The 41,095-nt window shown below is 64.2% G+C and carries 39 protein-coding genes; 23 read left to right on the top strand and 16 right to left on the bottom strand.

Going from position 1 to position 41,095, the window contains the following annotated elements; all coding sequences use genetic code 11:
- The 8 genes from Q0L57_RS11390 to Q0L57_RS11355 form a co-directional block, all read left to right on the top strand.
- Window positions 1-239, top strand: a 239-nt coding sequence (locus Q0L57_RS11390) for a hypothetical protein (RefSeq protein ID WP_296742650.1), incomplete at its 5' end; no start/stop codon positions are given.
- Window positions 236-772 carry a hypothetical protein gene (locus tag Q0L57_RS11385; protein ID WP_296742647.1) on the top strand — a complete coding sequence of 179 codons (537 nt, stop codon included), beginning with the start codon at window positions 236-238 and terminating at the stop codon, window positions 770-772. The genes Q0L57_RS11390 and Q0L57_RS11385, both read left to right, overlap by 4 nt.
- 153 nt (window positions 773-925) lie before the next feature.
- A complete protein-coding gene (locus tag Q0L57_RS11380; protein ID WP_296742644.1) occupies window positions 926-1,987 on the top strand; it encodes an AraC family transcriptional regulator in 1,062 nt (353 codons plus the stop codon).
- Between the two features lie 237 nt (window positions 1,988-2,224).
- Complete coding sequence (locus Q0L57_RS11375) at window positions 2,225-2,641, top strand: hypothetical protein (protein WP_296742641.1); 417 nt, start codon at window positions 2,225-2,227, stop codon at window positions 2,639-2,641.
- Between the two features lie 27 nt (window positions 2,642-2,668).
- Complete coding sequence (locus tag Q0L57_RS11370) at window positions 2,669-3,061, top strand: PRC-barrel domain-containing protein (RefSeq protein WP_296742638.1); 393 nt, start codon at window positions 2,669-2,671, stop codon at window positions 3,059-3,061.
- 62 nt (window positions 3,062-3,123) lie between these two features.
- Complete coding sequence (locus Q0L57_RS11365; RefSeq protein WP_296742636.1) at window positions 3,124-3,573, top strand: DUF1269 domain-containing protein; 450 nt, start codon at window positions 3,124-3,126, stop codon at window positions 3,571-3,573.
- A gap of 211 nt (window positions 3,574-3,784) precedes the next feature.
- Entirely contained in the window at window positions 3,785-4,375 is a 591-nt protein-coding gene (locus Q0L57_RS11360; protein ID WP_296742633.1) for an HdeD family acid-resistance protein, read from the top strand.
- Between the two features lie 124 nt (window positions 4,376-4,499).
- Entirely contained in the window at window positions 4,500-4,676 is a 177-nt protein-coding gene (locus tag Q0L57_RS11355) for a hypothetical protein (protein WP_296742632.1), read from the top strand.
- Window positions 4,677-4,966: 290 nt separating this feature from the next.
- On the opposite strand, the gene zigA is transcribed toward Q0L57_RS11355, so the two are convergent.
- From zigA to Q0L57_RS11345, 3 genes are all read right to left on the bottom strand, one after another.
- Complete coding sequence (gene zigA, locus Q0L57_RS11350) at window positions 4,967-6,184, bottom strand: zinc metallochaperone GTPase ZigA (RefSeq protein WP_296742661.1); 1,218 nt, start codon at window positions 6,182-6,184, stop codon at window positions 4,967-4,969.
- A gap of 231 nt (window positions 6,185-6,415) precedes the next feature.
- Window positions 6,416-6,598, bottom strand: a complete 183-nt coding sequence (locus tag Q0L57_RS34240; protein ID WP_366940892.1) for a CPCC family cysteine-rich protein — start codon at window positions 6,596-6,598, stop codon at window positions 6,416-6,418.
- Between the two features lie 42 nt (window positions 6,599-6,640).
- Entirely contained in the window at window positions 6,641-7,573 is a 933-nt protein-coding gene (locus tag Q0L57_RS11345) for a LysR family transcriptional regulator (protein ID WP_296742630.1), read from the bottom strand.
- A 499-nt stretch (window positions 7,574-8,072) separates the two neighbouring features.
- On the opposite strand from Q0L57_RS11345, the gene Q0L57_RS11340 reads away from it, so the two are divergent.
- The 6 genes from Q0L57_RS11340 (at window position 8,073) to Q0L57_RS11315 (ending at window position 12,184) form a co-directional block, all read left to right on the top strand.
- Entirely contained in the window at window positions 8,073-8,699 is a 627-nt protein-coding gene (locus tag Q0L57_RS11340; RefSeq protein ID WP_296742628.1) for an FMN-dependent NADH-azoreductase, read from the top strand.
- Window positions 8,700-8,717: 18 nt separating this feature from the next.
- Window positions 8,718-9,101 carry a DoxX family protein gene (locus Q0L57_RS11335; RefSeq protein WP_366940891.1) on the top strand — a complete coding sequence of 128 codons (384 nt, stop codon included), beginning with the start codon at window positions 8,718-8,720 and terminating at the stop codon, window positions 9,099-9,101.
- A gap of 42 nt (window positions 9,102-9,143) precedes the next feature.
- The gene (locus tag Q0L57_RS11330; RefSeq protein WP_296742625.1) at window positions 9,144-10,007 is read left to right on the top strand and encodes a pirin family protein; all 864 of its coding nucleotides are present in this window, start codon (window positions 9,144-9,146) and stop codon (window positions 10,005-10,007) included.
- Window positions 10,008-10,122: 115 nt separating this feature from the next.
- Entirely contained in the window at window positions 10,123-11,310 is a 1,188-nt protein-coding gene (locus Q0L57_RS11325) for a patatin-like phospholipase family protein (protein ID WP_296742623.1), read from the top strand.
- A gap of 32 nt (window positions 11,311-11,342) precedes the next feature.
- Window positions 11,343-11,594 carry a hypothetical protein gene (locus Q0L57_RS11320; RefSeq protein ID WP_296742620.1) on the top strand — a complete coding sequence of 84 codons (252 nt, stop codon included), beginning with the start codon at window positions 11,343-11,345 and terminating at the stop codon, window positions 11,592-11,594.
- Between the two features lie 386 nt (window positions 11,595-11,980).
- Entirely contained in the window at window positions 11,981-12,184 is a 204-nt protein-coding gene (locus Q0L57_RS11315) for a DUF680 domain-containing protein (protein WP_296742619.1), read from the top strand.
- A gap of 115 nt (window positions 12,185-12,299) precedes the next feature.
- Here the strand turns inward: Q0L57_RS11315 and metH are convergent, their stop codons facing one another.
- From metH to Q0L57_RS11290, 5 genes are all read right to left on the bottom strand, one after another.
- On the bottom strand, window positions 12,300-16,082 hold the full coding sequence (gene metH, locus Q0L57_RS11310) for a methionine synthase (RefSeq protein WP_296742617.1): 3,783 nt from the start codon (window positions 16,080-16,082) through the stop codon (window positions 12,300-12,302).
- A 114-nt stretch (window positions 16,083-16,196) separates the two neighbouring features.
- Window positions 16,197-16,577 (bottom strand): nuclear transport factor 2 family protein, encoded by a 381-nt coding sequence (locus Q0L57_RS11305; protein ID WP_296742615.1) that lies wholly within the window; start codon window positions 16,575-16,577, stop codon window positions 16,197-16,199.
- Window positions 16,578-16,715: 138 nt separating this feature from the next.
- Window positions 16,716-17,075: a hypothetical protein gene (locus Q0L57_RS11300; RefSeq protein ID WP_296742614.1), complete on the bottom strand. Its 360-nt coding sequence runs from the start codon at window positions 17,073-17,075 to the stop codon at window positions 16,716-16,718.
- Between the two features lie 82 nt (window positions 17,076-17,157).
- Window positions 17,158-17,715, bottom strand: a complete 558-nt coding sequence (locus Q0L57_RS11295; RefSeq protein ID WP_296742612.1) for a DNA-3-methyladenine glycosylase — start codon at window positions 17,713-17,715, stop codon at window positions 17,158-17,160.
- Between the two features lie 13 nt (window positions 17,716-17,728).
- Entirely contained in the window at window positions 17,729-18,877 is a 1,149-nt protein-coding gene (locus tag Q0L57_RS11290) for an amidohydrolase (protein ID WP_296742611.1), read from the bottom strand.
- A gap of 219 nt (window positions 18,878-19,096) precedes the next feature.
- Between Q0L57_RS11290 and Q0L57_RS11285 the strand changes: the two genes are divergently transcribed.
- From Q0L57_RS11285 to Q0L57_RS11270, 4 genes are all read left to right on the top strand, one after another.
- Window positions 19,097-20,416 carry an aspartate aminotransferase family protein gene (locus tag Q0L57_RS11285; protein ID WP_296742656.1) on the top strand — a complete coding sequence of 440 codons (1,320 nt, stop codon included), beginning with the start codon at window positions 19,097-19,099 and terminating at the stop codon, window positions 20,414-20,416.
- A 16-nt stretch (window positions 20,417-20,432) separates the two neighbouring features.
- A complete protein-coding gene (locus Q0L57_RS11280; RefSeq protein WP_296742609.1) occupies window positions 20,433-21,593 on the top strand; it encodes an FAD-binding oxidoreductase in 1,161 nt (386 codons plus the stop codon).
- A gap of 209 nt (window positions 21,594-21,802) precedes the next feature.
- Window positions 21,803-22,084, top strand: a complete 282-nt coding sequence (locus Q0L57_RS11275) for a hypothetical protein (protein WP_296742607.1) — start codon at window positions 21,803-21,805, stop codon at window positions 22,082-22,084.
- Window positions 22,085-22,183: 99 nt separating this feature from the next.
- Complete coding sequence (locus Q0L57_RS11270) at window positions 22,184-23,866, top strand: alpha/beta-hydrolase family protein (RefSeq protein ID WP_296742606.1); 1,683 nt, start codon at window positions 22,184-22,186, stop codon at window positions 23,864-23,866.
- Between the two features lie 40 nt (window positions 23,867-23,906).
- On the opposite strand, the gene Q0L57_RS11265 is transcribed toward Q0L57_RS11270, so the two are convergent.
- Window positions 23,907-24,557 carry a hypothetical protein gene (locus Q0L57_RS11265; RefSeq protein WP_296742604.1) on the bottom strand — a complete coding sequence of 217 codons (651 nt, stop codon included), beginning with the start codon at window positions 24,555-24,557 and terminating at the stop codon, window positions 23,907-23,909.
- Window positions 24,558-25,087: 530 nt separating this feature from the next.
- Here Q0L57_RS11265 and Q0L57_RS11260 point away from each other — a divergent pair.
- On the top strand, window positions 25,088-25,879 hold the full coding sequence (locus tag Q0L57_RS11260) for a hypothetical protein (protein ID WP_296742602.1): 792 nt from the start codon (window positions 25,088-25,090) through the stop codon (window positions 25,877-25,879).
- A gap of 88 nt (window positions 25,880-25,967) precedes the next feature.
- On the opposite strand, the gene Q0L57_RS11255 is transcribed toward Q0L57_RS11260, so the two are convergent.
- The gene (locus Q0L57_RS11255) at window positions 25,968-26,135 is read right to left on the bottom strand and encodes a hypothetical protein (protein ID WP_296742601.1); all 168 of its coding nucleotides are present in this window, start codon (window positions 26,133-26,135) and stop codon (window positions 25,968-25,970) included.
- Window positions 26,136-26,449: 314 nt separating this feature from the next.
- Here Q0L57_RS11255 and Q0L57_RS11250 point away from each other — a divergent pair, with 314 nt between their 5' ends.
- Complete coding sequence (locus Q0L57_RS11250; protein ID WP_296742598.1) at window positions 26,450-28,423, top strand: EAL domain-containing protein; 1,974 nt, start codon at window positions 26,450-26,452, stop codon at window positions 28,421-28,423.
- A 20-nt stretch (window positions 28,424-28,443) separates the two neighbouring features.
- On the opposite strand, the gene Q0L57_RS11245 is transcribed toward Q0L57_RS11250, so the two are convergent.
- Complete coding sequence (locus Q0L57_RS11245; RefSeq protein ID WP_296742596.1) at window positions 28,444-29,958, bottom strand: HWE histidine kinase domain-containing protein; 1,515 nt, start codon at window positions 29,956-29,958, stop codon at window positions 28,444-28,446.
- Window positions 29,959-30,154: 196 nt separating this feature from the next.
- Between Q0L57_RS11245 and Q0L57_RS11240 the strand changes: the two genes are divergently transcribed.
- Window positions 30,155-32,146 carry an ABC transporter ATP-binding protein/permease gene (locus Q0L57_RS11240; protein WP_296742595.1) on the top strand — a complete coding sequence of 664 codons (1,992 nt, stop codon included), beginning with the start codon at window positions 30,155-30,157 and terminating at the stop codon, window positions 32,144-32,146.
- Window positions 32,147-32,720: 574 nt separating this feature from the next.
- Window positions 32,721-33,677, top strand: a complete 957-nt coding sequence (locus tag Q0L57_RS11235; protein ID WP_296742592.1) for an ornithine cyclodeaminase family protein — start codon at window positions 32,721-32,723, stop codon at window positions 33,675-33,677.
- A gap of 137 nt (window positions 33,678-33,814) precedes the next feature.
- Here Q0L57_RS11235 and Q0L57_RS11230 read toward each other — a convergent pair whose 3' ends face one another.
- Window positions 33,815-36,211 (bottom strand): SIR2 family protein, encoded by a 2,397-nt coding sequence (locus Q0L57_RS11230; RefSeq protein WP_296742653.1) that lies wholly within the window; start codon window positions 36,209-36,211, stop codon window positions 33,815-33,817.
- A gap of 421 nt (window positions 36,212-36,632) precedes the next feature.
- Window positions 36,633-37,055 (bottom strand): hypothetical protein, encoded by a 423-nt coding sequence (locus Q0L57_RS11225; RefSeq protein WP_296742590.1) that lies wholly within the window; start codon window positions 37,053-37,055, stop codon window positions 36,633-36,635.
- A gap of 86 nt (window positions 37,056-37,141) precedes the next feature.
- On the opposite strand from Q0L57_RS11225, the gene Q0L57_RS11220 reads away from it, so the two are divergent.
- Window positions 37,142-37,924 (top strand): hypothetical protein, encoded by a 783-nt coding sequence (locus tag Q0L57_RS11220; protein ID WP_296742587.1) that lies wholly within the window; start codon window positions 37,142-37,144, stop codon window positions 37,922-37,924.
- Here Q0L57_RS11220 and Q0L57_RS11215 read toward each other — a convergent pair.
- From Q0L57_RS11215 to Q0L57_RS11205, 3 genes are all read right to left on the bottom strand, one after another.
- A complete protein-coding gene (locus tag Q0L57_RS11215) occupies window positions 37,892-38,737 on the bottom strand; it encodes a glycosyltransferase family 2 protein (RefSeq protein WP_296742584.1) in 846 nt (281 codons plus the stop codon). The genes Q0L57_RS11220 and Q0L57_RS11215 overlap by 33 nt on opposite strands.
- Before the next feature lie 217 nt (window positions 38,738-38,954).
- Window positions 38,955-39,200, bottom strand: coding sequence for a MoaD/ThiS family protein (locus Q0L57_RS11210; protein ID WP_296742581.1), 246 nt, complete (start codon window positions 39,198-39,200; stop codon window positions 38,955-38,957).
- Window positions 39,201-39,207: 7 nt separating this feature from the next.
- On the bottom strand, window positions 39,208-41,095 hold a 1,888-nt coding region (locus tag Q0L57_RS11205; protein ID WP_296742580.1), incomplete at its 5' end, for a xanthine dehydrogenase family protein molybdopterin-binding subunit.

Here is a 41,095-nt window from a genome sequence, read left to right as displayed (position 1 = left end):
TCATGCTCAACGACCTCAAGGTGCTGATCATGCCGCGCGACGAGCGCATGCGCGAGCTGATCTCGCTGCAGGCGATCGGCCTGACGCCGATAGAGGCGGTCCGCTATTACCTCGCCTTGCGCATGGCCGACAAAGGCCTGGTCTCGGCGCCCAACGCGGCGGCTGGCGTGCCCTTCCAGATCGGCGGCCAGCCGACGGGCTTCTATCCGCTCGGCGACGAAGTGGGCGCGACGCGATGAGCCGTTTCTACGAGGTCGGACCGCTCGCGCAGGTCGGTATCAACCTGTTCTACGGCTACGGCTACAATTTCTACCGCCAGGAAAACCAGCTCCGCGCGGACGACCAGCGGGTGCGCCAGATGGCGTGCTCGCTGCTCGCGCGCGCCAGGGCCGGCGTGGACGAGGCCGAGAACCAGTATCGCCGCGAGAACATCCCGACGCCGTCGCGGGCCAATCCTTTCCCCGACCCGGCGATCGTCGCCAACGCGCTGGCGCTCGAGCGGCTGGCGCGGGAAGTGGGGACGCTGGAAGGCCAGATCCGCCACCAGCCGGTGCCGGAGAACGACCGCATGACCCAGCGCTATCGCCAGGAAGGCGCCACGCTCGCCACGCTGGCCGACAAGGACGCGGTTCTCGTCGGCCAGGCGGATCTCTTGCGGTCGATGGTCGAAGGCGTCGCGCCCGATGCGATCCTGGCCAACAAGCGCGAGATCCAGGACGGCATCGCCGCCATCACCACCACGTTGCGCGATCGGCAGACGTTCCTGTTGTGAGGTGCGGGAACGGTCCGCGGAGGCGCGATGGGCAGGGCGCGCCGTCGACATGACGGCGGCCGGTGGTTGCCTGTGGCATTCCAGAAGAAATTCGGCAAAATGAGTTCTGTCGTCGGCTAATACCATCACCTGGCCGAGTTCTTCTGGAAGCCCATGAATCCGTCGCCCAAAGACAAGATCTACTCCGTCGCCAAGATTGCCGTGATCGTCGACCTGCTGGCCGAGGAGGGGGTTCCCGCCGAACAGGCGCTGGCCGATGTTTCCCTGTTGCCGGAGCAGTTGCGCTCGCCGGCGACGAAGGTCTGCGCGGCGCAGGTCTTGCAGTGCTATCGCAACGCCATCAAGTTTTCCGGCGACCCGCAGTTCGCCTACCACGCCGGCTCGAGGTTTCGCGTCTCGACCTATGGCATGTACGGCTTCGCCATACTGAGCAGCCCGAGTTTCCGCGAGACGATGGCCTTCGCCACGGCCTATCACCAGCTGGCGACGCCACTCGTGGAAATCGGCTTCAGGCAGGAGCCGGGGGCCGGTGCCTGGGTCGTCAGTCCGGCGCCTTACCTGGAGATCGACGACCTGCTCTATAAATTCATCGTCGAGCTTCAGATGGCGGTGCATCTGTCGTTGCATCGCAACATCATGGGCGCGGCGTTCAGGCCCGAGCAGGTGGACTATGCCTTCGGGCGGCCGCACGGCGATAAGGGCGGGGCCGCCTTCCTCGATTGCCCGGTGCTCTATGGAAAGCCGGAAAACAGGCTTGCCTTCGACGGCGGTTGGCTCGACAAGCGACCGGATTTCGGCAACGAGCTCGCCTTTGCCGAGCTGAAGCAACTTTGCGCCGGCTTGCTGAAGGGGCTCGAACTGAACGCTGGCGTCGCCGGCAAGGTGCGCGAACTCATCCTCTCCAACCTGTCGCGGCCGATCAGCTTCGAGCAGGTCGCAAAGTCGCTCAATATGAGCGAGCGCAGCCTCAGGCGCAGGCTGCAGGAAGAGGGGACGTCCTTCAGGGACCTCGCCGACGAATTGCGGGTCCAGGTCGCCATCAGATATGTCCGCGATACCGACCTCAGCGTCGAGGACATCGCCTTCGCGCTGGGCTTCAGCGATGCCTCCGCGTTCCGCCATGCCTTCCGGCGCTGGACGAACGCCGCGCCGCATGAATACAGGCGGGCCAGGGTCGACACCAAGCGCGAACCTCCGGCCGGCCCCGACCGGTAGCGGCGGGCCGGAACCGCTTCAGCCCGCAGCGCATCGGGGGCGCAAGGCAAGGTCGGCCGTATAATAAGCTGGCTAATCATGTTTCCGTTTTCCCGAGAGGCCGGCCCTGCGCGGCTTCCCATATTGGCCGGCATTCTCCGGTTTCTGGCCAGCGCCAACCTTTTTTGCCGCTCCCGCCCCGCCGATGATCCCCCGCATGCCGGTCTTCGGCGATGCTCAAGCGGTAGGAGGAGAAAAATGAGCAAGTTCGACAATCTCAGCACGGATATTCGCAACAAGGTCAACGATGCCGAAACACGCCTCAACGACCTGAAGGCGAAGGTGACGGCCAAGACCGACAAGGCCAAGGTCGAGGCCCGCGCGCAGGTCGTGGCGTTGGAAAACCGGGCGAAGGAGAGGAAGGCCAAGGTCGACGCGGCCAAGGCCAACATGAAGGCCTGGGTCGACGAGAAGAAGGAAGCCACGCACGAGAAGATCGTGCAGTGGCGCGAGCAGCGCGACATCAAGCGCCTCGACCACCATGCGACGCGCGCCGAGGACCATGCCGTCGCCGCCATCCAGGTCGCGGTCGCCGCCGTCGACGAGGCCGAGCAGGCCGCTGTCGAGGCGATGGTCGCCAGGATGGACGCCGACGCCGCCAAGGCCGCCGGCTGAGCATTGCCGAGATATCGGGAGTTCGCAATGTATCGTTTGCTTTTGTCAGCCGTCATCCTGGTCGCGTCCGTGCTTGGCGCCGGCGCGGCCCAGACCGAGGTCGCCGGTTCGACCACGCTCGGCGTCGCCACGCTGGAGCTGCGCAATGTCGCCACAGGATGGAGCACCAAGCGTCAGATCCTTGGCAAGCCCGTATTCAACGAGAAGTCCGAAGTGATCGGGAACGTGGACGACGTCATCGTCGCCCCCGACAAGGCGCTGTCCTACGCCATCATCGCGACGGGCGGCTTCCTCGGCGTCGGCAAGCACGACGTCGCCATTCCCGTCAGCCAGTTCAAGCAGGTCGACGGCAAGTTCGTCCTGCCGGGCGCGACGAAGGATATCATCAAGGCGATGCCGCCCTTCGAATACGCGCACTGACTTCCGCTCGCCCTTGAGCGTGATCCCAACTTTCCCAGCCCTGTTCCAAGGAGGATGAAGACATGGCCGACCGCATTATCGTAGCGACGTTCAGCGACATGAATTCCGCCTATGACGTGGCGGGCGCCGTCAAGAGACTGCAGGACGCCGGCAGCAGCTTCAACGTCAAGGCGGGCCTGATGGTGAAGAAGGACGACCGCGGCAACGTCTCGCTGCTGGAGAGCAAGGAGCGCCCTCTGTTCAACACCGCCGTCGGCACCGGCACCGGCGCGCTGATCGGATTGCTCGGCGGCGCCCCGGGCATGGCCCTCGGCGCGGCTATCGGCGCGCTCACCGGGGTCAGCGGCGATGCGATCATGTCCACGCTCGACGACGACTTCGTCGATTCCGTCACCACGCAGATGCGGCCCGGCATGACCGCGCTGATCGTCGAGGCGGACGAAGGCAGCACGCAGGCCATCGACGACATCGTTGCCCGCAACGGCGGCCATATCTTCCGCCAGGCCGCCTGAACTGGCGACCCCGTCCCGGCACTGCCGGGACGGGTGCCTTGCGGGCGTCCTGGCCTGGTGGGCAGTTCGGGGAAAAATCGAGTTCAAGCTAGGGCAATTCCAGGAAAAGTGTGAAACGGTTTTCCGTTCGGAATTGCACAAAAACAAAGAGGTAGAGGGGTTCGGCGTTCCCTGAAACGCTGAAACGCTCTTGGCTCTACGGGAGGTACAAATGTCCAGCACATCAGCGCATTCCGGTTCTCCATCCCTTGGGTCCGTGCTGCGTGACCTAGCCGACAACTGGTGGCTGCTGGTGCTGCGCGGCGTGGCCGCAATCGCCTTCGGACTGCTGACCTTCATCGTGCCGGGCCTGACCCTGCTGACCCTGGTCTTCCTGTGGGGCATCTACGCATTCGCCGACGGTCTGCTCGCCCTGTGGGTGGCGATCGCTGGCAAGGGCGGCGAAATGGCGTCGCGCTGGTGGCTCGCCGTCATCGGCGTTGCCGGCATTCTCGCCGGCCTGTCTGCCTTCATCTGGCCGGGCATGACCGCGCTGGTGCTGCTCATGTTCATCGCCGGCTGGGCGATCGCCATCGGCCTGCTCCAGATCTGGGGCGCGATCCGGCTGCGCAAGGAAGTCGACGGCGAATGGCTGCTCGGCCTGAGCGGCGTCCTGTCGCTCGCCTTCGGCATATTCATGTTTGTCCGGCCGGGCGCCGGCGCGCTGGCTTTTGTCGGGCTGATCGGATGGTTCGCGATCTTCTTTGGCTGCATCTATATCGGGCTCGGCTTCCGATTGCGGAAGCACAAGCGCCCGTCCTGAGCCGCGGCCCGAGGCAATGCCTGTCATTGGCCGTCATGGCGGCCAGCGCCATTTCGCGCCCGGACACCGACATTTGATGAAACGTTCAGCCGCCCTCGTGGTTTAGCCCTCGGAGGATCGGCATATGAGAGAACATGCTGGCGATGGCTCACAGGTCCGGACCGATGACAAGCAGTTGGTCGCCCTGTTGAAGGAAAAGGCAGGAATGTCGGAGGCCGAGGCCTTCGAGTTGATAAAGGAGGTCGGGCACGATCGTAACTCGCTGCTGCGGGAAGCCCGGTTTCTGAAATCGAGGCATTGATCGATCGAGCCGCCGCGTACCGACAGCCCTGATCGGACTTGGAGAGACATACGTCGGAAGGCGGCGCAGCCGGCGATCCGGTTGCGCTCGCCGCGCGGAATGCCCCTTCCGCGCGGCCTTTCTTTCAGGCGAAGGCGATAGCTCGCGCTGCCGCCGGCCTATTTCACCGCCACGTTCTGCTTCGCCATCGCGTCGGCCGGTCGACATTGTAGCGGAACATCTTCTCATAGGTCGAAGCGGGGCCGTCCTCCTTGGACAGCGCCTCGACATAGGGCTCGCTGCCGGCATGCTCATGCGGCTTCGTTGGTCCATCGCGGGAACGGGTCGTTGAGGTCGCGCCAGCGGCCGGGCATGAAATCGCGCTCCGGAACGAGGCAGGCGTCGAGCTCGGCGCGGATCTGCCGCTCGTTCATCGGGTCGCAGCCGATGAAGACGATTTCCTGCCGGCGGTCGCCCCAGACCGGGTCCAGATAGGGCTTCATGGCGACATGCCATTCGGGATGGTCGGGCCATTGGTGCTTCGGCACGGAGGCCCACCACAGGCCGCGCTTGCCGGTGCGGATGAGCGCCCCGGCCTGGCTGATCTCGCCGACATGATGCGGCCGCGTCGCCAGCCAGAAGAAGCCTTTCGCCCTGACCACGCCCGGCCAGGACGTGTTGATGAAGGCCTTGAGCCTCGCCGGGTCGAACGGCCGCCGCTCGCGATAGACGAAGGAGCGGATGCCGTATTCCTCGGTCTCGGGAACATGGTCCTTGAAGCCGTTGAGCTCCTTGAACCAGAGCGGATGCTGCTCGGCCCTCTCGAAGTCGAAGCGGCCGGTGTTCAGCACCTTGTCCAGCGGGACCCTGGCGAAATCCACCTCGATCAGCTCGGCGTCCGGGTTGAGCGAGCGCACGATCCTCCTCGCCAGGTCGAGGTCGTGGCGCGAGGCGTCCGACACCTTGTTCATGACGATCACGTCTGCGAACTCGATCTGCTCGACCAGGAGATCGACCAGCGCCCGGTCATCGCCGGCGCCGGCTGTCTCGCCGCGATCGCGCAGGAAGTCCTGGGAGGAGTAGTCCTTGAGAAGCTGGGCGGCGTCGACCACCGTCACCATCGTGTCCAGCCGGGCGACGTCGGACAGGCTCTCGCCGTTCTCGTCGCGGAAGTCGAAGGTGGTGGCGACCGGCAGCGGCTCGGCGATGCCGGTGCCCTCGACCAGCAGGTAGTCGAAGCGGCCTTCCAGGGAGAGGCGGCGCACCTCCCGCAGCAGGTCGTCGCGCAAGGTGCAGCAGATGCAGCCATTGGTCATCTCCACCAGCTTCTCGTCAGTGCGCGAGAGATCGGCGCCGCCGTCCCGCACCAGGGAAGCGTCGATGTTGACCTCGCTCATGTCGTTGACGATGACCGCGACGCGGCGGCCTTCGCGGTTGTTCAGTATGTGGTTGAGCAGCGTGGTCTTGCCGGCGCCGAGAAAGCCGGAAAGCACCGTCACCGGCAGCTTGCGTATCGCTTGCGATTGCATGTCATCCTCAGTCCTGGCGAGCGCCGCCGCCCCGGCGAACATCGCGATCCCCGATCGTCGATCGCTGGATATGATACGTTATGACATTACGTCAAATGAAAAATATGTTATTACGTAACGTATAGAAATTGAGCTGTGGACAGGCTAGCGAGGCTCCGTATCTTGATGCGCGGAGGCTGATGCGGGGACCGGGCAGGGCGGCTTTTGCGAGAAATGACGCGTTGCGAGGTCTCAGTTTGAATTTCGGTCCCGGTATTGATTCAGACTGAGTTCGTTTGCCCCACCTGCGTAATCAGGATCGGCGGCTTGTATGGGATCGTCCTCCCACCCGCACTGTGGGCAGATTTCGTAGCTGCCGGGCTCACTCACGACGAGCGAGCGGCAGCATGGGCAGGGAAATAGAGAACGGGTCATTGCGACAACATAACCAGGCCACATCCAAGGCGACAACCAGCGCTACGGTTCCGCGTTCGTGGTGTCGGCGGCGCAGCGCATCACATGTTCGCGCAGGCGTTTGATCAGCCATCGGCCGGCGGGGCCGGGCGGTGCGTCGCGCCTGTGCAGCGCATAGACCGTCATCTGGTTGCCGTCCGGCCACACCGCGCTCTCGGCGTTAAGCTCGACCAGCCTGCCTTCGGCAAGGTCCGCCTGGACCATCCAGACCGGCATGCTGCCCCAGCCAAGCCCGGCCCGAAGGAAGGAGTGCTTGGCGCCCAAATCCGCGAGGCGCCAGGTCTTGGGCGCAATCACGCCGAACTGGCGGCCCTGGGAGAAACTGGACCTGTCGGTGAGCACGAGCTGGACGTGCTCGGCAAGCTGTTCCCTGAGCAGCGTCGTCGCCGACTTCGCAAGGGGGTGCGTCGGAGCCGCGACCAGGATCAGCTTCTGCGCCATGAGGCGCTCGATATCCAGTTCGTGCGAGAAAAGCGGCGCGACTCCCGATACGGCGACGGAGCAACGCTTTTCGAGCACGGGTTGGATGACCGAGCCGAGGCTCTCGACATAGACCCTCAACTGCGTGTCGGGGAAAGCCGCTTCGAAGTCAGTCACCGCGGACGTGAAGATCTCGATCGGGAACATCACGTCGATTGCCACGGAAATCTCGGGCTCGATGCCGCTCGCCAGATCTCTTGCGCGCGCCTTGAACTGGCCGGCCTGGCGCAGCACCGCCCGCGCTTCGTTCGCCAGCGCCGCGCCCGCCTCGGTCGGAACCGGGTAGCGGCCGACGCGCTGGAACAGCACCACCTTGAGCTGCGTCTCCAGCCCGGAGATCGTCTGGCTGACCACCGATTGCGCCCGTCCGATCTTGCGTCCCGCGGCTGAAAAGCTGCCTTCGTCGACGGCCGCGACCAGCGTCCGCATCTGATCGAGGGTGATCGATTCAATCATATATCTTCTCCGTCGATGGTCTGTATCGAATAATATGGACTGCATCGATGCATTCGTCACGCCTACTCTCACTCCGTCGGGCATCCCCATGCCCGGGCACCCCGGTCGAGCTCTCCTCTCCAATGAACCCACTCAGGGAGCGGGAGTAGGGGTCGGCATCCTCCACGTGGCATGCCGATCCTGGAACCTCCGGTGAAGCACCCCCGCCACCGGAGGTTCCTTCTTTTCCAAGGAACAAAGCGATGAAGATGCCTGGAGCGGCTCGGCTTCGGCCGACTCGCGGCCGCGCCAGGTGGAGCCGATCCCAAAATGCAGGGCCGCCTGCGGCCAGCCTCGAACGGCACCGCCCGCGGCATGGCTTCGCCCGTGCGCCACGAGCGGCCAATTTGATGTATATGTAAATACGATAGATAGCATCGATTGATATTGGCTATCTCGATGTATCTACCGTCCATATCCTTCCAGTCATCGCAACCCCAAACCGGAAGGAACTCGCACCATGAAACTTCTCCACGTCGACTCCAGCATCCTCGGCCCCGTATCGGTGAGCCGGCAGCTTTCCGAGGCAATCGTTGCCGCCCAGCAGGCGGCCCACCCAGGCATCGAAGTCATGCGGCTCGACCTTGCGACCCACGCGATAAGCCATCTGACGGGCCGTCATCTGGCGGCTGCCCAGGGCGCGGCACCGGAAACGGCGGCGCTGGCGGATGATGTCGCGGCCGGCAACGAGGCGCTCGAGGCGTTCCTCGCCGCCGACATCGTGGTGGTCGGCGCGCCGATGTACAATTTCGGCATTCCCAGCCAACTGAAAGCCTGGCTCGATCGTCTGGCCGTGGCCGGTCGCACCTTCCGTTACACCGAGAAGGGCCCGCAGGGCCTGGCGGGCGGCAAGCGCGTGATCGTGGCTTTGTCGCGCGGCGGCTTCTACGGCGCCGAGACCGGCATGGCCGCGCTCGACCATCAGGAAAGCTATCTGCGCGTCATCTTCAACTTCTTCGGCATCACCAACGTCGAGTTCATCCGCGCCGAAGGCGTGGCGCTCGGCGACGAGCAGCGCAACCGCTCGCTCGCGGCCGCCCACGCGCAGATCCAGCAACTCGAAGCGCCGAAGAAACTCGCGGCCTGACAAGAAGAGGAACACACAATGATGTCCGACAATGTTTTGAAACTCATCGCGCGCGTCCTGCTCGCCATCCTGTTCGTGGTTTCGGGCCTGGGCAAGCTTGCCGATCCTTCCGGTGTCGCAGGGCTGCTGGGCAGCCTGCATCTGCCGGCGCCGACCTTCCTCAGTTACCTGGCCGGCCTCTGCGAGGTCGCTGGAGCCGTCGCGGTCGTCGCCGGCTTCCGCCCCAGGGCCGTCGGGCTGCTGCTCGCCGCCTGGTGCGTGGCGACTGCACTGGTCGTCCACCTGCAGATGCCCATGGATCTCATGAAGAACCTCGGGCTTGCCGGCGGCTTCCTCCTTCTGGCCACCACCGGAGCGGGTTCGCTGGCCGCCGGGCGGGAAGGGCAGCCTGTCGCCAACTAACCGCATCCAACCAATCAATCCATCCAAACGGAGTATCGAACAATGTCACGCAATCTTGCCATCGCGGCCTCAGTGCCTGCCCCCTCAATGTCTGCCATCGCCCAGCGCAAGGTAATCGACCGGACACGCGGTTCGGGCAACGGACCGATCGTGCGCCTGATGAGCCCGTCCGATCTCGGCCAGTATCTGAAGCCCTTCGTCTTCCTCGATCGGGTCGACGCCGAATCCTCCATGGCCCGGGGGGTGAACATTCATCCGCATTCGGGCCTCGCCACCGTCACTGTGCTCACCGAAGGCAATCTTCGCTTCGACAAGGGCAAGTGGGGCGCCGGCCTGCTCGACTATGGCGGCGTGGAATGGATGCGCGCCGGAAGCGGCATCTGGCACGGCGACGAGTATCAGCCGGGCACCTCGCGCCGCTTCAAGGGTTTTCAGCTCTGGGTCGCCTTGCCCGCCGAACTCGAGGCGAGCTCGCCCGAATGGCAATTCGTCCTGTCGAAGGACATCCCGGCCGTCGGTCCGGCAAAGCTGGTCGTGGGAGCCTATGGCGGCGCGGTGAGCCCCGTGCGCTCGTTCCGTGGCCTGAACTATCTCCTGGTGACGCTCGCGCCGGGTGAGGAATGGGTCTACGAGACGCCGTCGGGCCACGATGTCGGCTGGCTCGCCGTGTCGCACGGCAGCGTTTCGGGCGATGGCGTCTACAGCGCCGGCGACATGATCGTCTTCGACCGAAGCGACGCGGCGATCCCGCTGCGCGCCGGCGCCGAGGGCGCGACCTTCGTGCTCGGCTCGGCGGTGCCGCATCCGCACGACCTCGTCCTCGGCTACTACTCGGTGCACACCTCCAAGACGGCGCTGGAGGCCGGCGAGGCGCGCATAGCCGAGGTTCGGGACCTCTATGGTTGAGGTGTGTCGGCATCCCTGGACACCACGCCAGGGATGCCGGCCTCCAGCCACTCATCTGCCTCCCCGGTGATGCGGGGGACAATCAAGAAGCGTTGAAGCAGCGAGGCGAACGTCGATGGCTATTCGTCGATTTCAGTGCGTTATCTGGCTAGCCCTGTTCCTGGCCGGCTGCGGCACCCTTCAACGCACGCCCTACATCGCCGCTGACGCAACCAGGCCGAATGTCCTGGACCTCTCGGACCTGCGCTACTTCGCCGACGATCCCGGCACGCGCTTTCAGAAGCTCCGCCCGCCGGTCGCCATCGACGGGGAAATCTCCTATCTCGCGCTCTCGGGCGGAGGTGCGGACGGCGCGTTCGGCGCCGGCGTCCTCACCGGCCTGTCGGAGGCCGGCGCGCGTCCTCGCTTCTCGGCCGTGTCGGGCGTCAGCACGGGCGCCCTGATTGCCCCCTTCGCCTTCCTCGGACCGCAATATGACGGGATGCTGAAGGAGCTCTACACCAGTGGCATCGCCGCCAGCCTGGTCGAAGGCCAGGGACCGCTCAGCATCTTGTCGACCGCCGGGCCGTTCGCAAACAACCGGTTGAAGCAGCTTGTCGACCGCTATGTCGACGACAAGCTGCTTCGGGCGATCGCGACCGAGAGCGCCAAGGGACGGATGCTCTTCGTCATAACCACAAATCTCGACACGCAGCGGACCAACATCTGGAACATGGGCAAGATCGCCGAGGTCGGCACGCCCCAGGCGCTTCAGTTGTTCCGCAACGTGCTCACCGCGTCCGCCAGCATCCCGATCGTCTTCCCGCCGGTTCTCATCGAGGCGGAGGCCAATGGCCGCCATTTCCAGGAGATGCATGTCGACGGCGGCGTGACGTCGCCGATCCTCACCTTGCCGGAGGCGTTCCTGTTCCGTGGCGGAAGCCTGCCGGGACCGCCCGTGCATCTCTATGTCCTGATCAACAACAGGATCGATCACGACTTCCAGGTCGTTCGCGGCGACACCAGGGCCATCGCCACGCGCAGCGCCAGCACCCTGGTCAAGGTCCAGACGCGGACCACCATCTTTGAATCCTACAACTTCACGCGTCGCCACGGCCTGAAATTCAACCTTGCCTACATAGGCAATGACTTCGCGGCCGCCGGCGCCGACGATTTTTCGACGGGCTACATGCGCTCGCTGTTCCAGTATGGACGCCAGCGGGCAAGGCTGCGCCAGGTGTGGGTGCATCAGCCGCCGCCCGAGGGGCCGTGTGCTTCCACCCCTGCCGCCGACTGCGGCCAGCAAAGGCTTGCGGGTTTCTGATGGCGGGTCAAACATACGGCATGACCACACCAATGGATCCGAACGACCCAAAAGACGCATGGCAGTTGCGTGCGACGGCGGCCATCCAAAATTTCGGCGCCGCCTTGCGCGAGTTGCACGACAGTAACCCCTGGCCTGACCAGCCCTTGCTACCCCTTGCCATGAATTATCTGATGACCGAACTATGGGATCACCAATTTAGCCAGACAGAGATAAGAGAAGCATTCGAGGCAGCTGTAGCAGACATGCCGCGATATGCGGGCGGGGACGAGACGAGGCCCTAGCGGGCGTCTTTGTCGAGCGCACGCACCGCAAGCTGTCGCTCCGATTGGACGGCACGCGCACACCGATCTCGATGTCGCCTAGCGACGTGATAAGCACCCATCTGAAAATTCAAATGCCTTTCGGGCGTGAAGGCCGCCGTGGCGCGCGCTGCGTCCGATGTTGCTTAACGCTTCGGCGACTGCCCGCGACCTACTTCCGAAGCGGCAAACGCGCGAATCTCGCTCGGGCGCCGGAGTTCATAGTATCGCCTGCAATGATAGATTGTATCGAATAATATCGTCTATCTGAATATTTCGAGGCGAGCCATATTGAAGATGCAAACACGGAGACGGCAACTGAGCAGCCTCCGAAACCCAGCAACCTTGAAGAAACAGGAGTATTTACAATGACCAAGATCGCTTTCACCGCCGCCGCCATCCTCATCGGCATGGGCACCGCTTTCGCCGGCTCCGACAATTACGGCTCGGCCAGCGCCAACCGGCCGGCCGCTTCGGTCGACACCTCCAACACCGCATCGATCGGGAAGTCGGACGCGAACATCCAGACCCCCGCTACCCTGGGCGCCGACCGCAACCTGTTCGGCCACTGACCGGACCGATCTGCCAACACCTCAAAACGGCGGGCTTGTCCCGCCGTTTTTATTTTGCTGGCTGAAGCCGGGGCAGGGGTCGGCCTGCATCCCGGCGCCGCGAGGCCTTCGGCCGCTATTCCGCCGCCTCGACAAGGGACATCGGCTCGTAGTTGAGGATCGGGCCGAGCCAGCGTTCGGCTTCGGCGACTTCCATGCCCTTCCGGCGGGCATAGTCCTCGACCTGGTCGCGCTCGACCTTGGCGACGCCGAAATAATAGCTTGCCGGGTGCGAGAGATAGATGCCGGAGACAGACGATCCCGGCCACATGGCCATGCTTTCGGTCAGGCTCACGCCGGCATTCCTCTCGGCGTCGAGCAGCTTGAACAGCGTCACCTTCTCGGTGTGGTCCGGCTGCGCCGGATAGCCGGGCGCCGGGCGGATGCCCTGGTACGGCTCGCCGATCAGGTCGTCGGGCGCCAGCTTCTCGTCGGGCGCGTATCCCCAGAACTCCTTGCGCACCCGCTCGTGCAGGCACTCCGCGAAGGCCTCGGCGAAGCGGTCGGCCAGCGCCTTGACCAGGATGGAGTTGTAGTCGTCATTGGCGCGCTCGAAGCGCTCGGCGATGGCGACTTCCTCGATGCCCGCCGTCACCACGAAGCCGCCGACATAATCCGGCTTGCCGGCCTCCAGCGGGCAGACGAAATCGGAAAGCGCCACGTTCGGCTTGCCGTCGCGCTTTGTGAGCTGCTGGCGCAGCGTCAGCAACGTCGCCAGCTCCTGGTTCCTGCTCTCATCCGTGAACAGGCGGATGTCGTCGCCGACAGCGTTCGCCGGCCAGAGACCGATCACGGCGCGCGGCGCGAACCATTTCTCCTCGATGATCTTCTTCAACATCGCCTGCGCGTCCTCGAACAGCTGGCGCGCGGCAGGGCCTTGCTTCTCGTCCTCCAGGATTTTCGGATAGCGGCCCTTCAGCTCCCAGGTCTGGAAGAACGGCGTCCAGTCGATGTAGCGCGCGAGCTCGGCAAGGTCCCAGGTCTCGAAAACCCTGGTGCCGAGGAAGGACGGCTTAGGCGGGTCGTAATTCGCCCAGTCGATCTTGTGGGAATTGGCGCGCGCCTTGGCGAGCGGCAGGCGCTGCTTCTCGCGCTCGGAGCGCTCATGCGCCTCGGTGACCTTCTTGTACTCGGCCCGCAGGGTCTGCACGTAGCCCGGCTTGACCTCCGCCGACAGCAGGCTCGACACCACGCCGACGGCGCGGCTGGCGTCGGTCACATAGACCGCCTGGCCGCGTTCGTAGCGCGGATGGATCTTCACCGCCGTGTGGACGCGGCTGGTGGTGGCGCCGCCGATCAGCAGCGGAACGTCGAAGCCCTCGCGCTCCAGCTCGGAGGCCACATGCACCATCTCGTCGAGCGACGGCGTGATGAGGCCGGAAAGGCCGACGATATCGACCTTCTCGTCCTTCGCGACCTGCAGGATCTTCGTCGCCGGCACCATGACGCCGAGGTCGATGATCTCGTAGTTGTTGCAGGCGAGCACGACGCCGACGATGTTCTTGCCGATGTCGTGCACGTCGCCCTTGACGGTGGCCATGAGGATCTTGCCGGCGCTCTCGCGGCCGCCGCCGCCATTGGCGGCCTTCTCGGCTTCCATGTAGGGCAGCAGCACGGCCACGGCCTGCTTCATCACGCGCGCCGATTTCACCACCTGCGGCAGGAACATCTTGCCGGCGCCGAACAGGTCGCCGACCACGTTCATGCCGGCCATCAGCGGTCCCTCGATGACATGCAGCGGGCGCTCGGCCTTCAGCCGCGCCTCCTCGGTGTCCTCTTCGATGAATTCCGTGATGCCGTTGACGAGGGCATGCTCCAGGCGCTTCTCGACCGGCCATTCGCGCCAGGCGAGGTCCTTTTCCCTGGCCTCCTTGCCGCCATGTCCCTTGAAGCGTTCGGCGATCTCCAGCATCCGCTCGGTCGACGTGCCGCCGGCCTTCGGCGCGCGGTTGAGCACGACGTCCTCGCAGGCCTCGCGCAGCTCCGGGTCGATGGACTCGTAGACCGCGAGCTGCCCGGCATTGACGATGCCCATGTCCATGCCGCGCTGGATGGCGTGGTAGAGGAACACCGCGTGCATGGCTTCGCGCACCGGTTCGTTGCCGCGGAACGAGAAGGACAGGTTCGAGACGCCGCCGGAGATGTGAACATTGGGCAGCGTCGCCGTGATCTCGCCGGCCGCCTCGATGAAGTCGACGCCGTAATTGTCGTGCTCCTCGATGCCGGTGGCGACGGCGAAGATGTTCGGATCGAAGATGATGTCTTCCGGGGCGAAACCGGCCACTTCCGTCAGGAGGCGATAGGCGCGGGTGCAGATCTCGACCTTGCGCGCCTTGGTGTCGGCCTGGCCGACCTCGTCGAAGGCCATGACGACGACGGCCGCGCCATACATGCGGCAGAGCCGCGCGTGGTGCAGGAAGGCCTCTTCGCCTTCCTTCATCGAGATCGAATTGACGATCGGCTTGCCCTGCACGCATTTCAGGCCGGCCTCGATCACCTCCCATTTCGAGGAGTCGATCATCACCGGCACGCGGGCGATGTCGGGCTCGGCGGCGACGAGGTTGAGGTATTCCACCATCGCCTTCTTCGAGTCGATCAGGCCTTCGTCCATGTTGATGTCGATGATCTGCGCGCCGTTGGCGACCTGGTCGCGCGCCACGTCGAGCGCGGCGGCGTAGTCGCCGGCGGTGATCAGCTTGCGGAATTTGGCCGAGCCGGTGACGTTGGTGCGTTCTCCGACATTGACGAAGGGGATGTCCTTGGTGAGCGTGAAGGGCTCCAGCCCTGAGAGCTTCATGCGCGGCGCGCGCCTGGACGGCTTGCGCGGCTCGTACCTGGCAACCGCGTCGCGGATCGCGGCGATATGCTCCGGCGTCGAGCCGCAGCAGCCGCCGACGACATTGACAAGGCCTTCGCGGGCGAACGCTTCGACCTGGCCGGCCATGAAGTCCGGGCTTTCGTCATACTGGCCGAAGGCGTTCGGCAGCCCGGCGTTCGGATAGGCGCAGATCAAGGCTTCGGCGACGCCTGAAAGCTCGGCCAGATGCGGCCGCATGGCGGCGGCGCCGAGCGCGCAGTTGAGGCCGACGCTGAACGGCCTGGCGTGGCGCACGGAATGCCAGAAGGCGGTCGGCGTCTGTCCCGAGAGCGTGCGGCCGGAGAGGTCGGTGATCGTGCCCGAGATCATCACCGGCAGCCGTACGCCCTTTTCGGCGAAGACCTCTTCCGTCGCGAAGATCGCCGCCTTGGCGTTCAGCGTGTCGAAGATCGTCTCGATCAGGACGATGTCGGCGCCGCCGTCGATCAGGCCGCGCAGCTGCTCGGCATAGGCGATGCGCAGGTCGTCGAAGGTGACCGCCCGGTAGCCCGGATTGTTGACGTCGGGCGAGATCGAAGCGGTGCGGTTGGTCGGGCCGAGTGCGCCGGCGACGAAGCGGCGCTTGCCGTCCTCCTGCTCGGCGCGCCGCGCAGCGCGGCGCACGAGGCGCGCGCCGTCCCGGTTGAGCTCATAGACCGTGTCCTCCATGGCGTAGTCGGCCTGGGCGATGCGCGTGGAGGAGAAGGTGTTGGTCTCGATGATGTCGGCGCCGGCCCTGGCGTAGGCGTAGTGGATTTCCTCGATCGCCTTCGGCTGGGTCAGGATGAGCAGGTCGTTGTTGCCCTGCTGGTGGCAGGCGCAGCCGGCGAAACGCTCGCCGCGAAAACTCTCCTCGTGGAAGCCCAGGCCCTGGATCTGCGTGCCCATGGCGCCGTCGAGGATCAGTATCCGTTCGCGCGCCGCTTGCTGCAGGGCGGCAAGGATCTCCGATCCATCCGGCTTCGCTGAAACTGGCCCGAAGAGCGCATCGGTGGAGGACATATACGACGCTTTCCATTCCCAATCCGACATCGAGAATGCAATCACATAAAGACATCTTTATGTCAACATGCGATTTGGCAACGGTGCCGTGGCCTCGGGAATGAGCGGCGCGGATCAGGGCATCCGCTCGACCCACTGCGCGCGCGATGGCCCGGGTTCGAACGGCTCGGCGAAATACTGCGTCTCACGGGCGACCTTGCCGTCGACGAACTCCATGATGCTCACCGTGTGGGAAGGCCGCCCGTCATAGGCGAGCATATATTCGGTGACCCACAGGTCGCCGGCGCCGACGATGCGCCGCACGGTGAAACGCTTGGCGTTCGGCTGCGCGGCGCGGGACGACTGGATGTTCCGCCGCCCGCGGATGCGCTCGCCCGATTGCGGATAGTCGAGCACAGCGTCTTCCCGGTAGATGTCGTGCTCCGCTTCGAAATCGCCGGCATCGGAGGCCGCCCAATGACGGTCGAGCGCCGCGCGTGTCTCCCGGTCTTCCATGCGAACCTCCCTGGCCGTCGCCGCCCGGTGTCCAGCCTACCATATGGCCAGCTTTCGGCGGATCATCGATGGCAGCCAGGAAAGGGGCCGGGCAGGGGCCGTGGACGAATGCGTTCCGGTGTCCGCCCTTGCGACGGTCTACGGATATTTCGTCTGGCTTGGGGCCTGCGAGGCCGGATCGATCTGCAAGGCCTTCGGCAGCGGGAGGCTCGAGCATTGCAAATGGACGTTGCGGGCGAACAGCTTGCGCTGTTTCTGCTCGTGGTCCTTGATGGCCGCCGCCAGCCCCAGGCCATAGGGGCCGATCAGCATGCCGGCGGCCCAGCCGGGGTGCTGTTTTTCGCGCACTTCGTAGTCCGCCGCCGCGGCGCGGGCTTGCTGGCATCCCGCCGATGCCCATTTCGGGTCCTTGTGCGAAAGCGACCCGCCATAGTCGACCGGAGAGTCCGCGCATCCGGCCACTGCTGCGCACAAAGCGGCAACCACTGCGAATCGCATGCTGAGGCCTCTCCTAATTTAGCGCTGAGAGATCACATAACTCTGCCAGCCACAAGGACATCGCAGCCGTTCCTGGCCGATCTCAAAATCTCCGGCTGAGATAGCGCGAGCCGGCAAGCCCGAACCGCCACTCCGACTCCACGCCCTTGGTGAGGCCGATCCGGCGCCCGCTGACGACAGCGGCGGCATCGGTTGTCGATGGCGTGAAGGCGAAGGGTGGTTCGCTCAGCGACAAACGGTTGTGCGAACCGTCGATGCCGAGCGCCTGGCAGAGCTTGCCGGGGCCGGAACAGAGCAGCCTTTCATCCGTGGTGCCCCGGTTGGCCTGCATCTGCGCGATGCCGGACAGCGGTTGCATCGCCCGGATCAGCGCCGCGCTGCCCGGCAGGCACACCGCGTTCAGGCACCAGTGCAGGCCGTAGGAGCGATAGACATAGGCGCTGCCCGGCGCGCCATACATCGGCGCATTGCGCGGCGTCTCGCCACGATAGGCGTGCGAGGCCGGGTCGTCGGGCCGGTAGGCCTCCGTCTCCACAATGATGCCGCCGACGCCGTTCAGGCTGAGCGTCGCGCCGATCAGTTCGCGCGCCACTAGAAGCGCGTCGCGCGCGAAGAAATCGCGCAAGGCCTCGGATGACACGGCGCAGGCGCCGTCAGCCGAGGAGATTGCGCGCCGTGCGCATGAAGATCTTCGACCCGATCGGGATCAGGTCGTCCGGAAAGTCGTAGTCGGGATTGTGCAGCGACGGGTGCCGCTCACCGGCGCCGAGGAAGAACATCGCCGATCTGGCGTTGTGGCCGAAGATGCCGAAATCCTCCGAGGCGCGCATCGGCAGGGCCGCCTCGCTGCGCGTCACGCCTTCCTCGTCCAGCGCGCGTTCGAGATGCTCGACCGCTTCGATCGCGTTGACGCTGGCGACGAAGATCTCGTGATAGTCCTGGCGCACGGCAAGGCCATGCGCGGCGGCGATTTTCGCGGCCAGCGCCTCGGCCGAGGCGACCAGCTCCGCCATGCGCTCGTCGCGCCGGGTGCGCAGAGTCGCCCACACCTCGGCATAGCCGGGCGCGATTCCAAACACGGCTTCGCCCATCGCGCAATGCGTGACGGTGACCATGCCGAAATCGTCGTCGGCGAAGGTGCCGCGCCCGAGCTTCGGCAGGGCCGGCATCAGCTCGCTCACCGCCAGCATCGGCGAGGCGCCGGTCTCGGGCATGGAGGAATGGGCGGTCTTGCCCTCCAGCACGATGCGCATGCCGCGCGAGGCGCAGTTGACCGTGCCCGGCTTCACCCGCACCTCGCCGAACGGCACGCCCGGCAGGTTGTGCAGCGAGAAGGCAAAATCCGGCGCGAGCTCGGCAAAGCGTGGATCGGCAACGACGCCGGCCGCGCCATTGCCGGTTTCCTCCGCCGGCTGGAACATCAGCACGACGCGGCCGCGCGCCGGCCTCTCGCGGCCGAACTGCCGGCCGAGCGCGGCAAGGATCGCGGTATGCCCGTCATGGCCGCACATATGCGATTTGCCCGGCACCTGGGACGAATGCTCGACGCCGGAAAGCTCTTCGATCGGCAGCGCGTCGAGCTCCGAGCGGAACAACACCGTCGGCCCCGCCTGTCCGCTGTCATAGACCGCCGCCACGCCATGGCCGCCCAGGCCCGTCAGCACCTTGTCGGGCCCTGTATCGGCGAGGAAGCTCACCACCTCGCGGGCCGTCTTCTCCTCTTCGTTGGAGATCTCCGGCTGCCGGTGCAGCTTGCGGCGCCATTCGGTCAGCTCGACGATGTCGCGATTGGTGAGGGTCATGGTGTTGGGCTCCGCTTCCTTGCCGGTCACACAAACACGATAGGGTTTTTCTCGCGCCGTGCCATGCGGATCAATTCCGATAGGCCATCGGCGGATGATCGTGGTCGCCTCACACGGCCCGCGTGGCCGATTGCGGGCACACCGAGTCGGACCATAGCATCCTTGCATTGGAAGGGGCGGCAGCGCCGCCGCTCACAACTCGAATTCGCCGTGAGAGCCATGCTGCATTATCCCGACGACATGCCCGGATCAAAGACCCTCTTCGAGCGCGCGAAGAAGGTGATGCCCGGCGGCAACACGCGCACCACGGTCTTCGTCGATCCTTTTCCGATCTATGCCGCCAGGGGCGAGGGGTGCCGGGTGTGGGACGTGGACGGCAACGTCTACTACGACTGCATCAACAATTTCACCTCGATGATCCATGGCTACTCGCATCCGGATGTCACCGCGGCGGTGGTCGGGCAACTACCGTTCGGCACTGCCTTCGGCACGCCGACGCTAAGCGAGATCGAGTTTGCCGAACTCCTGGTCGACCGGATCCCGTCCGTCGACCGGATCCGCTTCACCAACTCCGGCACCGAGGGGGTGATGATGGCGATCAAGGCCGCGCGCGCCTTCACCGAGCGGCCGAAGATCGTCAAGATCGAGGGCGCCTACCATGGTTCCTACGACTTCGCGGAAGTGAGCCTGGACAGTTCCCCCGCCAATTGGGGCGACCTGCCGAAGTCGACGCCCTATGCCAGGGGAACGCCCCGCGGCGTGCTGGACGACGTGATCGCCGTGCCCCTCAACGATATCGAAGCCTTGCGCGCCGTCTTCGCCGCACAGGGCGACACGATAGCGGGCGTCCTGATCGACCCGATGCCCAACCATGCCGGCCTCATTCCGGCGCGGCCCGATTACCTTCGCGCCATGGCAGAGATCGCCCATGCGGCGGGCGCGCTGGTCATCTTCGACGAAGTCATCACCTTTCGCCTTGGGTATTCGGGGGCGCAGGGGCTGTGGGGCATCGTGCCCGATCTAACGGCGCTCGGTAAGATCATCGGCGGCGGCTTTCCTGTCGGCGCCGTCGGCGGCCGGGCCGACATCATGGCCGTCTTCGATCCGACCCAAGGCAAGCCCGCTCTTCCGCATGGCGGCACCTTCACCGCCAATCCGGTGACGATGCGGGCCGGTTTGGCCGCGATGCGGGCGCTGACCAGGGAAAGCTTCGCCCATCTCGACCGCCTCGGGGCGTTGCTGCGCGAGGGAATAGCAGCTTCATTCGACAAGCATGGCGTTGCCGGCCAATGCCTCGGCGCGGGCTCGCTGTTCAAGGTTCATTTCACGTCGCATCCGGTCACGGATTACAGGTCCGTCTATCCGGGCAAGGCCGAGAGCAGGAAGCTCGATGCCTTCCACAAGGGATTGCTCGGCCGTGGCGTGCTGTCCGCCAGCTACGGCTTGTTCGCGCTGTCGACGGCGATGACCGAAGAGGATGCGCGAAACATCCTTCACCTCATCGACGAGACCCTGGGCGAAATCGCCGGTCTGCATTGAAAGCGACGGATCGCATATGACGGCTTCCCCTCATGTCGTGGTGATCGGCGCGGGCACGTTGGGTATCTGCACGGCGCTGAACCTCGTCGAGCAGGGCGCAAGCGTGACCGTGCTGGAGGCCCAGTCGATTGCCTCCGGCTCGAGCGGCCGGTCGGTCGGCGTCGTCGGCTCGCAATTCACCGACCCGTTCGAGATCATGCTGCGGGTCCATTCGCTTCGCCGCTTCCGCGAGTGGGAGAGCCAGGGGCTTGGCTTCAACCACATCGGCTATCTTCGGCTGGCGCGCACCTCCGCCCAGATGGAGCTGTTCGCGAAGTCGGTCGAAATCCAGGGTGAGGCCGGGCTGAGGTCGCGCCTTTACCGTGCGGACGAACTCAAGGGGCTGGTTCCCCACATCGACCCGCGCGGGCTCGAGGGTGGATTGTTCGGACCCGACAATGGTTTCCTCGATCCGCACGAGATGTGCAATTTCGTGGCTGGCATCGTGCGCGAGAAGGGCGGCGCCATCCGCCAGTATCGCAAGCTGCTCGGCGTGAAGCGGCGGCCGGGCGGCTACATGCTGGAAACCAACGGCGATCCCGTGGATTGCGACGTCGTGGTCAACGCGGCCGGAGCCTGGGCGCCCCGCGTCGCGGAGTTGCTCGGCCAGCGCCTGCATATCTGGCCCGAGCGGCACGAGGCGGTTGTCATCCATCTCGACGAACCGATTGGCTACACGATGCCCATGGTGATGGACCTCGTGAACGGCGAAGGCACCGGCCTCAATTTCCGCCACGAGAAGCCGGGCGAATTGATTGCCGAGATCCACAAGGTGGAGGCGGTCGCGCCGGAAGACCCCGACAATTACAACGACCAGTGCGAGGAACGATCGAAGGTCGACCTGGCGGAGCTGCTGCTGGAGCGGGTACCGGACCTGCCGGGCGCGCGTCTCGGCCGTGGCTGGGCCGGCCTCTATCCGGTGACGGCGGACCACCGCCCATTCGTCGGACCGATCGATGCCTCCGAGCCGACTTTGGTCACCGCAGCCGGCGCCGGCGGCTACGGCATCCAGCTGGCTCCGGTGATCGGACAGATCGCGGCGGACTGGGTGCTGCATGGCGGGCCGGTTTCCGCGCCCGGCACGGAGAGGCTGTCGCCATCGGCGGAGCGCAACGTCCCTCGCAGCCCCGGCCACTAACCGGCGTACGGCAGGGCAGGGCTGCCGCGATGCCTAAGATGCGACCGTGCATGTTAACCATCAATTAACTATCCGGTCGCCTTTAATGCGGTACTGGTGGATAGTGATCCTGGCCGCGAGCGATCGACCCGTGGCCGCATAAAAGAAGCGACGCAACGCCGTTGCCTGCCGGGGAGGCGCCAGCATCGAGTTCGATGAGGAGCGCCAGAATGAATATCGAAGAAGCGGTCACAGCGGCGACGGCGGGGCCGAGCGCGCTTTTGTCCTGTCTTGGCCAGCCTGTCCTTGCCTATCACGTCACGGCCATCATGCGGGAGACCGATGCCGGGCACGCGCGCGAGATGCAGCTCGCGCTGAAGCGCAGAGGCATCGAGGCCCTGATCGACGACGGGCTGGACGATAGCCAGGCCGAAGCCTTTGCCGCCCAGCTCGACGGATGCGTGTGCCTGACCTGGGACATGCTGCGAGTGTCCGACGGCGCTGCCCATTGAACGCGCCTCGATCGCGTCTCCGTGCCGTTGGATTTGGCGGACGGCAAGGCTCGTGAAGAAACGCTGGCGGGGTGCCATGCCGCATCCTATTGATGCCTGATGGCAACCTTATCGCGAATGGCCCTCGGCCACGCCCTGTCGCTCAGCGGCACCGGCCTTGTGGCCGGCACGCTGTTCTTCGCGGCCTCGCTGACGCCGACGCTGGTCCCGCGGACCTATATGACGCAGGGCGTGCTTGCCGGCTGCTGCTTTGCCGTCGGCTACGGGGCGGGCGTCGCCGCGCGCTGGCTCTGGCGGTATCTCGAGATCCCCGAATTGCGGGCGGGGGCGAGGTCGGTCGCCAATGCGCTGCTCGCCGTCATTTGCCTTGGCGTGGCCATCACCTTCCTGTGGCGCTCGGCCGGGTGGCAGAACTCCATCCGCGCCGTCATGGGCATGCCGCCGGTGGACAGCGCCCATCCGCTGAAGGTCTCGGCCATCGCGCTTGCGACCTTCGTCGTGTTGCTCGTCGCGGCCCGCATTTTCGCCGCTCTGGTGCGTTTCGCCGTCGGCTGGTTGCGCGGCTTCGTGCCGAGGCGGATCGCCAATGTGGCCGGCTTCGCCATCGCCGCCTTCCTGGTGTGGTCGATAGGTAGCAACACGCTTGTCCCGGCTGTGTTCCGCGCGCTGGATTCCTCCTACAGCAAGCTCGACCAGCTGATCGAGCCCGAACGTCCCCAGCCGACCGCCGACGGCAAGACCGGCAGCCCGGCCTCGCTGGTCAAGTGGGAAGAGCTGGGCCGGGCCGGCCGCGAGTTCATCGCCGAAGGTCCGGGCGCGGCCGAGATAGGCGCCTTCACCGGCCGGCCGGCGCGGGAGCCGATCCGTGTCTATGTCGGCCTCGGTGCCGCCTCCGACGCGCGCGCCCGGGCGAAGCTCGCCCTGGCCGAGCTGGAGCGGGTCGGCGGCTTCGATCGCTCGGCGCTGGTCGTCATCACGCCGACCGGCACCGGCTGGGTCGATCCGGCCTCGATGGATGCGCTGGAATATCTCCAGCAGGGCGATGTGGCGAGCGTCGCGGTGCAGTATTCCTATCTCAGCAGCCCGCTGTCGCTGCTGGCGCAGCCCGAATACGGCGCCGAAACCGCGCGGGCGCTGTTCCAGGAGATCTACGGCCGCTGGACGACGCTTCCAAAGGACAAGCGCCCGAAACTCTATCTGCATGGCCTCAGCCTCGGCGCGATGAATTCGGAGCGATCGGCAGGGCTGTTCGAGATCCTCGGCGATCCGATCGACGGCGCGCTGTGGAGCGGCCCGCCCTTCGAAAGCCGTGTCTGGCGCTCGGTCACCGACGCCCGCGATCCGACCACGCCCGAGTGGCTGCCGGTCTTCCGCGACAGCCGCCTCGTGCGCTTCATGAACCAGAGCGGGCCGGCCGTCCCGCCGGACAAGCCCTGGGGGCCGCTGCGCGTCGTCTACCTGCAATATGCCAGCGACCCGATCGTCTTCTTCAGCTACCGCGACGCTTACCGCCAGCCGGACTGGATGAAAGCGCCGCGCGGCCCCGATGTCTCGCCCGAGCTCGGCTGGTATCCGGTGGTGACGATGCTGCAGCTCGGCCTGGATATGGCGGTAGCCACCACCACGCCGATCGGCCACGGCCATGTCTACGCGCCGCAGGATTATGTCGAAGCCTGGTTCGCCGTCCTTGGGGCCCAGGATTGGTCTTCCGCCGACATCGCCCGGCTCAAGCAGCACCTTGCTGAAAAGGCGGCCGCGCGAAGCGGCGGCGGGGGAGGGTAGCTCGCCTCTCGAAAGCCCGGGCTCCTCGCCTCAAGGCCCTTCAATCAGCTGAAGGGTTTGGGTTTCGAAGCAACAGCAGCGCGATCCCAACGACCATGAGTACCGATGCGCCGGCAAGCATCAGCCACTCCATCGTCACGGACCGCCCGTTCTGCCCGAGCACGCGATAAAGACCGTTGATCTCGACCATTTCGCTGTTGGACAGCCGCTTCTTCGGCAGGTTCCGGTCCACATAGAAGTACTTGGTCATGCTGTTGAATTCGAGCTCGTCGCCGTCGAACATTTCGGTCGGCGTCACGTCCGAGGTGACATAGCCGTCATAGATGAGTTCCCGCGTCGCGCGGATGTCGACGGTGTCGAAATCGGGCGTGATGGCGCCTGGATGGAACCAGCCCGGCGAAAACACCGTCACCTGTCCGGTGCGGCGCAGATGCGTGACCGGCTGGTTGACGATCGCGACTATCCTTTGCTGGGCCTGCGCGGTTTGCGCATTCAGCGCATCGACCTGTGGAACGGTCCACAGCATGGCGTACGCAACCATCAGAAGAATAGCCGCCACGCCAGCCAGGCCCGGCAGGAGGGCACCATTGCCGCGCGCCGGCCCCGGCGCGTGGACGGGCGGCGCGGCCGGCGCGCCGATGGCGCGTCCGCGTTGGCCGAACCTTGCGCCGGGCGAGTCCACGACCTTCATGCGCCGATCTTGGACGCAGGCGCGCTAACGCGGCCTTAACGGATCGGGGCGCAGGCGCGAACCGCCGCCGCCGGGCTTTTCGGATGGTTCGTCGACCGTCGTTCCGGCTGGAACGCGCAACCGCCAATTTCAATTTGAGTTGGGGCTAAAAAACGTGATAGGTCCGGGCGTTGCGGAAGTAATGGGGGTCGAAATGTTAGACAGGCTGGAACCTGGTACAAGGCGCCTGTTTGCGGCAATTGCCATGGTTTTCCTGGCGGCGTTCGCTGTCTACGCCCATGTCGCCAGCCCGATCGACTGTAATGAAGCCAAGTCAAATGAGAGAATCGCGCAGGCCGGCAACTAGCCTTGGGATTTGGACTTCCTTGCGTCGAGGAAGATACCTGCGGCTTGCTGACGGCGGCAAATATCAAATGGAGATGCTCTTTACATGGAGATGCTGTTTTGATGGCTGCGATTCGAACCGGTTTCATATGGAATTCTGACTGATCAGTTGAAGCTTACGCTTGCCGAAACACGGGGGTGTTTTGATGCAATCAGGCGACAATTTCGGGTACATCGCCTATGGCGAAAAAGAAGGCTACCATCGCGGGGCGCTGATGAGCGCCATGAAGCTGCTGCATCATTGCCCGGGCGCGAACATCATCGTCGCCACCGACAAGCCCCGGATTTTCAGCGGCTATCCGATCCGGACGCTCGAGCTGACCGCCGAGCAGAAAAGCCGGATGTCCTTCAACGGTAGCTACGGCTTCGGGATCAAGGCCGCCAGCACCATCAAATTGCTGGAACACAGCGAGCGGTTGTTGGTGCTCGACACCGACATGTACCCGATGGGCGACATCTCGGCGTGTTTCCGGCGCATCACGCCGACGCGTTCGCTGATGCGTCTGCGCGAGGGGCAAAAGAAGGACTACGAAGCTCTCGCCGGCAAGGGGATCCGCATCGGCGATTACACGCTGACGGGACGGGAAACGATGTGGAACAGCGGCATCGTTGGCGTGCACCAGGCCAATCTCGGTGCGCTCGTCGACGCCTACGCCGCGCTCCAGAGCGTCTTCGAAGTCGTCAGGGTCCACACGCCCGAGCAGTTTTGCGTCGGCGTCGCGCTGTCCCGCGACGGTCGCACCATCAGCCTGCACGGCCTTCCGGTCTGGAACTACCAGACCGTCGGCAAGAAGATGCTCGCCTTCCAGCGCATCGCCGAATTCTTCGAGGCATATGGCGATCTGCCGGTTGACCGGCAAATCGCCAAGGCGGCCGGCTACCGCCTCTGGCGAACGCCGCTCGACGTGTGGCGGCAAAGGCACCTTTGGTCCCTGTGATCGGTCTGGGTAATATCTCCTCAGGACTGGAGGTTCTCTACAGGCCGTCCTCCGGTGCGCGCCCCAGGCTTCGCCGTGACTGCCTGGCTCAGACACGCCGAAGGAAGAGCATGTAGACGGCTCCGAACAGGAGAACGATGCCGACATTCACCGAGAGCCGTTCCCAGAACCGGTCTCTGAGGAACAGGAAGTCGACGCCGACGATGACCACCACCATCACCAGCACGTAGAGCGCGACCAGCACACGACTGCTCATTGCCGCGAGCTCCTCTTTCTTGGGCACTTGCCGAGCAGATAACGCGCCCGCAAGGCAGGGCAATGATCTGGTGAATCCGATCTTTTCGCGAAACGAACCTCCCCGGCCGGATGACGCGGCTTTCGGGGCTCGGCGTTGGCGTCACGCTCACCATCTTGTGATCGTCGACGACGGAGCGGCGTCGGCGTTCGATCGAGAGATTCACTGTAAAGCGCTGAAATGCTTAACACCATTTTCATCCGGCTGCCGTAACCACTAGAGCAATTCCAGGAAAAGTGCGTGGCGGTTTTCCGTCCGGAATTGCGGCGAAACAGATGGCACGGCATTTCGAACGGTTTCTTGCAGGCTCCATTCCCACGGGGCAGAGCGAAGCCGTGGCCGCCGGCATCCTGCGCGACCAGCTGGCCGATCTGAGGAAGGGGATTTTCATCTCCATGCCGGTCGGCACGGTGCTGTCGGCCCTGATCCTGGCCGTGCAGCTCCTGGAGGGCGGCGGTCTCTCGGCGGTGCTGTGGTTCGCGGCGGTCAGCATGCTGAACGGCGCTCGCATCGCGCTTGCCCTTTCCCGGTCGAACACGGCCGGCAGTTGGCCGCAGACGGTCGGTGCCCGGCTTTTCCTCTATGGCGTGCTGGCGCTCGCATCGGGCATCGCATGGACTTTCCTGGCGGTGCTGACCCATGGCTACACCACGCCCCAGGCGCCGCTCTATCTGGTTGTCGTGGCGGGCCTGTCGGCCGGTTCCGTCACCTACAGCGCCTCCTACGCGCCAGCCTCGATCAACTTCATGGTGCTGCCGCTGCTGGTCGTCGCCGGGTGCGTGCTGGCCAAAGGCGACATCGAGAACTACGTCCTGGGCTTCACCATCGTGCTTTTCCTCGCCGGCATGATCAGGAGCGCGCTGCTGGGAGAATCGCGCTTCCGCGAGACGAGCCGCCTCAAATACGAGGCGCGCGAGTTCGCCGCCGAGATGCAGCGCAACTCCAGGCGCGATCCGCTGACCAACCTGCTCAACCGGCATGGGCTGGAACACGCGATCGGCCAGCTCGGGCCGGCCGATGGGCCCTTCGTGGCCATGCTGATCGACCTCGACGGCTTCAAATCCGTCAACGACACCTACGGCCACAACATCGGCGACGACCTTCTGGTCAAGGTTGCGCGAAGGATCGAGGAGCATGCGCCGCAGGGGGCGACGATCGCGCGCATCGGCGGCGACGAGTTCGTGCTGCTGTTTCCCGCCGGCGCCTCCGCGCATCCGGCCGGGCATCTCGCATCGACGATCATCGCGGCCATCGCCTATCCGGATCCGGAGCTGAACTCGGTGCGCGTCGGCGCCTCGATCGGCATCTACCAGTCGGAAAAGCCGAGCTTGACGGAGATGCTGCTCAGGGCCGATTTCGCGCTCTACGCAGCCAAGCGCAGCGGCCGCAACGAATATTGCCTGTTCGACGCCGACCTCGACAGCGCGCTGGAGCGCAAGCACTGCATCGAGCGCGACCTGCGCGGCGCCATCGAGGCCGGCGCGCTCTGCTCCTGGTTCCAGCCGCTGGTGCGCCTCGACACCGGCACGGTTGTGGGCTTCGAGGCGCTGCTGCGCTGGCAGCACGGCATCCATGGCGCGATCTCGCCGCCCGAGATCGTCACGGCCGCGCGCGAGACCGGCATGCTGTCGCTTTTGACGGAAACGGTATTCCTCAATTGCTGCTCCATGATCGAGGCGCTGGTGCGGAGCGGCCGCCGCGATGTGCGGGTGGCGATGAATCTCTCGCCGCGTGAGCTGGAGGCCGGCAATGTCGACGACATGATCCTCGATATCGTGGGGGCGAGGGGCGTGCCGGCCGCCATGCTGGAGATCGAGATCACCGAGGAAGCGCCGGTCGACCGCGACCGGGTCGACGAGAAGGTCGGCCGCCTGGCCGATGCCGGCATCTCGATCGTGCTCGACGATTTCGGCACCGGCTTCTCCACCCTGGTCTCGCTGAAGGACAGCCGCATCCGCAAGATCAAGATCGACAAGGACTTCGTGCGCGACCTTGCCAAGTCGGTCGAGGACCAGGCGCTCGTCAAGGCGGTCATCGATCTCGGGCGCACGCTGGGCATAGAGGTGATGGCCGAGGGCGTCGAGACCGACGCCGACCGCATGATCCTGCGCTCGCTCGGCTGCATGGTTGCCCAAGGCTATCTGTTCTCGGCCGCCCTTCCCATCCACGACGCGCTCGCATTCGACGCCAGGCGAACCGGGGTCGCGGAACTGCCGCTGCGCAAGCCCCGCAGCGGCAGCGCGGCCTGAACCGGCATCGCCCGGCTAGCTCAGGCCCGCGCCAGCTCCTCGACCTCTTCGTCATCCCTGCTGTCGGCAATCACGGTGGCGACCGGCGCCGACAGCGTCCATCGCACCAGGCCGGGAAGCCGCTCCATGGACGCGCTGCCCGACAGGCCGGTGGGCACGACGCGCTGCAGCACGACGCTGCCGAAGCCGCCGCCGGGCTCGGCCCCGGCGGGGGCCGCTCGCTGCGGCCAGCGTTCCTCCCAGGTCAGCTCGAAGTCGCTCCTGCCGTTGGCGCCTTCCGTCAACCGCCACGTCACTTCGACCGTTCCGGCCCCGCCCGACAGGGCGCCATATTTCGTGGCGTTGGTGCCGAGCTCGTGCAGCGCCATGCCGATATTCTGCACCGCGTTCGACCGCAGCGTCACTTCCGGCCCGGATAGCGTGATCCGGTCTTCATGCCCGAAGGGCCTCAGGTGCTCGCGCACGAGGTCGGACATTCCCGCACCGCGCCAGTCGTTCAGCACCAGGAGATCGTGCGAGCGCGACAGCGCCATGATGCGTTCGCGGATCCGGTATTCGAACGCGCGCGGGTCGGTCGCCCGCTTGCTCGTCTCGCGGATCATCGACAGGATCACCGCGTACTGGTTTTTGACGCGGTGGTTCACCTCGCGCATCAGCACCATGATGTGCTGCTCGCTCGCGCGTCTCGCCGTGATGTCGGCGGCCATGCCGAACCATTGCTGGATGGCGCCATCCTCGTCGAGGATGGGGATCGCCCGCGACAGCGTCCAGCCTGCGGTTCCGTCGGCGCGCCGAACCCTGTGCTCGAGCTCGAAGGCGCTGCGCTCCTCGATCGCGCGGTCGATGGCCGCCTGGATGCTCGCCCGGTCTTCCGGGAAGAGATATTCGTCCCGCCACTGGATGGCCGGCCCCTCGACGGTCGACAGGAAGCCGCGCCCATCCAATTCGTGCATTTCCTGCCAGTCCGGGCTCATGCGGTAGATGACGTCGGAGCTGGCGTTGACCAGCGCCCGGAAGCGCTGCTCGCTTTCGCGCACCCTTGCCGCGGCGAGCACGCGCGCGGTCGTTTCCGAAACGATGCACAGCACCGCCTCGACCGTTCCGTCCTGTGCCCGGACCGGGGAATAGGAGATATCGAAATAGACTGTTTCGCCCACCGCGCCCGATCGCTCGATGTAGAAGGGCCGGTCCTTGGCCGAGAAGGTCTCGCCGGTTTCGAGCACGCCCGACAGCAGCGGTTCAAGGTCGGTCCACAGCTCCGCCCAGCTTTCCCTGGCCGGACGCCCTAGCGCGCGCGGGTGCTTGTCGCCGATCGTCGGCGCATAGGCGTCGTTGTAGAGGGCGACGAATTCCGGCCCGCAGAACAGCACGATCTCGGCCCGCGCGGCGAGCATCAGCTCGACCGTCGTCCTGAGGCTCGGCGTCCATGACCCGGTCGGCCCCAATGGGCATTCGTCCCAGTGGTAATCCCGGATCAATCCGGCGACCTCGCTGCTGCCGCGAGGCCAGGTGTTTGAAAGGAGCCCGTCCGCCATAGGCGGATTAACGCACGACAGCGCTTAAGTATCCGTACCGTGAGCGAAATTTCTGCCGGCGACAGCGATTGGGGCAGGGCGGGCAACGGAGGACCGCCCGACCACCCGCGCGACGCGACCTGGAGGCGGGGCGCGCACCCCGTCCGCCCGGCGACCACTGCGTGAAACCTTTTGATTGCGGGGCCGTTGTCGGGCGATGTCCCAAGCCGCAGCCAAACCCGAACCGGCCGATAGCGCCGAACCCATCGACGCCCGCCAGCAGGACGCGCAGTCCCCGCCCGTTGTCGAGGCCGCTTCGGAAGTGGTCGGCGAGGCCGCGCCGCCGCCGCCCGAGGAGATCGAGCCTGGCCCGCAGCCGACGCCCGAGGAAACCGAGAAGGCGCGCAAGAAATACCTGCTCAGGCGTTTCTGGATCAGCGCGCGCGGTTATTGGAGCCGGCGCGGCGACAAGCTCGCTTGGCCGTGGACGATCGGCCTTCTGGCGCTGATCTGCGCCAATGTCGGCTTCCAGTACGGCATCAATGTGTGGAACCGCTCGATCTTCGACGCCATCGAGCAGCGCAACGCCCATACCGTCTATTTCCTGTCCGCCATCTTCGTGCCCATCGTCATCGGCAGCATGAGCCTGGTGGTCGCGCAGGTCTATCTGCGCATGACCATCCAGCGCCGCTGGCGCTCCTGGCTCACCACTTCGGTCATCGGCCGCTGGCTGGCCAATGGCCGCTATTACCAGCTGAACCTCGTCAGCGGCGACCACCAGAACCCGGAAGCCCGCATCGCCGAGGACCTGCGCATCGCCACGGAATCCCCGGTCGACTTCGTCGCCGGCGTCACCAACGCCTTCCTGTCGGCCTCCACCTTCATCGTCGTGCTGTGGACGATCGGCGGCGCGCTGACCGTGCCGCTCGGCGGCTCCAGCGTCACCATACCGGGCTTCCTCGTCATCACGGCGGTGATCTATGCGGGCGTGACCTCGACCTCGATGGTGGTCATCGGCCGCCATTTCGTCGAGCTTTCCGAGAAGAAGAACCAGGCCGAGGCCGAGTTCCGCTACACGCTGACGCGTGTGCGCGAGAATGGCGAGAGCATCGCGCTGCTGGGCGGCGAGGAGGAGGAGCGCAACAGCATCGACAGCAATTTCGCCCATGTGCTGAAGCAATGGGCGATGCTGGCCGGCCAGCATATGCGAACCACGCTGGTGTCGCAGGGCTCCAGCCTGTTCGCCCCGGTGGTGCCGGTGCTGCTTTGCGCGCCGAAATTCCTCGAAGGCTCGATGTCGCTGGGACAGGTGATGCAGGCGGCGTCGGCGTTTGCCCTGGTGCAGGGCGCGTTCGGCTGGCTGGTCGACAACTATCCGCGCCTTGCCGACTGGAACGCCTCGGCCCGCCGCATCGCCTCGCTGATGATGTCGCTGGACGGGCTGGAGCGCGCCGAGCAGAGCGACGCCTTCGGCCGCATCAATCGCGGCGAGACCAAGGGCGACGCGATGCTGAGCCTGAACAACCTCTCGGTTTCGCTCGACGACGGCACCGCCGTGGTCAAGGAAACCGAGGTCGCCATCGAGCCCGGCGAGCGGGTGTTGGTGGCCGGCGAATCCGGTTCGGGCAAGTCGACGCTGGTGCGCGCGATCGCGGGCCTCTGGCCCTGGGGCGGCGGCAACGTCGATTTCAACAAGGACAAGCGCATGTTCATGCTGCCGCAGCGCCCCTACGTGCCGTCCGGCACGCTGCGCCGCGCCACCACCTATCCGGGCGCCGCCGACAGCTGGGAGCCGCAGGAGGTGCAGGCCGCGCTCGACAAGGTGGGGCTCGGCCATCTCAAGGACCGTATCGAGGAAGAGGCGCCCTGGGACCAGACGCTGTCGGGCGGCGAGAAGCAGCGCCTGGCCTTCGCACGCCTTCTGCTCCACAAGCCGGACATCATCGTGCTGGACGAAGCCACCGCCGCGCTGGACGAGAAGAGCCAGGACCGGATGATGGAGACCATCATCAAGGAGCTGCCCGACGTCACCATCATCAGCGTGGCGCACCGCGTCGAGCTCGAAGCCTACCACAGCCGCAAGATCACGCTGGAGCGCCGCAAGGGCGGCGCCAAGCTGGTCAGCGACATCGAGCTCATCCCGCGCAAGCGCAACCTGATCAAACGGGCGCTGTGGGGCAGTGGGACGAAAGGCAAGAAAGCGGCGTGAGGTTTCCTCGCCCTCACGTGGTTGGGGAGAGGGCTCTCAAAACCGCGACCTCCGCGATTGCCATTTCCTCGCCCCCACGAAAGTGGCTAACGTACACACACATTTCCAACCGGCTGGTCTTTGGCGATAGCAAGCATGGCAGCTTGGCGCATGCATTGTCTAGTGTAGCGCGGGTCGACCCCCACTCCGTCTCGGCTTCGCCGAGCCGCCTCTCCCCGATCGACGGGGTAGAGGAAAGCCGTCATGGTTTTTTGCCGTCAACGCTCGCCCAGCAACGCTCCCTTCCTTTCCCTCCGGAGGGGGGAAAGGTGGCGCTGCGAAGCAGCGACGGATTGGGGGAGCCACCTGGCAATCAAAGCTCGGCCTGATCAGCCGCGCCAGTCACAGAAGAAGTGTGCATGCCGTAGACGGCAGTGGGGGGAGAGGTGGCTCGGCGAAGCCGAGACGGAGCGGGGGACGCCCACGGAGATTTACTCCGCCCTGTCGGCCAGCACTCTTCTGCCCGGTCCAAAAATACGCCAGACTTTCGAACGGATCGTCCGCCAATTCGAGACCCCATTCAGGAAATGACCATATGAACACCGTCGAAACCTTGCCCTATCTGTCGTCGGCCTTTCTCGAACGCCTGGCGATCCCGACGAGCGACATGGTCGACGCGATCGAACGCATGATCGTCGGTCAGCGGCGGGGCGAGGTGTGGTGCGCGCCGAAGGCGGCGGTGATGCCCGGCGACGACCGCTACATCATGGCCACGCTCGGCGTCGCCTCCGAGCCGCCGGTGCTGGCCACCAAGTCGCTGGTCGTCAATCCGCGCAACGCCCAGCGCGGCCTCCCGACGCTGAATTCGCTGATCACGCTGCTCGACGCCGAGACCGGCCTGCCGCTCGCCCTGGTCGACGGCAACTGGGTGACGGAGAAGCGCACGGCCGCCTTGAGCGCCGTAGCCGCCAGGCGCATGGCGAGGCCGGACGCCTCATCCGTCGCCTTCATCGGCTGCGGCGTGCAGGCGCGCGGCCATTTGGAAGCCTTCGCCGACCTCTTCCCCTTGAGCGAGATCCGCGCCTTCGGCCGCGGCGCCGCCAACCGCGACGCGCTGTGCCGGATGGCGCGGGACCGAGGTCTGCAGGCAATCCCTAGCGACACGCCAAGGGCCGCGCTGGAAGGCGCCGACATCGTGGTGACGACGGTGACCCTGGTGCCAGCGCCCACGCCCTTCCTCGACGCGACCTGGCTGAAACCCGGAAGCTTCACCGCCATCACCGACCTGGCGCTGCCCTGGCAGCCAGAGACGATGCGCCGCTTCGACCGGATCATCGTCGACGACCTGGAGCAGGAAAGGAAGATGCAGAAGCCGATGGTCGACCCTGCGATGGTCGCCGGTGATTTGACGGGGTTGGTTTGCGGGGATGTTGCCGGGCGGGAGGGCGCGGGGGAGGCCACGGCGTTCGTGTTCCGGGGGATCGCGGTGGGGGATTTGGCGGTCGCGGGATTGGTGTATGAGCGGGCGAAGGGGGCTGGGGCGGTTGGGTAGAGGGTGCAAGGATGCGGCTTGTGCTGAACCAAGAGGGCTCGTGCATCCACTGCTGAAGAGCCGCTGGAAGTAAAGAGCCGACGCTGAGGGCGTAGGGCGCCGCATGTCAGCGGCCTGTTCTCGTCTCCGTACAAGATCTATTCATCGATTAGATCTTCAAATTCAAACTCAGTATCCTCCAGTGCAATGGTCGAGATACGTCGCTCCAATCTCGCTATAGCTCTACCGATATCAGGATCTCCAATCCTCTCTTCCGCCGTTCGCAATAAGTTAATGGCTCTGTCGAAGACAACTCGGCTGCCGGTTAGCTTTGCTGTCTCAATTCCGACCTCACAGTATGCTACGATTATGCCTTTTACGTCTCGATATCGAGCAACTGCGTCGGCTGCGATCTCCTCGGCCTTTCCAATCAGAGCGATCCGATCTTCCGGCATCAACCGCTTAGAGCGTACAGCTCTGGCAATTGCCAAACTAATCCGATAACGGGCAGTGGGGGCGTCTAACGAGAATTCTGAGCCAAAGACCTTAATTTCAGTATCAGCAGCGTCGAAGTGCCCTAAGTCGATCAAGTTACGGATAAGTCGATGGCGAGGTACCCTTTCGCCGGGGGCTGCTGATATCATCTTCCTTAAAAGTACATTTTGTTGCTCTTTGTCGGGAATAAGAGCTATGCCGGCACCAACATTGCAAAGACTGCGTATTGTCCTTATTTCTATTTTATAACTGGGTTGAATCGAGCTTACTATAAGGCTGAGTAAGTCGTATCTCTTTTCTGTGTCATAATATTTATGTTCAGCAATAATATCCATTATAACCTTATGGCGCCCTCGCCATGCGTATATACCGCGATTTTCGTCCACGGTCTCCTCATAGATTATATCCTCTAAACCAGACAAGATTGAACCAATGTGGCCGGCCGAGAGTCCCAGTAACCTAATCACAAGTTGCCTATGAACATGAACGCCAGCAGACTCCATGGCGGCTACCACCCGATAAATGCCTTGAAGCGTCGGGTCCAGGTCGGCAAATTCGCGTAAAATAATATCGTCAAACTTTTCTGAAGAAAAAATGTTTTTAAGGCAAACAAACATGTCTGCCTCGCAGCGTTGTATTAGTCTTACCCTTTTTTCATGCCTAGTGTACCCGAGAAAATTTTTCTCTACTAATCGTTTTAGTTCCGGAACCATATCGACAAGATTTAAAAGTTTGTCGACCTCGGTGCCGCTAATTCTATTTAACAAATATATCTCGGATGACTTAAATAGAACGGGAGTTTTTATCCGAGGACCCCAATTGTGGTTCGTAGACGCAAGGACTATTTTAAGGGAAGTATTCTCGGAGCTGTTCAGTAGCTCAAGTAGGGTGTTGATTCCAGTAAGTTCCTCGTGTGCATCGTCAACAAACAGAACGCCAGTCTGGCTGTTCTTCGCGAGAAAATCAGCAACCTCATTCCATCTTCGAGGCAGGAAGGGCTGATCAGGGAGGTGTTCCCATGCGATCAACCCGTTGTCGACTAAGGTCTTGATGGTTTGCCGCGCTGCGGTTGTCTTGCCGACACCGCTCGGGCCTAAGATCACCGAAACGAACTTTTCGGTAGTGCGAAACTGCGTCACGATTCGGTCAGCCGCTACGCGCCTGAAGGTCAAGGCGTGTTTAATATCCCCATAGGTGGCGGGTCGACCATTGTACATAGCCGCGACATTTGGCGGTTGAGACTCTAGGGCGTGTCCCACGTCCTGCGTTGAAGGGCGTAGAGCGGTGACGTGATCCAATGGATCTGGTGAGGTGATCTTCTCCCGAGAAGGCTCGATACGACCAACCAAGCCCGCAAAGAAGTCGTCCAATCCGCCGAATACGACTTCAATCCCACGAGCCTCAAATAATTCCGCTCGCCCATCATCGCGTGTATATAAAAACAGGGAAATCTTGACGGGGAAACCAGATTTTGACTTCAAATTTAAAGCACGCTGGACCGTATTTCTGATGTCAGGATCGGAAAGGGAATGGCCTATAATTACAAGGTGGCTATTGCCGATGTCGGTTTTCAGGCGATCAAATAGTTGTTCCCTAAATTCCTCAGCTAGATCGTAGTCAGAGTCGGTTAGGATAATGCGAGAGCGATCGCCGAGACTGACGTCTTTGCTAATAGTTCCATGCAACTTCATAAGTTCCGTTGCATCGGCCTGATCATCAGGTTTGCTAAAGTCAAAGTTGGTTGAATATACCCGAAGAGGTCGCTCTCGGCGCCTATAAGCTGATTCGATGAGCTCGTCGTAATTCGTTGTGTAGATGCTCTTCCAATTATACAGTGGAAGATTAAGCAAAGCTCCTGTCGGTCGTAATTTATGGAATTGCTTTTGTAAAGACTCTATTAGACTCCGTCGATCCTTGGTCCTCTGCTCAATAATCCCAGATTGCTCTGCTAAATTGTATGTTTCCGCGCTTACGTGAAAAACAGACTCGAAGTGGTGCTGCAGAGCCGGTACGCTTGGCGCTCCGGAAGGAATTGACGATCCTGAGCCGAATAGAAGCACAGTCCGGGACGGTTGCACGTCTCTTATAAACACTGATAGTTCTGTTGCCACAGCACTGCCCGCCTAACCAAAGGTCCTGAACGGTACCGCATATAAGATCCTCGATGACACATAAATTGGGTATCCCATTCAATTCATGCACAACCTTTTTTGGTGTGAGCAATGGTTGTTGAATGCATCTACGATCGTTCTATTGAGGCTGCGCATTGTTTTGGGAGAGGCATGCGCGCGTTGTTAGCCCGCCTTTGTGTATCCATCATCGGCGCACCCATGTTCACGCAAACACGCAGTACGATCGGATATTCTGGCTATGCTCTCACGGTCTAAGCGCCAACCGCGTGGGCAATTCAACGTTAATAACGATGGGGCCACGTCTCAGCGCGTGGGTAACTCGCTCTTGCCAGCCGCAACGCTGCAATCCCTAACCCTTTCCAATCAGTCCCACCGCATCCGCGCGCGCCTTCGCCGAAAGCTCCAGTATCGCCTTCTGCGCCTCCGCCACGGCCTCGACCGGCCACTTGGCCCTGATCCTTCCCATCGCGTCGGCAAGCAGGGCCTCGTTGACCTCCTCGATCGAATAGCCGAACGGCCAGCCTATGCGGTCCAGAAGCGGCTTTACCTTGCCGGTTCCGTTTATCTGGTCGATGGCGATCACCAGCTTGCCCTTCGCCCGGGCGTAGAGCGAGCCGTGCAGGCGGGGGGTCAGCACGATGTCGGCGTCTTCGAACTGGCGCTCGATCCTGGCCGCGTCGTTGCCCGGTCTCATCACCGTGTCGATCGCCACCGGGTCGGTTCCCGGCAGTTGCGACAGCAGGCGGTTCAGCTCGCCGCCAACCAACTCCATGTTGAGTTTCCTCCAAGATCGAATACAGAGCCATCCAGCGGGCGAGGGGCTCCCGCGCCATCCCACGCTAAACCAAGGCAGGCTTTGTGACGGCTCCCATCGTGAACATGCTCTGGATCGGCGACAGGCTGGGCCGCATCGAGCTGTTGTCGGTCGCGTCGTGGCTGAACTGCGGACACCCGGTGCGCCTCCACGCTTACCGGCCCATCGCCAACGTGCCGGCTGGCGTCGAGTTGATCGATGCCGAAGCGACGGTCCCTTTTGCCGACATGAAGCGCCTGCGTTACACCAAGTCGGGATCCTACGCGCTCGGCGCGAATTATTTCCGCTATCGGCTGCAACTGGCTGGCGCCGGCCTGTGGTCCGATATCGACATGGTCTGCCTGAAGCCGGTGAATTTCGAGGGCGATTGCCTGTTCGGTCTCGAGGACGAGACGCTCATCAACAACGCCATCCTCTATCTCGACGCCGGATTGCCGATGGCCACGGAACTGGCAGGCCTGTTCCGCACCAACCGCTTGCCGCCCTGGACGCGCATGCGGAGGGCGCGCAAGGCCAGGGTGAAGCGCTTTTTTGGCCTTCCGGTGCGGCCGGCGGACCTTCCCTGGGGAACGCTCGGCCCGGCCGCCGTCACCGCACTTGCCCACAAGCATGGGCTGTTCGAAAGGGCGCAGCCCCGCAACGTGTTCTACCCGCTGCACTTCAAGCAGGCCGCCGCTGTCTACGACCCGGCCGTCTCGCTGGAATCGATGCTCTATGAAGAAACGCTGACGCTGCATCTCTGGAACGAGGCGCTGCGCGAGCTGAGGGATACCACTCCGCCGTCCGGCTCGCCTTTAGCGAAGCTCTACGCCCAGTTTGGCATCTGAGCGGCCACGGCGGCGCAGGCGCGCGGCTTCGATCCGCGTGCGCACGATCTTGCCGTTGCATTCGGCGCGGCTCGGGTCCGCCGGCGGGTGCCAGATATGCAGGACTTCGGTGGCCCAGGTACCGGAGCGCCGGATCACGCCGCTGTCCTGCAGGCGGAAGACGAAGTCGATGTCTTCGCCGCCCCAGCCGACGAAGCTCTCGTCGAAGCCTGCGACCGAAACGGCGTCGGCTTTCCAGCAGGCGAGGTTGCACCCCTTGATGCGCCGCCAGACGAACGAGTTATAGTTCCGCAGCCTGCTCGTGGGCAGCCGCACGAAGAGCGCCGTGATCTTGGAGACGTCGCCGGTCAGGCGATACCACAGCACGCCGCGGCGGAAGTCCTTGAAGCTCCACGTGCCCCCGGCCAGCAATCTCCGGCTCAGCCTGCGGCCAAGCAGGATGCGGCTTCCGGTGACGAGGTGCCTCGGCGCGGCCAGGGCGCGATGTTGCGAGACGAAATCGGGCTGCAGGATGCAGTCGCCGTCGACGAAAATCAGATAGTCGCCGCGCGACTCGGCGATGGCCTTGTTGATGATCGCGGCACGACGAAAGCCGGCGTCTTCCTGCCAGACATAGGCGACCGGTATCGGCGCCGAGCCGGCAAAGGCCGAGACCAGTTCGGCGGTGGGCGGGCCCGACCCGTCATCGGCCACGATGACTTCAAAATGACGGTCGGTCTGGCCGGCGAGCGACTGCAACGTCATGCGCAGCGCTTCCGGCCAATTGTAGGTCGTCACGATCACCGAGATGAAGGTGGGATTGGACTGTGTCACGGCAAAACCCTCGACGGGTCATGCCGATGAGCACTATCCCCCAGGACAAGTCCGCGAACTGTGTGTCGGTCGCGCCACAAAACGTGGCGACCCGATATCACATGCATCGATTCCACCCCCGCGGAATAATCACCATCCGGTCACTATTGCGGGCGGCGTTTGCCGTCAATTCACAATAAAAGTGTTGGGCAAGTTTGATCCGGGGCCGGGTGTCAATTCACCCGCCGGCAAGCCGCGGCAGCAGGAAAATCTCCGCCCCCGGCGGCAGCTCCTTGCTCCATGTATCGCGATAGATCGTGCCATCGATCGCCACGGCGATCCCGCGATCGATCCACGGCTCGATGCCGGGATACTGTTCCGAAAGTTTCCGGAACAGCTCCCTTATGTCCTTGGCCTCGACCTCGTGATTGGCCTTGCCGCCGGCGACGGCGCTGAGCGAGCCCCAGAGCGTGACGGCCACCATTGGAGTTTCAGCCTTCCCGCTCCGCGTCCAGCGCCGCCAGGATGCGGGGCGGCGACATCGGGATGTGGGTCATGCGCACGCCCACCGCGTTCGACACCGCGTTGGCGATCGCCGCCAGCGGCGGCACGATCGAGGTTTCGCCCACGCCGCGCACGCCATAGGGGTGGTTGGGGTTGGGGATTTCCAGGATCTGCGTGTCGATCATCGGCAGGTCCGAGCACACCGGGATGCGGTAGTCGAGGAAGCCGGCGTTCTGCAGCCGGCCGTCCTTGCCGTAGATATACTCTTCGTTGAGCGCCCAGCCGATGCCTTGCGCGGCGCCGCCCTGGTACTGGCCCTCGACATAGGTCGGGTGCACCGCCTTGCCGGCGTCCTGCACCACCGTGTAGCGCAGCACGCGGGTCGAGCCGGTCTCGGGGTCGACCTCAATGTCGCAGATATGGGTGGCGAAGGAGACGCCCGCGCCGTCGGCGACGAGCTCGCTGTGGCCGGCGATCGGGCCGCCGGTCTTGCCGGACTGCGCGGCGATCTCCTTCAGCGAAAGCTTGCCGAGATTGCCGTGCTTCTCGCCCTTGGCCACCGCGTGGCCGTGCTCCCAGATCACGTCGTCCGCCGAAATGTCCCACATCTGGGCGGCGCGCTCGCGCAGGGTCTTGATTGCGTTGCGGGCGGCCGAGATGGTCGCCATGGAGGAGGAGAAGGTACCGCGGCTGCCGTCGGTCATGTCGTTGTAGCCGAGGGAAGACGTGTCGGCGACGATCGCCTTCACCTGGGAATAGTCGATGCCCAGCTCCTCCGCCGCCACCAGCGACAGCGACGCGCGCGAGCCACCGACATCCACCGTGCCGACGGCCAGCGAGATCGAGCCGTCCATGCCGATGTTCAAGTCGACGCAGGTCTGGCCGCCGAAGTTGAACCAGAAGCCGCAGGCCATGCCGCGCCCCTGGTTGGTGCCGAGCGGCGCCTTCATGTGCGGGTGGTTCTTCACCGCCTCCAGCGTCGGGCCGATGCCGATCGGGCCGTAGACCGGGCCGTAGGAAGCGCGCGTGCCTTCCTGTGCGGCGTTCTTGATGCGGAAGTCGACCGGGTCGATGCCGATCTCGCGCGCCAGCTCGTCGATGGCGCTTTCCACCGCGAAGGCTGCCATCGGCGCCGAGGGCGCGCGATAGGCCGCCGTCTTCGGCCGGTTGACCAGCACTTCGTAGCCCACCGTCTTGACGTTATCGAGCTTGTAGCAGGCGAACGCCGTCATCGCGCCCACCTCGGCCCAGGAGCCGGCATAGGGGCCGCAGGTGTAGCGCAGCGTCGCTTCGGCGGCGGTGATCGTGCCGTCCTTGCGGGCGCCGATCTTGACGTCGATCGAGGTGGCGCTGGTCGGGCCCGACGCACGGAACACCTCGTCGCGGGTCATGACGAGCTTCACCGGCCGTCCGGCTTTCCGCGACAGCGCCAGCGCAATGGGTTCCGCCCACACATGGGTCTTGCCGCCGAAACCGCCGCCGATCTCGGAGGAGGTGACGCGCAGCTTGGAAGCCTCCAGCCCGAGCAGCTGGGCGCAGTGCTGGCGGTAGACGAATGGCCCTTGCGTGCAGACCCACAGGTCGGCCGTGCCGTCGGGGTTGACGCTCGCCACGCAGGCATGCGGCTCGATATAGCCCTGGTGCGTCTGCTCGGTCTTGAAGGAGCGCTCGATGATGAAATCGGCGTGGCCGAAACCCTGGTGGACGTCGCCATGGCCGAACTGCGTGCGCTTGCAGACATTGGACGGCTTGACCGGCTTTTCCTCAAGGCCCTCCGTGAAGATGGCCTCGTTGACCAGCGGGGCGTGGTGCTGCATCGCCTCGTCGACATCGGTCACATGCGGCAGCACCTCGTAGTCGACCTCGATCAGCTTC

It is taken from the genome of Mesorhizobium sp. (assembly GCF_024509055.1).
GTDB lineage: Bacteria > Pseudomonadota > Alphaproteobacteria > Rhizobiales > Rhizobiaceae > Mesorhizobium.
The sequence above is the reverse complement of the archived record's forward strand: the minus strand, read 5'-3'. Positions and strand labels throughout refer to the sequence as shown.

Bases quoted from the DNA above. Each gene is read 5' to 3' on its own strand.
- Q0L57_RS11385 (WP_296742647.1), top strand. From the start codon at position 236: ATGAGCCGTTTCTACGAGGTCGGACCGCTCGCGCAGGTCGGTATCAAC.
- Q0L57_RS11380 (WP_296742644.1), top strand. From the start codon at position 926: ATGAATCCGTCGCCCAAAGACAAGATCTACTCCGTCGCCAAGATTGCC.
- Q0L57_RS11375 (WP_296742641.1), top strand. From the start codon at position 2,225: ATGAGCAAGTTCGACAATCTCAGCACGGATATTCGCAACAAGGTCAAC.
- Q0L57_RS11370 (WP_296742638.1), top strand. From the start codon at position 2,669: ATGTATCGTTTGCTTTTGTCAGCCGTCATCCTGGTCGCGTCCGTGCTT.
- Q0L57_RS11365 (WP_296742636.1), top strand. From the start codon at position 3,124: ATGGCCGACCGCATTATCGTAGCGACGTTCAGCGACATGAATTCCGCC.
- Q0L57_RS11360 (WP_296742633.1), top strand. From the start codon at position 3,785: ATGTCCAGCACATCAGCGCATTCCGGTTCTCCATCCCTTGGGTCCGTG.
- Q0L57_RS11355 (WP_296742632.1), top strand. From the start codon at position 4,500: ATGAGAGAACATGCTGGCGATGGCTCACAGGTCCGGACCGATGACAAG.
- zigA (WP_296742661.1), bottom strand. From the start codon at position 6,184: ATGCAATCGCAAGCGATACGCAAGCTGCCGGTGACGGTGCTTTCCGGC.
- Q0L57_RS34240 (WP_366940892.1), bottom strand. From the start codon at position 6,598: ATGACCCGTTCTCTATTTCCCTGCCCATGCTGCCGCTCGCTCGTCGTG.
- Q0L57_RS11345 (WP_296742630.1), bottom strand. From the start codon at position 7,573: ATGATTGAATCGATCACCCTCGATCAGATGCGGACGCTGGTCGCGGCC.
- Q0L57_RS11340 (WP_296742628.1), top strand. From the start codon at position 8,073: ATGAAACTTCTCCACGTCGACTCCAGCATCCTCGGCCCCGTATCGGTG.
- Q0L57_RS11335 (WP_366940891.1), top strand. From the start codon at position 8,718: ATGATGTCCGACAATGTTTTGAAACTCATCGCGCGCGTCCTGCTCGCC.
- Q0L57_RS11330 (WP_296742625.1), top strand. From the start codon at position 9,144: ATGTCACGCAATCTTGCCATCGCGGCCTCAGTGCCTGCCCCCTCAATG.
- Q0L57_RS11325 (WP_296742623.1), top strand. From the start codon at position 10,123: ATGGCTATTCGTCGATTTCAGTGCGTTATCTGGCTAGCCCTGTTCCTG.
- Q0L57_RS11320 (WP_296742620.1), top strand. From the start codon at position 11,343: ATGGATCCGAACGACCCAAAAGACGCATGGCAGTTGCGTGCGACGGCG.
- Q0L57_RS11315 (WP_296742619.1), top strand. From the start codon at position 11,981: ATGACCAAGATCGCTTTCACCGCCGCCGCCATCCTCATCGGCATGGGC.
- metH (WP_296742617.1), bottom strand. From the start codon at position 16,082: ATGTCCTCCACCGATGCGCTCTTCGGGCCAGTTTCAGCGAAGCCGGAT.
- Q0L57_RS11305 (WP_296742615.1), bottom strand. From the start codon at position 16,577: ATGGAAGACCGGGAGACACGCGCGGCGCTCGACCGTCATTGGGCGGCC.
- Q0L57_RS11300 (WP_296742614.1), bottom strand. From the start codon at position 17,075: ATGCGATTCGCAGTGGTTGCCGCTTTGTGCGCAGCAGTGGCCGGATGC.
- Q0L57_RS11290 (WP_296742611.1), bottom strand. From the start codon at position 18,877: ATGACCCTCACCAATCGCGACATCGTCGAGCTGACCGAATGGCGCCGC.
- Q0L57_RS11285 (WP_296742656.1), top strand. From the start codon at position 19,097: ATGCTGCATTATCCCGACGACATGCCCGGATCAAAGACCCTCTTCGAG.
- Q0L57_RS11280 (WP_296742609.1), top strand. From the start codon at position 20,433: ATGACGGCTTCCCCTCATGTCGTGGTGATCGGCGCGGGCACGTTGGGT.
- Q0L57_RS11275 (WP_296742607.1), top strand. From the start codon at position 21,803: ATGAATATCGAAGAAGCGGTCACAGCGGCGACGGCGGGGCCGAGCGCG.
- Q0L57_RS11270 (WP_296742606.1), top strand. From the start codon at position 22,184: ATGGCAACCTTATCGCGAATGGCCCTCGGCCACGCCCTGTCGCTCAGC.
- Q0L57_RS11265 (WP_296742604.1), bottom strand. From the start codon at position 24,557: ATGAAGGTCGTGGACTCGCCCGGCGCAAGGTTCGGCCAACGCGGACGC.
- Q0L57_RS11260 (WP_296742602.1), top strand. From the start codon at position 25,088: ATGCAATCAGGCGACAATTTCGGGTACATCGCCTATGGCGAAAAAGAA.
- Q0L57_RS11255 (WP_296742601.1), bottom strand. From the start codon at position 26,135: ATGAGCAGTCGTGTGCTGGTCGCGCTCTACGTGCTGGTGATGGTGGTG.
- Q0L57_RS11250 (WP_296742598.1), top strand. From the start codon at position 26,450: ATGGCACGGCATTTCGAACGGTTTCTTGCAGGCTCCATTCCCACGGGG.
- Q0L57_RS11245 (WP_296742596.1), bottom strand. From the start codon at position 29,958: ATGGCGGACGGGCTCCTTTCAAACACCTGGCCTCGCGGCAGCAGCGAG.
- Q0L57_RS11240 (WP_296742595.1), top strand. From the start codon at position 30,155: ATGTCCCAAGCCGCAGCCAAACCCGAACCGGCCGATAGCGCCGAACCC.
- Q0L57_RS11235 (WP_296742592.1), top strand. From the start codon at position 32,721: ATGAACACCGTCGAAACCTTGCCCTATCTGTCGTCGGCCTTTCTCGAA.
- Q0L57_RS11225 (WP_296742590.1), bottom strand. From the start codon at position 37,055: ATGGAGTTGGTTGGCGGCGAGCTGAACCGCCTGCTGTCGCAACTGCCG.
- Q0L57_RS11210 (WP_296742581.1), bottom strand. From the start codon at position 39,200: ATGGTGGCCGTCACGCTCTGGGGCTCGCTCAGCGCCGTCGCCGGCGGC.